General features: G+C 66.7%; 47 protein-coding genes and 6 pseudogenes (2 of these 53 only partly in view). 19 read left to right on the top strand and 34 right to left on the bottom strand.

Translation table 11 applies throughout. The features are described from left to right. A protein-coding gene (locus ACV22Z_RS04400; protein WP_448075067.1) for an SMP-30/gluconolactonase/LRE family protein crosses the window boundary here: on the top strand, nt 1-1,825 show its 3' portion. The gene continues 92 nt to the left of window position 1, outside the view; 1,825 of the gene's 1,917 nt are visible here — the last part of the coding sequence; its start codon lies off the left edge, out of view; its stop codon occupies nt 1,823-1,825. 39 nt (nt 1,826-1,864) lie between these two features. Here ACV22Z_RS04400 and ACV22Z_RS04395 read toward each other — a convergent pair whose 3' ends face one another. The 5 genes from ACV22Z_RS04395 to ACV22Z_RS04375 all read right to left on the bottom strand — a co-directional run bounded on the left by ACV22Z_RS04395 (nt 1,865) and on the right by ACV22Z_RS04375 (nt 8,099). Further along, entirely contained in the window at nt 1,865-2,851 is a 987-nt protein-coding gene (locus ACV22Z_RS04395) for a c-type cytochrome (protein WP_448075066.1), read from the bottom strand. Further along, nucleotides 2,848-3,621, bottom strand: a complete 774-nt coding sequence (locus tag ACV22Z_RS04390) for a c-type cytochrome (RefSeq protein ID WP_448075065.1) — start codon at nt 3,619-3,621, stop codon at nt 2,848-2,850. The genes ACV22Z_RS04395 and ACV22Z_RS04390 overlap by 4 nt, the downstream gene beginning before the upstream one ends. A 49-nt stretch (nt 3,622-3,670) precedes the next feature. Further along, the gene (locus tag ACV22Z_RS04385; RefSeq protein ID WP_448075064.1) at nt 3,671-4,861 is read right to left on the bottom strand and encodes a molybdate ABC transporter substrate-binding protein; all 1,191 of its coding nucleotides are present in this window, start codon (nt 4,859-4,861) and stop codon (nt 3,671-3,673) included. A gap of 8 nt (nt 4,862-4,869) precedes the next feature. Next, nucleotides 4,870-5,661: a thiosulfate dehydrogenase gene (gene tetH, locus ACV22Z_RS04380; protein WP_448075063.1), complete on the bottom strand. Its 792-nt coding sequence runs from the start codon at nt 5,659-5,661 to the stop codon at nt 4,870-4,872. A 245-nt stretch (nt 5,662-5,906) separates the two neighbouring features. Beyond that, entirely contained in the window at nt 5,907-8,099 is a 2,193-nt protein-coding gene (locus ACV22Z_RS04375) for a TonB-dependent siderophore receptor (RefSeq protein ID WP_448075062.1), read from the bottom strand. A gap of 373 nt (nt 8,100-8,472) precedes the next feature. Here ACV22Z_RS04375 and ACV22Z_RS04370 point away from each other — a divergent pair. Continuing rightward, nucleotides 8,473-8,631, top strand: a pseudogene (locus tag ACV22Z_RS04370) (hypothetical protein); the annotation flags it as partial. Nucleotides 8,632-8,754: 123 nt separating this feature from the next. Here ACV22Z_RS04370 and ACV22Z_RS04365 read toward each other — a convergent pair. Further along, nucleotides 8,755-9,501 carry a TetR/AcrR family transcriptional regulator gene (locus ACV22Z_RS04365; protein WP_448075061.1) on the bottom strand — a complete coding sequence of 249 codons (747 nt, stop codon included), beginning with the start codon at nt 9,499-9,501 and terminating at the stop codon, nt 8,755-8,757. A gap of 179 nt (nt 9,502-9,680) precedes the next feature. Between ACV22Z_RS04365 and ACV22Z_RS04360 the strand changes: the two genes are divergently transcribed. Genes ACV22Z_RS04360 through ACV22Z_RS04345 form a run of 4 tightly spaced genes read left to right on the top strand, consistent with a single transcriptional unit; the run spans nt 9,681 to nt 15,358 of the window. Further along, on the top strand, nt 9,681-10,862 hold the full coding sequence (locus tag ACV22Z_RS04360; RefSeq protein WP_448075060.1) for an isovaleryl-CoA dehydrogenase: 1,182 nt from the start codon (nt 9,681-9,683) through the stop codon (nt 10,860-10,862). A gap of 40 nt (nt 10,863-10,902) precedes the next feature. Continuing rightward, complete coding sequence (locus ACV22Z_RS04355; RefSeq protein WP_448075059.1) at nt 10,903-12,510, top strand: carboxyl transferase domain-containing protein; 1,608 nt, start codon at nt 10,903-10,905, stop codon at nt 12,508-12,510. A 15-nt stretch (nt 12,511-12,525) separates the two neighbouring features. Next, nucleotides 12,526-13,311, top strand: coding sequence for an enoyl-CoA hydratase/isomerase family protein (locus ACV22Z_RS04350; protein WP_448075058.1), 786 nt, complete (start codon nt 12,526-12,528; stop codon nt 13,309-13,311). 49 nt (nt 13,312-13,360) lie between these two features. Then, complete coding sequence (locus ACV22Z_RS04345) at nt 13,361-15,358, top strand: acetyl-CoA carboxylase biotin carboxylase subunit (RefSeq protein ID WP_448075057.1); 1,998 nt, start codon at nt 13,361-13,363, stop codon at nt 15,356-15,358. Nucleotides 15,359-15,429: 71 nt separating this feature from the next. On the opposite strand, the pseudogene ACV22Z_RS04340 reads toward ACV22Z_RS04345, so the two are convergent. The 8 genes and pseudogenes from ACV22Z_RS04340 to ACV22Z_RS04305 form a co-directional block, all read right to left on the bottom strand. After that, a pseudogene (locus ACV22Z_RS04340) lies at nt 15,430-15,570 on the bottom strand (DUF2827 family protein); the annotation flags it as partial. Nucleotides 15,571-15,763: 193 nt separating this feature from the next. Then, the gene (locus ACV22Z_RS04335; RefSeq protein WP_448075056.1) at nt 15,764-16,666 is read right to left on the bottom strand and encodes a ferritin-like domain-containing protein; all 903 of its coding nucleotides are present in this window, start codon (nt 16,664-16,666) and stop codon (nt 15,764-15,766) included. Between the two features lie 96 nt (nt 16,667-16,762). Further along, nucleotides 16,763-16,978, bottom strand: coding sequence for a transcriptional regulator (locus ACV22Z_RS04330; protein WP_448075055.1), 216 nt, complete (start codon nt 16,976-16,978; stop codon nt 16,763-16,765). Between the two features lie 204 nt (nt 16,979-17,182). Beyond that, complete coding sequence (locus ACV22Z_RS04325; RefSeq protein ID WP_448075054.1) at nt 17,183-17,833, bottom strand: NADPH-dependent FMN reductase; 651 nt, start codon at nt 17,831-17,833, stop codon at nt 17,183-17,185. Between the two features lie 316 nt (nt 17,834-18,149). Continuing rightward, nucleotides 18,150-18,278 (bottom strand): annotated as a pseudogene (locus ACV22Z_RS04320) (ISL3 family transposase); the annotation flags it as partial. 13 nt (nt 18,279-18,291) lie between these two features. Continuing rightward, entirely contained in the window at nt 18,292-19,266 is a 975-nt protein-coding gene (locus ACV22Z_RS04315; RefSeq protein ID WP_448075053.1) for an isoaspartyl peptidase/L-asparaginase family protein, read from the bottom strand. 31 nt (nt 19,267-19,297) lie between these two features. Next, nucleotides 19,298-20,857 (bottom strand): peptide MFS transporter, encoded by a 1,560-nt coding sequence (locus ACV22Z_RS04310; protein WP_448075052.1) that lies wholly within the window; start codon nt 20,855-20,857, stop codon nt 19,298-19,300. 57 nt (nt 20,858-20,914) lie between these two features. Then, on the bottom strand, nt 20,915-21,883 hold the full coding sequence (locus ACV22Z_RS04305) for a MurR/RpiR family transcriptional regulator (RefSeq protein ID WP_448075051.1): 969 nt from the start codon (nt 21,881-21,883) through the stop codon (nt 20,915-20,917). A 493-nt stretch (nt 21,884-22,376) separates the two neighbouring features. Here ACV22Z_RS04305 and ACV22Z_RS04300 point away from each other — a divergent pair. Further along, nucleotides 22,377-22,535: pseudogene (locus ACV22Z_RS04300) on the top strand (winged helix-turn-helix domain-containing protein); the annotation flags it as partial. A 128-nt stretch (nt 22,536-22,663) separates the two neighbouring features. Here the strand turns inward: ACV22Z_RS04300 and ACV22Z_RS04295 are convergent. The 3 genes from ACV22Z_RS04295 to ACV22Z_RS04285 all read right to left on the bottom strand — a co-directional run bounded on the left by ACV22Z_RS04295 (nt 22,664) and on the right by ACV22Z_RS04285 (nt 28,088). Continuing rightward, entirely contained in the window at nt 22,664-23,395 is a 732-nt protein-coding gene (locus ACV22Z_RS04295) for a lytic transglycosylase domain-containing protein (RefSeq protein ID WP_448075050.1), read from the bottom strand. Between the two features lie 329 nt (nt 23,396-23,724). Further along, complete coding sequence (locus tag ACV22Z_RS04290; RefSeq protein WP_448075049.1) at nt 23,725-25,161, bottom strand: DUF3999 domain-containing protein; 1,437 nt, start codon at nt 25,159-25,161, stop codon at nt 23,725-23,727. Next, a complete protein-coding gene (locus ACV22Z_RS04285) occupies nt 25,158-28,088 on the bottom strand; it encodes a DUF2339 domain-containing protein (RefSeq protein WP_448075048.1) in 2,931 nt (976 codons plus the stop codon). Before ACV22Z_RS04285 ends, ACV22Z_RS04290 begins: the two co-directional genes overlap by 4 nt. A 661-nt stretch (nt 28,089-28,749) precedes the next feature. Between ACV22Z_RS04285 and ACV22Z_RS04280 the strand changes: the two genes are divergently transcribed. Then, on the top strand, nt 28,750-29,526 hold the full coding sequence (locus tag ACV22Z_RS04280; protein WP_448075168.1) for a crotonase/enoyl-CoA hydratase family protein: 777 nt from the start codon (nt 28,750-28,752) through the stop codon (nt 29,524-29,526). Nucleotides 29,527-29,588: 62 nt separating this feature from the next. Here the strand turns inward: ACV22Z_RS04280 and ACV22Z_RS04275 are convergent, their stop codons facing one another. Continuing rightward, complete coding sequence (locus ACV22Z_RS04275; RefSeq protein WP_448075047.1) at nt 29,589-29,963, bottom strand: hypothetical protein; 375 nt, start codon at nt 29,961-29,963, stop codon at nt 29,589-29,591. A 406-nt stretch (nt 29,964-30,369) separates the two neighbouring features. Here ACV22Z_RS04275 and ACV22Z_RS04270 point away from each other — a divergent pair. The 4 genes and pseudogenes from ACV22Z_RS04270 to ACV22Z_RS04255 all read left to right on the top strand — a co-directional run. Next, nucleotides 30,370-31,897: pseudogene (locus ACV22Z_RS04270) on the top strand (quaternary amine ABC transporter ATP-binding protein); the annotation flags it as partial. After that, nucleotides 31,890-32,786, top strand: coding sequence for a choline ABC transporter permease subunit (choW, locus tag ACV22Z_RS04265; protein ID WP_448075046.1), 897 nt, complete (start codon nt 31,890-31,892; stop codon nt 32,784-32,786). The pseudogene ACV22Z_RS04270 and the gene choW, both read left to right, overlap by 8 nt. A 121-nt stretch (nt 32,787-32,907) precedes the next feature. Then, the gene (locus ACV22Z_RS04260) at nt 32,908-33,915 is read left to right on the top strand and encodes a GlxA family transcriptional regulator (RefSeq protein ID WP_448075045.1); all 1,008 of its coding nucleotides are present in this window, start codon (nt 32,908-32,910) and stop codon (nt 33,913-33,915) included. 105 nt (nt 33,916-34,020) lie between these two features. Then, complete coding sequence (locus ACV22Z_RS04255; RefSeq protein WP_448075044.1) at nt 34,021-34,971, top strand: choline ABC transporter substrate-binding protein; 951 nt, start codon at nt 34,021-34,023, stop codon at nt 34,969-34,971. Nucleotides 34,972-35,339: 368 nt separating this feature from the next. On the opposite strand, the gene ACV22Z_RS04250 is transcribed toward ACV22Z_RS04255, so the two are convergent. The 4 genes and pseudogenes from ACV22Z_RS04250 to ACV22Z_RS04235 all read right to left on the bottom strand — a co-directional run bounded on the left by ACV22Z_RS04250 (nt 35,340) and on the right by ACV22Z_RS04235 (nt 37,579). Then, nucleotides 35,340-36,536 (bottom strand): WD40/YVTN/BNR-like repeat-containing protein, encoded by a 1,197-nt coding sequence (locus ACV22Z_RS04250; RefSeq protein WP_448075043.1) that lies wholly within the window; start codon nt 36,534-36,536, stop codon nt 35,340-35,342. 83 nt (nt 36,537-36,619) lie between these two features. Beyond that, nucleotides 36,620-36,889: a MoaD/ThiS family protein gene (locus tag ACV22Z_RS04245; RefSeq protein WP_448075042.1), complete on the bottom strand. Its 270-nt coding sequence runs from the start codon at nt 36,887-36,889 to the stop codon at nt 36,620-36,622. 159 nt (nt 36,890-37,048) lie between these two features. Next, nucleotides 37,049-37,147: pseudogene (locus ACV22Z_RS04240) on the bottom strand (GNAT family N-acetyltransferase); the annotation flags it as partial. 33 nt (nt 37,148-37,180) lie between these two features. Continuing rightward, a complete protein-coding gene (locus ACV22Z_RS04235) occupies nt 37,181-37,579 on the bottom strand; it encodes a nuclear transport factor 2 family protein (RefSeq protein WP_448075041.1) in 399 nt (132 codons plus the stop codon). Between the two features lie 80 nt (nt 37,580-37,659). Between ACV22Z_RS04235 and ACV22Z_RS04230 the strand changes: the two genes are divergently transcribed. Next, complete coding sequence (locus tag ACV22Z_RS04230; RefSeq protein WP_448075040.1) at nt 37,660-38,604, top strand: LysR substrate-binding domain-containing protein; 945 nt, start codon at nt 37,660-37,662, stop codon at nt 38,602-38,604. 152 nt (nt 38,605-38,756) lie between these two features. On the opposite strand, the gene ACV22Z_RS04225 is transcribed toward ACV22Z_RS04230, so the two are convergent. Beyond that, nucleotides 38,757-39,446 carry an aspartyl/asparaginyl beta-hydroxylase domain-containing protein gene (locus ACV22Z_RS04225; RefSeq protein ID WP_448075039.1) on the bottom strand — a complete coding sequence of 230 codons (690 nt, stop codon included), beginning with the start codon at nt 39,444-39,446 and terminating at the stop codon, nt 38,757-38,759. A gap of 265 nt (nt 39,447-39,711) precedes the next feature. On the opposite strand from ACV22Z_RS04225, the gene ACV22Z_RS04220 reads away from it, so the two are divergent. From ACV22Z_RS04220 to ACV22Z_RS04210, 3 genes are all read left to right on the top strand, one after another. Beyond that, nucleotides 39,712-39,921, top strand: a complete 210-nt coding sequence (locus ACV22Z_RS04220) for a DUF3079 domain-containing protein (RefSeq protein WP_448075038.1) — start codon at nt 39,712-39,714, stop codon at nt 39,919-39,921. Nucleotides 39,922-40,226: 305 nt separating this feature from the next. Then, complete coding sequence (hcp, locus tag ACV22Z_RS04215) at nt 40,227-41,894, top strand: hydroxylamine reductase (RefSeq protein ID WP_448075037.1); 1,668 nt, start codon at nt 40,227-40,229, stop codon at nt 41,892-41,894. A gap of 25 nt (nt 41,895-41,919) precedes the next feature. Then, complete coding sequence (locus ACV22Z_RS04210; RefSeq protein WP_448075036.1) at nt 41,920-42,942, top strand: 2Fe-2S iron-sulfur cluster binding domain-containing protein; 1,023 nt, start codon at nt 41,920-41,922, stop codon at nt 42,940-42,942. A 223-nt stretch (nt 42,943-43,165) separates the two neighbouring features. Here the strand turns inward: ACV22Z_RS04210 and ACV22Z_RS04205 are convergent, their stop codons facing one another. Beyond that, a complete protein-coding gene (locus tag ACV22Z_RS04205; protein WP_448075035.1) occupies nt 43,166-43,600 on the bottom strand; it encodes a hypothetical protein in 435 nt (144 codons plus the stop codon). A gap of 138 nt (nt 43,601-43,738) precedes the next feature. On the opposite strand from ACV22Z_RS04205, the gene ACV22Z_RS04200 reads away from it, so the two are divergent. Beyond that, a complete protein-coding gene (locus tag ACV22Z_RS04200) occupies nt 43,739-43,816 on the top strand; it encodes a high-potential iron-sulfur protein (protein WP_448075167.1) in 78 nt (25 codons plus the stop codon). A gap of 704 nt (nt 43,817-44,520) precedes the next feature. Here the strand turns inward: ACV22Z_RS04200 and ACV22Z_RS04195 are convergent. Next, entirely contained in the window at nt 44,521-45,351 is an 831-nt protein-coding gene (locus ACV22Z_RS04195; RefSeq protein ID WP_448075034.1) for a response regulator transcription factor, read from the bottom strand. A 128-nt stretch (nt 45,352-45,479) separates the two neighbouring features. Between ACV22Z_RS04195 and ACV22Z_RS04190 the strand changes: the two genes are divergently transcribed. Beyond that, nucleotides 45,480-46,325, top strand: coding sequence for a carbon-nitrogen hydrolase family protein (locus tag ACV22Z_RS04190; RefSeq protein WP_448075033.1), 846 nt, complete (start codon nt 45,480-45,482; stop codon nt 46,323-46,325). A gap of 101 nt (nt 46,326-46,426) precedes the next feature. Continuing rightward, nucleotides 46,427-47,767 carry an APC family permease gene (locus tag ACV22Z_RS04185; protein ID WP_448075032.1) on the top strand — a complete coding sequence of 447 codons (1,341 nt, stop codon included), beginning with the start codon at nt 46,427-46,429 and terminating at the stop codon, nt 47,765-47,767. A 223-nt stretch (nt 47,768-47,990) separates the two neighbouring features. Here ACV22Z_RS04185 and denD read toward each other — a convergent pair whose 3' ends face one another. The 9 genes from denD to ACV22Z_RS04140 form a co-directional block, all read right to left on the bottom strand. Beyond that, on the bottom strand, nt 47,991-48,962 hold the full coding sequence (denD, locus tag ACV22Z_RS04180) for a D-erythronate dehydrogenase (RefSeq protein ID WP_448075031.1): 972 nt from the start codon (nt 48,960-48,962) through the stop codon (nt 47,991-47,993). Between the two features lie 28 nt (nt 48,963-48,990). Further along, nucleotides 48,991-49,767 carry a 2-oxo-tetronate isomerase gene (gene otnI / locus ACV22Z_RS04175; RefSeq protein WP_448075030.1) on the bottom strand — a complete coding sequence of 259 codons (777 nt, stop codon included), beginning with the start codon at nt 49,765-49,767 and terminating at the stop codon, nt 48,991-48,993. Nucleotides 49,768-49,882: 115 nt separating this feature from the next. After that, the gene (locus ACV22Z_RS04170) at nt 49,883-51,208 is read right to left on the bottom strand and encodes an MFS transporter (protein WP_448075029.1); all 1,326 of its coding nucleotides are present in this window, start codon (nt 51,206-51,208) and stop codon (nt 49,883-49,885) included. Nucleotides 51,209-51,308: 100 nt separating this feature from the next. Next, a complete protein-coding gene (otnC, locus tag ACV22Z_RS04165; protein WP_448075028.1) occupies nt 51,309-51,947 on the bottom strand; it encodes a 3-oxo-tetronate 4-phosphate decarboxylase in 639 nt (212 codons plus the stop codon). Further along, a complete protein-coding gene (otnK, locus tag ACV22Z_RS04160) occupies nt 51,944-53,263 on the bottom strand; it encodes a 3-oxo-tetronate kinase (protein WP_448075027.1) in 1,320 nt (439 codons plus the stop codon). Before otnK ends, otnC begins: the two co-directional genes overlap by 4 nt. Nucleotides 53,264-53,282: 19 nt before the next feature. Continuing rightward, nucleotides 53,283-54,173, bottom strand: coding sequence for an L-threonate dehydrogenase (gene ltnD, locus ACV22Z_RS04155; RefSeq protein ID WP_448075026.1), 891 nt, complete (start codon nt 54,171-54,173; stop codon nt 53,283-53,285). Between the two features lie 115 nt (nt 54,174-54,288). Then, the gene (locus ACV22Z_RS04150) at nt 54,289-54,993 is read right to left on the bottom strand and encodes a FadR/GntR family transcriptional regulator (RefSeq protein WP_448075025.1); all 705 of its coding nucleotides are present in this window, start codon (nt 54,991-54,993) and stop codon (nt 54,289-54,291) included. Between the two features lie 388 nt (nt 54,994-55,381). After that, nucleotides 55,382-56,056 (bottom strand): c-type cytochrome, encoded by a 675-nt coding sequence (locus ACV22Z_RS04145; RefSeq protein WP_448075024.1) that lies wholly within the window; start codon nt 56,054-56,056, stop codon nt 55,382-55,384. Between the two features lie 602 nt (nt 56,057-56,658). Further along, nucleotides 56,659-57,081 carry the final stretch of a TIGR03118 family protein gene (locus tag ACV22Z_RS04140; protein ID WP_448075023.1) on the bottom strand. 654 nt of this gene lie beyond the right edge of the window, so only the last 423 of its 1,077 coding nucleotides appear in the window; its start codon lies off the right edge, out of view; its stop codon occupies nt 56,659-56,661.

Genomic DNA, 57,081 nt, shown 5'->3' with positions numbered 1-57,081 from the left:
CGCGAATACGTTCGGCACGCTGGCGCAGCACGTCGGCAACGGTGCGCGGTCGATGTGGGTGGCGCCGGAGGGCGTCGTCTATACGTCGTCGCGCTGGGACGAGAACGCGGGCGGGATGGCGATGTACCAGAACGGCCAGGGCATCGGCACGATCGGCATCCACGACGAGTTCCAGGGCGGCGCAATCACCGGCAACGCGTCGTCGATCTTTGTCGCGCTCGGCTACAACCGGACGTTCGGCAGCGGCTCGGTCGGGCGCTACAACCGCTCCACGAATACCCGCGACTTGCGGATACCGGTCAGTGTATGGACAGGCGTTCAGTACGCCGACGTGATCACCGGGCTCGCGACGGCCGGCACGCTGCTCTACGTGAGCGACTTCTACGGCAACCGCGTGCGCGTGTATACGACCGGCGGCGTCTGGCAACGCGATATCGGCGTGCAGGGCCCCGGCGCGCTCGCGCTCGATGCCGCGGGCAACCTGTGGGTCGCGCGCAAGAGCGCGGGCGTGGTCGTGCAGTACAGCCCGACGGGCACGCCGATGAATACGATCCAGATGGCGTCGACGTCGCGGCCGTCCGCGCTGTATTTCGACGCGCCCGCCGGGCAGCTGCTGGTCGGCGACGAAGGGCCCGACATGAACATCAAGGTCTACAACCTGATCGGCCTGCCGCTGCAGGCCGGCACGTTCGGCGTGCAGGGCGGCTACCTCGACACGACGACGGGCATCAAGGGGCAGGTGGGCGACAAGCGCTTCACCCGCGTGGCGGGGATCGGCAAGGACGCTGCCGGCAACCTGTACGTGCTGAACAACGCGTGGGGCGGCGGCTGGGATCTCGGACGCAACGGCAGCACCGACCTTCATTCGTACAGCCCGACGGGCGCGCTGCAATGGAAGCTGCAGGCGCTGAACTTCGAGGCGATCGCCGCGCCGGATCCGGCAACCGACGGCGCGCTCTTCTTCAGCGGCAACAACGTCTATTCGGGCACCGCGGGCGGCACGTTCGTCGCGAACACGATCGACCCGTTCAGCTATCCGAAGGATCCGCGGCTCGACATGAAAGACTACCAGCGCGGCCAGCACTTCGGCCAGCTCGTGACGGTCGGCGGCAACCGGATTCTCGTCGCGTCGGGCCAGAATCCCGGCAACTTCAATTTCTATTACTTCACCGCCGCGAGCGGCTACATCGCGATTCCGGCCGGCTCGATCCCGGGCAAGCCGTTCAACACGACGCTGCAGGTCACGGCGGGCTTCGCGATCGACGGCAACGGCGACATCTGGGCTGGCCTCAACGGCGCGAACAATATTGCCCGCTACCCGATGACGGGCTTCGACGCGACCGGCAAGCCGTCATGGGGCAAGCCGACGACGACGCCGGTTCCGGCCACGGTGGCGCCGCTCACGCGCATCATCTACCAGGCGGACAGCGACACGATGATCCTCGCACAGGGCATCGCCGGAAGCTGGGACTGGACCGCGATGAACGGGCACATCGAGGTCTATCACGGCTGGAAGGCCGGCAACACGACCGCGCCGAACCCGGTGATCAACCTGACGAGCGCCAATCCGAAATCGATCGCGGCGGCCGGCCACTACCTGTTCGTCGGCTACGTGCATACCGTGCCGAACATCGACGTGTTCGATCTCAACACGGGTGTGCTCGTTACGACGCTGACCAACTCGAACACGTCGGCGATGGACGTCGGCAACGACGTCGACTCGATGTACGGCATCCGCGCGTACCTGCGCTCGACCGGCGAGTACGTGATCACGAAGGACAACTACAACGGCACCAGCATCGTCGTGTATCGCTGGCATCCGTGATCGCGCCGGCGCGGCTGACTCACTGATTCACTGCAGGCTTCACTGCGGTCCGGGCGCGCCGAGCACATGGCCGTTTACGGTCCGGCCGTACATCGAGTCGGGCGTGTCGTGGAAGCGCGCGCGCGTCGCGTCGACCGACCCCGTGAAGCGCGGGTCCTGCGGACGTTCGTGGCTGTCCATGAAGGTCGCGACGTCCCACGCCTGCTGGTCGCTCAGCGTGCCGCCGAGCCCGAGCGGCATGTTGGCCTTGATGAAGCCGGCCGCGTTCCGGATGTCGCCCATGCCCGCGCCCCAGTTGAACGAGCGCGCGCCCCACAGCGGCGGGAACGCAGTCTTGCCGCCGCTCGATTGGCCCTGTCCGTCCGCGCCGTGACACAGCGCGCAATGCTGCGCGTAGATCGCGGCGCCGCGCGCGTAGTCGGCCTTCAGCGCGGGCGGCGGCAGCTTCGGGAAGCCTTGTCCGGACAGCTTCTCGCCGATCGGCGCCCCCTTCGCGAGCCAGTACGAATACGTTTCCAGCGCAACGAGGATCGGGTCGCCGTTCGGCGGCGCCTTGCCGTTCATGCTGTATCGGAAACAGCCCTGCAGGCGTTCGGCGAACGTGTTCACGTGCCCGTTCTTGCTCCGGTACGCGGGATACAGCGGATAGGCGCCCCACATCGGGCTCGAATCCGCGCGGCGGCCGGCGTCGAGGTGGCAGCTTGCGCAGGTCAGCCGGTTGCCGACGTACTTGCCGGCGAATTCGGGCGTGTGCATGAAGATCTGCTCGCCGAGTTTCACGGTCTTGCCGAAGTCGTCGTTCGGCATCGCGGATTCGGCGGGCGGCGTGAACGGCTTCGCGGGCGTTGGCGTTAGTGTTGGCGTCGCGGAGCCCGAGCCGGAGCCGGATGCGGATGCGGATGCAGATGCAGATGCGGGTGCGGGTGCAGCCGACAACGTATCACTCGCCGCGAATCCCGGCCCGCTGGCGGCCACGCACAACAACGCAGCCAACGCGCGGCGATGCAACTGGAGTCGATCGGTCACGGTGTCCCTCCTTGCGATGCCGAAGCGGCCGGCGGCAGCGTGCCAGTGCCGGCGTCGATACGGGCGTCAGTGCGGGTGTCGATATGGGCGTCGGTGTGTGCGTCGGTGTGTGCGTAATAGGCGGCCACGGCGTCGATGTCGGGGCCGGACAGCTTGCTGGCGATCATCGGCATCAGCCCCATCGGTCCGGGCGGACGCATCCCGTGTTTCCAGCCGTTCAACTGATTCGCGAGATAGGCGGCCGGCTGGCCGGCCAGCGGCGGAAACGCGGTTCCCACGCCGATCCCGCCGGGCCCGTGGCATTGCGCGCACGCGGGCAGCCCCTGCGTCCAGCGGCCGCGCGTCGCGATCCATGCACCGGTATCCGATGGTGCGGCCAGCCCGTCGTCCCTGATTGTGATGCCGGGTGGCGCGGGCAGCGACGCGAAGTACGCGGACACGGCGTCGCGTTCGTGGGCGGACAGCAGTTTCGCGAGCGGCTGCATGACCGGATTCTGACGGCTGCCATCGGCGAACGCGGCCAGTTGCGCGGACAGATACGCGGCCGGCACGCCCGCAAGACGCGGGAAACCGGCCGCCGCGTTGCCTTCGCCGTTCGCGCCGTGGCAGCCGATGCAGGCTGCGGCGCCGGTGGTCGTGCCATTCGTTGCGATGGTCTTGCCGAGCGCCGGGTCGTCCGCGTACGCGCCGGACATGGCCGACAGCAGGCCGAACCCGGCCAGCCACGCGGCAACGCATCGGCGACGCGGCTTCACGATCGAATCGTTCACGTCTCCTCCTGTGCGGGGTCGCATTTCGTTGTTGTATGCGGAAGCACGCTCAGCTTGCATCGGCCTGGTCGCGCGGCGAGGCTTGGGTGCTCGTGCTCGTGCTCGTGCTCGTGCTCGTGTTCGTGTTCGTGTTCGTGTTCGTGTTCGTGTTCGAACCCGAACCCGAACCCGAACCCGGACGCGTGCCGGTAGCCGACACCGGCGCTGCACCCGATGCGCCGTCATAGCGTCCGAAGCCGTAGCGCTGGAAGATCCGGTAAGCATCCGGCGACCGGATGAACGCGAGCCACTGGCGGGCCGCTTCCGGATGCGGTGCGTCTTTGACGAGCGCGCCCGCGTAGATCGCGGTGGTGTTCTGGTCGGCAGGAATGTCGACGTTGCCGATCGGATGCCCGGCCTGCTCCTGGAACATTGCTTCGGACTTCCAAAGCACGCCCGCGTCGGCGCGCCCCAGCATCAGGAACAGCGCCGTCTCGCGATGATGGATGTGGGTCAGCTCGGTCGTGCCCGCCCGCACCTTGTCGTCGTAGACGGTGCGCGCGAGCGTGTCGCCGCCTGCCTTCACGAGCGACGCATTGATCTGCCGCGCGACACCCTCGAACTCGGGATTCGGCATAGCGAGCCGCAGCCCCGGCTTCGCGAGATCGGTCAGCGATGCGATGCGTTGCGGGTTGCCAGCGCGCACCATGATCGTCAGCTGGTTCGTCACGTACGGCACGGCGGGGCCCGTCAGCGTGCCGTCGGCGATCAGCGCGTTGACCTTCGCGAGCCCCGCGAAATACGCGTCAGGCTTGACTGTCCACGTCATGTTGCCGACGGTGATCGTGCCACCGGCCTTGATCTGCCTGACGAGCAGGCCCGGCGGAATCGTCTCCCAGTAGATTCGCCCGCGGTATTCGGGGTGGTCCGCTTCGAACTTCGCGACGAGCGGCGCCATCGCGAAAAAGTAGTTGCCGCCGACGAACAGCACGAGCTTCGGCGCGCTCAGGTCGCCGTGGAAATCGGCGAGCACGTCGACCTGCGGCACAGTGAATTCGAGGCCGCGGTTCGGCGCGTCGTTGTTCGCGCCGTGCTGCCATGGCGGGAAGACGTCGGTCTGCGCGGCCGCCGCCGCAGGCGTCGCGAATGCGGCGTGCGCGGCGATGCCCAGCCAGCCCGCCAGCACCGCATGCAGGATGCGGCGGGGGCGTCGCGTGCCGCGGCTGCCGTGCGGCTGCGCCGGCGCGTGGGTCAATGCCATGTCGATCCTCATTTTGCGTACGAGAAACCGGCGCGCTGCAGTTCGGGCAGCGTGCCGACCGCGCCGGGCGTGACGATCGCGCTCGGGATGATGTGGTTGGTCAGGTCGGCGGCGAGCGCATCGAGCGGCAGCTTGTCCGGGTTCGCATTCGCGCCGTCGAGCCGCTCCGCGAGTTCCCAGATCGCGTTGTGGCACGACAGGAACACGACGCCGCGCTGCAGCAGCGCGGCGATGCTGTTGTCGTGCGCGGAGAACGCGCTGTCGGCGCTTTCGTGATCCTGCAGGCCCTTCGACTGAGCGGGCTTCGCGTCGAGCAGCGTGTTGGTCGGGAATTTATCGCCGGCCAGTTTCGCGAGCGCGTATTTTTCCCACGCGGCCTGGTCGTACAGCGCGAGATGCGCGGTGCCATGCGTGGCCGACACGACCAGGAAATCGGGGTGCCGGAACGACCAGATCTGCGCGTTCAGCGCGTTGCGCATCAGGTTCAGCCACGGCCCGCCGAGCTCGGTGTTGTCCCAGACCTGCTTCGGGCCGCCGCGATAGCCGATGACTTCGGACAGTGCCGCGTGATCCCATTGGTCCGGCTGCTCGAGGATCATCGGCACCGTCTTGAAGTCGCGCCGCCTGGGCGTGGCGGCCAGCCGCCGCGTGAGATCGCCGAGGCGGGTTGCGCCGCCGGGCAGCAGCGATCCGGTGTCGGACGGCGCCGCGTGCGACCGGCTCGCGGCGCCCAGGATGGCCGTGCCGGCCGCGAGGCCGAATGTCTTCAGCGCGCTGCGGCGCGCATGGCGATCGGTCATCGCGTGTCTCCTGACGAAGTTGTTGTCTGGCAGTCGCCGCGTTGCGACGCAGCCGCCCCGACTGCTCAGTCAGTCTAGAGGGGCGCGATCGATAACGAAAGTCGCGAAATCGGATGGGAGGTATTCGAGGGGCCGATGATTGATCGGACGAGTGACGCGGCAGGCTGGCGTGGCGGAGGCCGGATGCCGCGCAGCGTCGATGCGCGGCGTGTTCGCGCCAGACTTTCGCACGCCATCCGAAGCCGTCAGAACGACACCGTCGTCGTCAGCGTGACGAGCCGCGGCTCGCCGACCGCGATGATCAGGTTGTTGTTGCTCGACGGATAGTAGGTCTTGTCGAGCAGGTTCTTCACGTTGAGCTGGATGCGCGTCGGGAACTTGCCGATCGTCGTCTCGTACGCCGCGAACGCGTCGACAGTCACGTAGCCGGGCAGCGTGAAGCTGTTCGCGGTATCGCCGGGCCTTGCGCCGACGAGCCGCGCGCCGCCGCCGAAACGCCAGCGGCCCGGCAGGTTCGCGAGCGTCGTGTCATATACCGCGAACAGGCTTCCAGTGTGGCGCGCGACGTTCATCAGCGGCGTATCGCTGTCGCGGTCGGTCGCGTTCGTGTACGCGTAGCTGCCGATCACGCTCAGGTGGCGCGTGAGCTGCCCGGCGACGTCGAGCTCGATCCCGCGCGAGCGCGCGGTGCCGATCGTCGACGTCACTTCGCCGACGGTTACCGCGACGTTGCGCTTGTCGATCTGGTACACCGCGAGCGTGCCGGTGATCGCGGGCTTCAGCGTGAACTTGACGCCGGCCTCGAGCACGCGCCCGTATTCCGGCGCGAGCGGCGCCGCGACGTTCGACGCGACGTTCGGCTTGAACGAACGGCTCACGTTCGCGTAAGCGGTCAGCGACGGCGTGATCGCGTACGCGAGCCCGAACTGCGGCAGCCACACCTGGCCGTGCGAGCGGTCGGCGAACACGAACGGCCGCCCCTTCCCCGATTCCTGCTGCCAGTCTTCCCAGCGCAGCCCGCCGACCGCGGTGAGCCGGTCGGTCAGGCTGATCGAGTCCTGCACGACCATCGAATACGCATGCACCTTCGACAGGCTGTCGCTCTGCTTCGGGTCCGGCGTGCCGCCGGGCGCGAGCAGGCCATACATGGGGTCGAACAGGTTGAAGCCCGCGATCGCCTTGCCGCGGACCGTGTCGCCGCGGAAGCTGCGCTGGCGCTCGTATTCGCCGCCGATGTAGATCGCATGCTTGATGCCCGCGAGCGTCACGTTGCCGAGCAGGCCGAGCGTCGCGATCTGGTCCGAATCGTTGCGCCCGAGGTTCGCATCCGACGAGCGCATCATCGCGCCCGTCGTGCTGTTGAACGCGGTTGCGCGCGTGATGAACTGCTCGTAGCGGTCGCGTCCCCAGCCGTAGGTCGCGCGCATCCGCCATGCGTCGGACAAGCGGTGCTCGACGCGCGCGCGGAACGTCTCCTGGATGCCGCTGCTCTGCGACCACGCTTCCTCGTAGCGGCGATAGCGCAGCGCATCGTCGAGCTGACCGTTGACGAGCACGGTGCCGCGATCGAACGGCGTCGTGTAGTCGACGTACTGGTAGCTGACGTCGATCGACGTGTCGGCGTCGTGCCACGACAGCGCGGGCGCGATCAGCGCGTCGCGCTGGCGGCCGAACGTGCGCCAGTAGCGGCTCGTGTCGTATTCGCCGGTGAGCCGGAACGCGAGCGTGCCGCCCGCGACCTGGCCCGGCTTGCCGAGCGGGCCCGTGAGGTCGAACGTCGCGCCGCTGCCGCCGTGGTTCGTGCGCGTGGCGGAGATCGAGCCGCCGAACGTGTCCCCCGGCTTGCGCGAGACGAGATTGATCACGCCGCCGGGGTCCTGCATCCCGTAGAGCAGCGACGCGGGGCCTTTCAGCACTTCGACGCGGTCGATCGTCGCGAGGTAGCTGTGCAGAACCGGCGTGCGCACGCCGTCGACGAGCACGGAGCCGTCGTTGTTCGAGCCGAAGCCGCGCTTCGTGAACGCGTCGCGCGTGCCGCCGAGCGTGTTCGTCTGCGTGACGCCGCTGATGTTGCCGAGCACGTCGTCGAGCGAGCGGGCCTGCTGGTCCTGCATCACGCTGCTGCTGACGACGGCAACGGACTGCGGGATCTTCTCGAGCGGCGCGTCCTGCGCGCCTGCGATCGACGTGGTGCGCGGCCGGTAGCCGGTCGTCGGGTCGGCGGCCGCCGACGCGCTGACGCTGATCGCCGGCAACTCGCGTTCGGCGGACGACGCGGCGCGCGCCGCAGGCGATGCCGGCAAGGCGGGTTCGGCTTCGGTTCCGTCGCCGGCGGCCGCATGCGCGCCGCTCGCGACGCAAAGGGTGATCAGGGTGTGCAGGCTTGCGCGCCACGGACGGAGCGTCCGGGCGCGGCGGGGCGTTCGGCGTGAATGCATGAATCGATGACCGATGGAGTGCTAAGGATTGCGCGGCCGGAAGCAGGGCTTCGGCGTGGCTGGAGGCGGCATGATATTGGTAATGAGAATCATTTGCAACAATGGTGGTCAGTGCGCCCATGCTGAGGTGTTGCGGGGCGTTTGCTTGCTGACGGGGCGCAGCGGGCTGCGTGGCGCGACGGACGTCGGCCACGTTCGCCGGGAGGCGATACGGTTCGCCATCGGGGTTCGGCGCGCTGACGACCGATGGCGCGCGGTTCGACACGCATTTCGAAGCGGCCGGCTAGGTGTGGCCGGCTAGGTGCGGCCGGCTAGGTGTGGCCGGCTAGGTGTGGCCGGCTAGGTGCGGCCGGCTAGGCGCGGTCGACCAGGTGTGGCAGACCAGGACGCGCTGAAGATCAAGTTCAACGGGCAACAGATCAAGCCGTTCGAGGCCGCGGAATTCTTCCGTTTCAGTTGCCTGAACGACGGCTATATCGACGCGCCAGTGCTGCCGGGTCTGAAGCTCACGCATTGCCGCGCGATCCGGTGAGATCGTGACATCGCTCGGCCGCGCGCGCCGCCGCCGACGGCGGCTGCGCCAGCCGCACCGGCCACGGCAGTCACGCGCTCGCCGCCGCTGACCGCAGCCGCGCCGTCGCACCGGCCGTGGAACTCATGCGCGTGTGCCGCCGCCCTCCAGCCGCCGCACCGCTTCCGCCACCTCGTTCCTGAACCGCACGAGCGCCGCCTGCTCCGGCGCCGGCGGCTGCACGGCCGCCCACAGCATGTCGATCAGCTGCGCGGCCGTCGTTTCGGTGTCGAGTTTCCGGCGCCCGAGAATCGCATCCCACAGCACGTGCTCGATCGGCCCGAACACCATCGAGCGCAGCAGGCTCAGCGGCAGGTCGGTCCGCACCTGTCCGGCTGCCTGCCCGCGCGCGAGCACGTCCATCAGCGGCGCCGTGTAGCGGCGCTGCAGCGCGGTCAGCTCGTCGCTCAGCGCATGCTGCTTGGCGCGCCCCTCCGACAGCACGAGCGCGCACAGCCCGGTGCCGCTCACGAGCATCAGCCGCAGGTGCGTGCTGACGACGAACGCGAACTGCTGATCGACAGGCGCGCTGAGCGGCATGCCGCTTTCGAACACCGTGATGTTTTCGTCATACCAATCGGCGATCACACGCGCGCACAGCTCGCGCTTGCCGCGGAAGTAGCTGAACACGGTCCCCTCGGATACGCCGACGCGCTGCGCGATCTCGGCGGTCGTCGCGGATTCGTAGCCTTTTTCAGCAAAGACTTCACGTCCGGCGCGCAGGATGTCCTGCACGCGCTGCTGCGATTTGCGGCCGGCGGGCGCGCGCGGCGTGTCGGCGCGGTCGGCTTTGACGGTCTCGGTCATGGTGTCGGGGGCGGCGGCTGTCATGCCGAGATCATATCCGAGTTATCTGAGTGTGACTCAAAAAACTATTGACGCAGGCCCCGGCGAAGCGCGACACTACGCAGAATTTCCGCGGTATTGGCTAACGAATCGGCGCAACAACCGGTTTTGAGCAAAACTCAGAAATCGGTGCGCGCAACGCACTTTCTGGAGACGGAGGAGACATGAGCAACCTGCCCGGCGTGCAATTCATGCTCGGTGAAGACATCGAGATGCTGCGCGACACCGTCGCGAATTTCGCGGCGAAGGAAATCGCGCCGCGTGCGGCGGAAGTCGATCGCACCGATCAGTTCCCGATGGACCTGTGGCGCAAGTTCGGCGACCTGGGCGTGCTCGGCATGACCGTCTCGGAAGAGTACGGCGGCGCGAACATGGGCTACACCGCGCACATGGTCGCGATGGAGGAGATCTCGCGCGCATCCGCGTCGATCGGCCTGTCGTACGGCGCGCACTCGAACCTGTGCGTGAACCAGATCCACCGCAACGGCACCGACGCGCAAAAGCAGAAATACCTGCCGAAGCTGGTGTCCGGCGAGCACATCGGCGCGCTCGCGATGAGCGAGCCGAACGCCGGCTCCGACGTCGTCAGCATGAAGCTGCGCGCGGACAAGCGCGGCGACCGCTACGTGCTGAACGGCACGAAGATGTGGATCACCAACGGCCCCGACTGCGACACGCTCGTCGTCTACGCGAAAACCGACATCGAAGCCGGCCCGCGCGGCATCACCGCGTTCATCGTCGAGAAGGGGATGAAGGGTTTCTCGGTCGCGCAGAAGCTCGACAAGCTCGGCATGCGCGGCTCGCACACGGGCGAGCTCGTGTTCCAGGACGTCGAAGTGCCGGAAGAGAACATCCTCGGCCAGTTGCACGGCGGCGTGAAGGTGCTGATGAGCGGCCTCGATTACGAGCGCGCGGTGCTGTCGGGCGGCCCGACGGGCATCATGGCCGCGTGTCTCGACGCGGTCGTCCCGTACATCCACGACCGCAAGCAGTTCGGCCAGGCGATCGGCGAATTCCAGCTGATCCAGGGCAAGGTCGCCGACATGTACACGACCTTCCAGGCATGCCGCGCGTACCTGTACGCGGTCGGCCGCCATCTCGACTCGGCGGGCAGCGACCACATCCGCCAGGTGCGCAAGGACTGCGCGGGCGTGATCCTCTACACGGCCGAGAAGGCGACGTGGATGGCCGGCGAGGCGATCCAGATCCTCGGCGGCAACGGCTACATCAACGAATACCCGGTCGGCCGCCTGTGGCGCGATGCGAAGCTCTACGAAATCGGCGCCGGCACGAGCGAGATCCGCCGGATGCTGATCGGCCGCGAGCTGTTCGCGGAAACGCTTTAATCCCCACGTCACGCCCACGTCACGCGAACGGAGCCTGTCGATGCCGATCATCGAATCCAAACTGAACCCGCGTTCGGAAGAATTCCGCGCGAACGCCGCCGCGCTCGAGGCGGTCGTCGCCGACCTGCGCGCGAAGATCGAACAGCTCGCGCAGGGCGGTGGCGCGGCCGCGCGCGACAAGCACCTGTCGCGCGGCAAGCTGCTGCCGCGCGATCGCATCGCGCAGCTGCTCGACCCGGGCACGCCGTTCCTCGAGCTGTCGCAGCTCGCGGCGAACGGCATGTACAACGACGATGCGCCAGGCGCGGGCATCATCACCGGCATCGGCCGCATCGCCGGCCGCGAATGCGTGATCGTCTGCAACGACGCGACGGTCAAGGGCGGCACCTACTACCCGGTCACGGTGAAGAAGCACGTGCGCGCGCAGGAGATCGCCGCGGAAAACCGGCTGCCGTGCGTGTACCTCGTCGATTCGGGCGGCGCGAACCTGCCGAACCAGGACGACGTGTTCCCCGACCGTGACCACTTCGGCCGCATCTTCTACAACCAGGCGACGCTGTCCGCCGCGGGGATCGCGCAGATCGCGGTGGTGATGGGCTCGTGCACGGCGGGCGGCGCGTACGTGCCGGCGATGAGCGACGAGTCGATCATCGTGAAGAACCAGGGCACGATTTTCCTCGGCGGGCCGCCGCTCGTGAAAGCGGCGACCGGCGAGGAAGTGAGCGCCGAGGATCTCGGCGGCGGCGACGTGCACACGCGCCTGTCCGGCGTGGCCGACCATCTCGCGCAGAACGACGCGCATGCGCTGTCGATCGCGCGCAACATCGTCGGCCATCTCGCGCCGAAGATCGCGACGCCGGTGACGCTGCACGACGCAAAGCCGCCGCGCTACGACGCGCAGAGCCTGTACGGCGTGATCCCGGCCGACACGCGCAAGCCGTTCGACGTGCGCGAGGTGATCGCGCGTATCGTCGACGATTCCGAATTCGATGAATTCAAGGCGCGCTACGGCACGACGCTCGTCACGGGTTTCGCGCACATCTGGGGCCACCCGGTCGGGATCGTCGCGAACAACGGCATCCTGTTCTCGGAATCGGCCGTGAAGGGCGCGCACTTCATCGAGCTGTGCTGCCAGCGCAAGATCCCGCTCGTGTTCCTGCAGAACATCACGGGCTTCATGGTCGGCCGCAAGTACGAGAACGAAGGCATCGCGCGGCACGGCGCGAAGATGGTGACGGCCGTGTCGAACGCGAAGGTGCCGAAGTTTACGGTGATCATCGGCGGCTCGTTCGGCGCCGGCAACTACGGGATGTGCGGCCGCGCGTTCGGGCCGCGCTTCCTGTGGATGTGGCCGAATGCGCGGATCTCGGTGATGGGCGGCGAGCAGGCCGCGTCGGTGCTCGCGACGGTGCGCCGCGACGGCATCGAAGCGAAGGGCGGCGCGTGGTCGCCTGAAGAGGAAGAAGCATTCAAGCAGCCGATCCGCGACCAGTACGAGCGCCAGGGGCATCCGTACTACGCGAGCGCGCGGCTGTGGGACGACGGCGTGATCGATCCCGCGCAGACGCGCGACGTGCTCGGCCTCGGGCTCGCCGCGTCGATGAACGCGCCGATCGACGACACGCGTTTCGGCGTGTTCCGGATGTAACGAGGAGAGCGGACGATGCGATACGAAACCATCAAGGTCAACGAAGCAAACCGCGTCGCGACCGTCACGCTCGCGCGCCCTGACGTGCGCAACGCGTTCAACGAGACGATGATCGCCGAGCTGACGACCGCGTTCGAATGGCTCGACGCGCACGAAGGCGTGCGCGCGGTGGTGCTGGCGGCCGAAGGCCCCGCGTTCTGCGCGGGCGCGGACCTGAACTGGATGAAGAAGATGGCCGGCTACTCGGATGACGAGAACCGTGCCGATGCGCGCAAGCTCGCGCGGATGCTCGAGGCGATCCACCGCTGCGGCAAGCCGGTGATCGCGCGCGTGCATGGCGACGCGTATGCGGGTGGCGTCGGCCTCGTCGCCGCCGCCGACATCGCGATCGCCGTGGACGGCGCGAAGTTCTGCCTGTCCGAAGCGCGCCTCGGGCTGATTCCGGCCACGATCGCGCCGTATGTCGTGCGCGCGATGGGCGAGCGTGCGGCGCGGCGCTACTTCACGACCGCGGAAGTGTTCGACAGCGCGCGCGCGGCGTCGCTCGGCTTCATTCACGACGCGGTGCCGGCCGACGCGCTCGGCGAGACGGTCGAGAAACTGGCCGCGACGCTCGTCGCGAACGGGCCGGACGCGGTGCGCGCGTGCAAGCGGCTCGTCGCCGACGTCGCGGGCCATCCGCTCGATGCGGCGCTGATCGACCAGACCGCCGACTGGATCGCGCGGACCCGCGCCGGCGCGGAAGCGCGCGAAGGCATCGCCGCGTTCCTGGAAAAGCGCACGCCGTCATGGCGGGCGTGACCGCCGCGCGAAGCGTGAACCCCATCCCTTACCGGACGACATCGAAGCCATGTTCGACAAGATTCTGATCGCCAACCGTGGCGAAATCGCCTGCCGGGTCGCCGCGACGTGCAAACGTCTCGGGATCGCGAGCGTCGCCGTCTATTCCGATGCGGACGCGCACGCGAAGCATGTCGCCGCGTGCGACGAGGCCGTGCATATCGGCGGGTCGGCAGTCGCCGACAGCTACCTGCGCATCGAGCGCATCATCGACGCCGCGCGCGCGACCGGCGCGCAGGCGATCCACCCCGGCTACGGGTTCCTGTCCGAGAACGAGGATTTCGCGCACGCGTGCGAGAAGGCCGGCATCGTATTCATCGGGCCGCCGGTCGACGCGATCGCGGCGATGGGCTCGAAGGCCGCCGCGAAGGCGCTGATGCACGCGGCTGCGGTGCCGCTCGTGCCCGGCTATCACGGCGACGAGCAGGACACCGCGCTGCTGCACCGCGAGGCCGACGCGATCGGCTACCCCGTGCTGCTGAAGGCGAGCGCGGGCGGCGGTGGCAAGGGGATGCGCGTCGTCGAGCGTTCCGACGATTTCCCTGCCGCGCTCGCATCGTGCCAGCGCGAAGCGGCGAGCAGCTTCGGCAACGATCGCGTGCTGATCGAGAAATACCTGACGCGTCCGCGCCACGTCGAAGTGCAGGTGTTCGGCGACACGCACGGCAATACCGTCTATCTGTTCGACCGCGATTGCTCGGTGCAGCGCCGTCACCAGAAGGTGCTCGAGGAAGCGCCGGCGCCGGGCCTGCCGGACGCAGTGCGGCAGGCGATGGGCGAAGCGGCGGTCGCGGCCGCGCGCGCGGTCGGCTATGTCGGCGCGGGCACGGTCGAATTCATCATGACCGGCGACGCGTTCTACTTCATGGAGATGAACACGCGCCTGCAGGTCGAGCACCCCGTCACCGAGATGGTCACGGGCCTCGATCTCGTCGAGTGGCAGCTGCGTGTCGCGTCGGGCGAGCCGCTGCCGTTGAAGCAGGAGCAATTGCGCGTGACCGGGCATGCGATCGAGGCACGCCTCTATGCGGAAAACCCCGCGCGCGGCTTCCTGCCGTCGACCGGCACGCTGAAGCACCTGCGCCTGCCGGAAGGCGTCGAGTTCTCGATCGGCGCGCCGGTGCGCGTCGACAGCGGCGTGCGCGAGGGCGACGCGATCACGCCGTTCTACGACCCGATGATCGCGAAGCTGATCGTGCACGGCGCGGACCGAGAGGAAGCGCTCGGCCGGATGATGCGCGCGCTGCGCGAATGCGAGGTGGTGGGTCTTCATACGAACGCCGCGTTCCTGCAGCGCATTGTCGCGTGCGAGCCGTTCGCGACAGCCGATCTCGATACGGGGCTGATCGAGCGCAACCATGACGCGCTGTTCGCGCCGCAGCAGCCGCCGCGCGCGGCGCTCGCGCTCGCCTGTGCGGCGTTGCGCGCGCGAGAGCGCGAAGCGCTCGCGGGCGAGGGTTCGCCGTGGGCCGCGCTGTCGAACTGGCGGCTGAACGCGGGCTTCCGCCGCACGGTCGAATGGCGTGCGATCGATCGCGAGTCGGATCTCACCGTGACCGTCGACGACGACGCGGCCGGCAAGCGGCTCGCGATCGGCGACGCGCCCGCGCAGCCGTTCGCGTGGGCGCGCGGCGCGACGCCGCTCGACTTCGACGTGACGCTCGACGGCGTGCGCAGCAACGGCCGCGTGTATGCGGACGGCGACACGTTCCACGTGTTCACGCAGGGCGCGTCCGAGTCGTTCGAGTGGCGCAACCTGCTCGCACATGCGGGCGACGCCGAACACGGCGGCGGGCGCCTGACCGCGCCGATGCCGGGCAAGGTGATCGCGGTGCTGGTCGAGGCCGGGCAGGCGGTCGAGCCGGGTACGCCGCTGATCGTGATGGAAGCGATGAAGATGGAGCACACGATCGGCGCACCGGCTGCCGGCGTCGTCGCCGAAGTGCTGTATGGCGTCGGCGACCAGGTGGCCGACGGCGCGCAACTGCTCGTGATGGCGGAAGCCTGATCGTCGTGTCAGGGCCCGTCGCCGGTCGGCGCGGGCCCTGACCATCCCTGACAGTCCGATGGCGGGGAGTTCGCCAGACTGGTGGCTTGCGCGCGGCCGCGCGCCTGGCAATCGAAGTCCGGATAGAAATACCCGGCCTTGCCGAGGAACGGCGAGTTGTGGATCAGCGGATAGTCACCGTACAGCAACTCGTAATACAGATAGCGGTTTGCGCAAAGTGGAGGCCGCAGACGCTGCGAAATCTCGGCACAGGCGAACGCCAGACATCCGCACGTGAAGAAATGGGGCCGGTCGTGCGCCGGGCAAGCGTAGGCACGGGGAACGGGTATGAGGAAATCCGCGCAGTGCGTGTCGCGGGCGCACGCTGCGCGGACGGTCGCCAGGCACCGCCAGCGCCGGCGGCGCTCACTTCCTGATGAACTTCAGCGCGAAGCGCGCGATGCGCGGGACGAACGTCGGACGCAGCAGCCGCTTGTCGTAGCCGGCCATGCGCCGATCGTTCTCGGCGAGGCACAGCTCGATCAACTCGCGCGGATCGAGCGCATCGCCGACGGCCGCCGTGCCGGTCCTCGCGAAATTGGCGTCGTGCGCAACGCCGTCGGCGTCGATGCCGCGCGCGATGCCGATCCGTTCCCAGATCAGGAACGCCCACACGGCGGCAACCCGCGCGAAGAACCACGGCCGGCGCCACCACGCCATATTGCGCCAGTACCACGCGAACCAGTTGACGAAGAACAGGATGTGCCGGCCTTCCTCCTGGATCACCGGCTCGAAGGTGTCGACGAGTTCGGGCGGGAAGTAGCCGGAGCGCTCCGCGGAGCGGAACAGGCCGAACGCGAAGAAGCTGTCGATGCACTCGCTGAAGCCCGTGACGACCCATGCCCATTCGGCGTCGTTCGGGGCCGGATAGGCGGGTTCCGGTGCGAGCTTGATCCCGTACGCGTCGACGAGCCTCGACAGCACGACCTTGTGGCGTGCTTCCTCGCCGCCATCCATGTCGAGCGCCTCTTTCAGCAGCGTGTCGGTCACGGTCGACGCGAACGTCGCGACGCGGATCGACGCGCGGCCTTCGGTCTGCACTGCGATATCCCAGATCGGCAGCGACGTAAGCCGCTCGAGTTCGTCGGGCTTCAGCGGCGGCCAGTCGATCACGGCCGGCTTGTAAGGGTTGTGGGTGTCGAGCAGCATGCGGCAGAACATCTGCTTGTGCGCATCGGAACCGATTTTTACCGGGCCTTGCCTCTCGAAGGTCCAGTTGCGCATTGCGTGATCTGCTGCTGCATGTGCATCCTGCAGCGTGTCAGTCATGGCTATTGTTATCGCGATTACGGAGTGAAAGATTGTCCCACGGCTCCGTGATTCGCGTATTTTCTTGCGGCCTTGCTGACACCCGCGTGACGCAGGTCAAGCGTGCGCGTCGACCCAGAGACGGCCCCAGCGCGACGCATACGCGAGCGCATGTTCCTCTTCGAAGAAGAAATCGATCGCGTCGAACGACACGGCGTGCGACGGGCCGGCGCTTGCCTTCTCGATCGTCAGGTTGGCCGCGAACAGCCCGTTCGGCAGCCGGGCAGCGGCCGGCGCGACTTCGTAGCCCTTGTAGCGGATCGTGCGATTCATGGCATGCGAGGAGAAGGATCGGGCTTTCAGCGTACGAAAACCCGCGTGCCGCGTGAACCAATCTTTCGGCCAATGCAAATCACGCGGCGGGCCGAATCGTTATCGAGTGTGAGCGCGCGGCGCGCGAATGTGCGCCGCCCGCGCGCGGCGAGCGACACCGGGCGCGGGCGGTGGAAGGCGGAACGCGGAACGCGGAACGCGACCTTAGTGGTTGGCGATCTTCAGCACCGGCGCGAGCGCGTCGACCGATGCCGCATGCGACGCCGCGCGATGCGATGCGAACGCGAGCGCGAATTCGGCGGCTTGCGCGCCGACCGTCTCGAGCTGCGCGACGACCTTCGGATCCGAGCAGCTATCCGCACTCTCGAAGCGCGTTTCGAGCGTGTTGACGGTCGCGCCGAACGGCGTCGGCCAGCCGCGCAGCGCGTGGACGATCGAGCGCAGCGACGTCAGTACGGTGCCGGCCGCCTGCCAGCCGTATGCGGTCACGATCAGGCCCACTGCGCGGCCGTCGAGATACGGGCGTTCGTCCGCGCGCAGTTCCTCGAGCGTGTCGAGCGCGTTCTTCACGAGTCCGGAGACGCCGCCGTGATAGCCGGGCGTCGCGATGATGATCGCGTCGGCCTGGCGCACCGTGTCGATCAGGTCGCGCTGCGCGTCGGTCAGCGTCTTCTGCTCGGGCGCATAGTGCGGCAGCGTGTGCAGGAACGGACCGTCGAACAGACGGGTACGGGCGCCGGCCGCCTGCGCGCCGCGCAGCGCGAACGACAGCGCGCGCTCGGTCGACGACGATTCGCGGGTGGTGCCGCCGATGCCGACGACGAACGGCCGGCGATGTTGGTCGAATGCAGTCAAGGGGTGCTCCTCGGGGATGGGGGTGCCCGGCTAAGCACAGGCTTAAAACCGCATGGTAACGACCCCGGAGCCAGTCTGAAAACGACTTTTCGTTCTATCGATATGCCGTCCGGGCGGGTGAATCGTGCGCCGGGCGACCCCAGATCGATAGCAGAAATGCTTGGTTGGGTGCGCACGGACCCGTCGATATGATGGGCTCCGTCTCCTCCATGATGTCTCTACTGACATGGGTTGGCCCCGCCGGCTGGATGCAGGCGGGGCTTTTTTTCGTTCATCGACGATTACCGGCGAACGCGGCGCGGATTTCGACGAAGCGTCATTCGTCGTCGCGGTATCCATAAGCCCGACGCTTGATGACCTCGATGATTTCGTCGATGCCCTGGATTACGCTGGTATCGAGCAGATGGTGGCAGGGGGCCGGGATTCCGTGCAGTCGCGATTGAAGTGACGCGTCGCCTCTACCGATAGATGTCGACATACCGCTTGCCGTCCGCCTGAATAACGCCGCGATACATTCCTTCGGTGTTGAACGGCATCGACACACGCCCCTCGGCATCGACGGCAATGAGTCCACCGCTGCCGCCGTGCCTCGGAATCACCTCGTTGACGACCGTGCGCGCGGCCTCGTCGACCATCGCATGACCGTACTTCATCCGTGCAGCGACGTCATGGGCCGCGACAGCGCGGATGAATGCCTCCCCCGTTCCCGTCGTGGACACGGCCACGCGCGTGTCGGCAAAGGTGCCGCATCCGATGAGCGGCGAATCGCCGATGCGTCCGTGGCGTTTGTTCGTCAAGCCGCCCGTAGAGGTCGCGGCGGCGAGATGACCGTTTGCATCGAGCGCGACGGCGCCGACCGTGCCGAACTTGTGTTCGCCGTTGATGAGCCGGCTCGTGTCGGACGGCTCCTGCTTGCGAAGCAGCGCCGTACCGTCATGATCGAGCAATGCGCGTCCCGTGTCGCGCACTGCGACCAGCTGCTGCCAGCGAAAATCGGTGTGGAAGTACTCGGGCTGCTCGAGCGCAAGACCCTCGTCGGCGGCGAATTGCTCGGCCCCCGCACCCGACAGCAGCACGTGCGTGGATCGATCCATCACGCGCAGTGCCGCTTCGACGGGATTCCTGATGCGCGACACGCCGGCCACCGCGCCTGCGCGCCCGGTATGCCCTTCCATGATCGCCGCATCCATTTCGTGGGTGCCCGCATGCGTGAACACCGAGCCGCGCCCCGCGTTGAACAGCGGGCAATTCTCCAATGAGACGACGGCGGCGGTGACGGCGTCGACGCTCGACCCGCCGGCTTTCAGAACCTGATGGCCCGCCACGAGCGCCTCTTCGAGTGCGGCGCGATGAGCCGCTTCCTGTTCCGGCGTCATGACGCCGCGCTGCAGAGTCCCGGCGCCACCGTGGACTGCGAGGATGTAATTTGCCATTTCACGTTTCCTGCGGTATTCGGTTCAATCGTCAGTGCGTGTGCGTCGCGGCCTTCGCCGACTCGTCCCCGACGAGCTTCTTCATCATCGGCATCATCATGAACAGCAGTGCAGCAACGGCGAACAGTCCTGCTGCGATGCTGCCATAGAGCACCGTCAACCGTGCCGGGTCGGGCACGTAATAGCCCGCGAAGTAACCGGCAAGCTTGTAGCCGAACGAACTGCCGAAGAACCAGAGTCCCATCATCAAACCGACGAGCTTGACGGGCGCGAGCTTCGTGACGAGGTTCAGGCCGATCGGGCTCAGGCACAGCTCGCCAAACACTTCGAACAGGAACAGGCCGGCAAGCCAGAGCGGATTGATCTTCGCGCCGACATGAAGCGACGAGCACAGAAGCGCGAACGCGGCATAGCCGACGCCGATCAGCAGCGGCGCCAGCGCGAGCTTCGCGAGGCTCGACGGTTGACGTCGACCGAGCCGCACCCAGAGCGCCGCGAACACCGGCGCGAGCAGGATCACGTACAGCGCGGTCAGCGACTGGAACCAGGCCGCGGGGACGACGAAGCTGCCGATGTTTCGCTGCACCATTTCCTTGGCGAAGAGACTCAGGCTCGAGCCTTTCTGTTCATAAGCAGACCAGAACGCAATCGTCACGACGAAGTAGATGCCCATTACCGCGAGGCGCTTCCATTCGGCGCCGGTCAATTGTTCCCGGATGCCCATCATGATGACGAGCACGAGCGCATCGAATGCGAGCAGGAACGGAAGCACGTTCTGCCAGTTGCTTCCCGCGAGCCCCGTGCCAACGACCGTGAACGCGCCGAGTGCGACGTAGACCGCCGTCTGCAGCGCGCCGCCTTGCCGTTTCTGCGTCGACGGCGCGGGCTTCGCCGCGCGCCGATCGCCGACGTGCTCGAGACGGCCGCGTTGCATCCAGAAGACGACGAGACCGAGCAGCATGCCGACGCCCGCCGCTGCAAAACCGAAGTGCCAGCTGTTGACCGGATCGATGCCGAACGAGCGGAGCACGTTCTTGAAAGGCTCGGCTTCCGCGAGAAAGCCGCAGACGAGCGGCGCGAGGAATGCGCCGATGTTGATGCCCATGTAGAAGAGCGAGAACCCGCTGTCGCGACGGACGTCGTCTTGCGAGTAGAGGCCGCCCACGAGTGCGCTCACGTTCGGCTTGAGCAGGCCCGTCCCGGATGCGACGAGCACGAGCCCCGCGAAGAACGTCGGGACCGCGGGAATGGCCATGGTGAAGTGACCGGCCGCGATGATGATGCCGCCGATCAATACCGAGCGACGCGTGCCAAGCCACTGGTCGGCAATGATGCCGCCCGGCAGCGACAGCAGGAAGGCGGCCATCGAATACGTGCCGTAGATCGCCGTCGCATGGGGCGTGTCGTAGCCCAGCCCGCCCAGACCCGGAGCGGCGACCATGTACAGCACGAGAATGGCTCTCATCCCGTAGAAGCTGAACCGCTCCCACATCTCGGTAAAGAACAGCGTGGTGAGACCGCGCGGATGCCCTGCGAGCCCCGCCGTATCCATGAGCGGCTGGACCGCGGTGCTATCGGAGGTAGTGGTCATGTTGAGTCTCCTCGACTACTCGAACTGCTGAAACGAAAGACGGCGACGCTCGCAAGATCATGTCGGGTTGCGCGTCTTGCGAGGTGCTCCGGGAGCGGCGTCGCCACGCGTGCGGCTGGCGTCCCGGGTCTTCTTGTCGCGCGTGGTGTTGGGGGCGGCCGGCGTCGACGATGGGGTGTCGAACACGAGATACGGCAGAACGGTTTGCGACAAGGCGGCCGCGACGGCTTTCGTCTGCGGGGTCGCTTTCAGCACTTCCGATGCCAGTGTTTCGATGAGCGCGACCATGGCCACCGAACTCGACGACAGCACACGATGCTCGGCGGGCGCCAGCAAGACGGCGTCGGCCGTAGCAGCGAGCGGCGCGGTGGGGTTGTCGGTCAGGGCGACGACGAAAGCGCCGCGTTCGCGAGCAAAGCGCGCAAGCTCGACCGTGTCGCGCGAATAGCGGGGCAGCGAGATCGCGACCAGCGTGTCGCCGGTGCCGATGTGCGTCATGTGCCGGGCGGCTTGCTCACTGCCGCCACCCGCAGCGGCCCATACAACCCGCCGGTGATACGGCATCAACGTGTCCGCAAGCAATCCGGTCAGATACGTGCTCAGGCCAAGCCCGAGACAATACACGGCGTTGCTCGCGACGATGCGCGTCACCACCTGCGCCAACCGCTCCCGTTGAAGCGACGAATCCATCGCAGCGAGGTTGCTTTGGTGATCCGCGAGCCAGGCGCCAATCCCCTCTTGCGCCGACGACGCGTCCAGTTTCTCCACCGGTTGCAGCGCTTGCCGCACGACCGCGGCAAGGTCCGCCTTCAGCTCAGAAAACCCGCGATATCCGGCGTGCTTCGCGAACCGGTTGACGCTGGCGACAGAGCCTCCGCACGCTTCGGCGACTTCCTCGATCGTGAGCGTTGCGGCGTCGAGAGAATGGGACGCCAGCCATCGTGCGACGGGCTTCAACGCGTCCGACGCGGTCGCGGATGCGTGGTGAATGCGCTCGATCGCGCCGGGCAGCTTGGTGTTGCTCACGGGGTGGGATGGTTGGTCTGGTAACGGTAGGGGCGAAGTATGATCCAGTGAATTTGTATTTTCAAGTTAGTGAAAACGCGAAAATAAATATTCAATTGTATGAGTAAAGCTGGCAGGGACCGGTTCGTCGCGTGGCCGGCTGGCGAACACCGGTCCGAGGGGGCGGGAATCGCGGGCGGGAATCGCAGTTGCCGGCGCGCGAATCGAGGTTGATATCGGAGACGTCGATGGCGCTGGTATCGGCCGCTGCCGAGAGCGGCCGCCATGCGCGTGCATGCGGGGCATCAGTGAGCGACCGCACGGCCGGTTTCGTGGTGCGGTCGCGACGATCAGGTATGGTCATGCCGGGATCTGGACCCTTCTTTCGTCAGGTTCCGGCAGGCGCAGCGCGCACCGAACGACACGCATGCCGCTGCGCAACGCCAGTCAGCTGCACGATCACGCCGCCGGCGGCGCCCCATACATCCTCCGAAGCGCGAGATTGGTCTGCAGCACGCACGACCGGCTGCTGCAGGAAGTGTGGGGAACCGCTCACGAAAAGGATCCGCATTACCTGCGCATCTATGTCGGGCATCTGCGCCGCAAGCTGGAACGCGATCCGCGGCGGCCCGAATACATCCTGACGGAAGCCGGCGTCGGCTATCGGCTAAGCGGCGCGGGGTTGCGCGAGTCGGGCAAACAGCGATGGTGGGCAGCCGGATGCAGCGCCGCGTTGACGGGCTGAATGATCGTGACTCGGGGTTGCCGCGCGCCGGCGTGCGCGTCGTTCCGCGTGCCCGCTTATTGCGCGCTCGCCGAGCGCTCTGCGTCGACAGTGGACACGGCCGGCCGGCGGAGCTGCGCGTCGAACTGCTGCACCCGCAGCACCACGCGCTGCGCGTAGCGTTTCGTCCCGCCGTTGTAACGGACGAGCGCGGTTTCGACATCGCCGTCCGCATCGTCGAGATAGCTGCGGAAGATCGCCGCGCCGATCCGCACGTTGGTCGCGGGATCGGACAGGTCCTTCACACGGGCGACGAGATCGCGATGCGCGGCAGGCAGGACCTGCATCAGTCCGCGTGCGCCCATGACGCTGACTGCATGGCGATCGAAGCCCGATTCGACCGCGATGATCGCGAGCAGCAGCGCCGGCGCGAGCCCGAATCGGTCCGATTCGGTCTGCACCGCGTGTGCGATGGCCCGTGCGTCCGCATACGCGACGTGAAAGCGCTTGCGCAGTGTCGCGACGATGGTGTCGAGCGCGAACGGTGCATCGGCTGGCACACCGGCTGGCGCAACGGCTGGCGCAACGGCTGGCGCAACGGCTGACGCATCGGCGGGCGCGTCAGATGACGTATCCGTTGGCGCATCGGCGACGGGAGCGGGGGACGCGACGGCAACCTGCGCACCTGCCGGAGGCGGCGCGACAGTGGCCGACAGCGCAAGGGCTGCTGCCATCAGCAGCATTTTCAGGGAGATGGCCGGGCGTTTGTGCCGGCCTTGCCGGTGCCCCGCTTCGTGGATTCCGCGCATGTCGTGGCACCTCGATTCGGATACTTTTGACTATATGCACTCCTGCATTGCAATCATCGAAATAAACGCGGACGGCGGGTAAACGTTGTGTAAATGCGGTTGTGTAAAAACGAGTGCGTAAGGGCAGTTGCTTAAGGGTGGTTGCGTAGAGGGAGGTTGCGTAGAGGGAGGTTGCGTAGGGGACGTTGCGTAAGGGTGTTTGCGTAAAGGATGGTTGCGTAGAGGCGGTTGCGTAGAGGGAGGTTGCGTAAGGGAGGTTGCATAGAGAGGTTGCGCAAGGGTCGCTGCTTAAATATTGCGTACCGGGAGCAGGTTCTGGCGTGCGCCTCTCAATGCCGCCCGCGATCCTGCGGGCCGTCGCCGCGCGCGAGGCGCCACGCGATGCTGGCGAGCGCGCCGACCGCGATCACCAGCGACGCCCACAGCACATAGCGGCGCGGCGCGTCCGAATCGGCAGCGGCGGGCGCCGATGCGGCCGGGGGCGCAACCGTTTGCGCGTCACCGACGCGCGCGGGCCGGATTTCGGTCGACGTGCCGATCAGCAGCGCATCGCGGCCGACTGCCGCCGACGCGAGCGCCGCGTTGCCGACGCCGAGCGTGAACGGCGCCGCGCCGCGCGCGACGAACGTCAGCGACGCGGGGCGCCAGCCGACGGTCGCGGTCGGCAGCCCGCCGCCCAGGCCGCCGTTGTGCATGTCCACAACGATGCGCCATAGGCGGTCCGCGTCCGCCGCGAACTCGAGCGGCGGATTGCGCTGTTCGCCGGCCTTGCCTTGCAGCCGGAACAGCATGCCGTCCGCGACGTCGCGCCACGGCGCCTGCGTGTCGGTCCTCGTCTGTATTGTTGCGTGCGCAACTGTATTGGGTTGAGGCAGGCCAAGGCGCAGCCGATCGACCGGATAGGCGCCATCCGTCTCGAACAGATACTCGCCGGGCGCGCCGCCGGGCCGCATGCGCACGCCGTCGCGCCATTGACGCGATGCGGCCGCGCCATCCGGGGCGCACCCCGACGGCACTGCCTCCGGTGCGCCCCCGACAGGGGCTTCCTTCGGGGCGCCGCACGCGCGCGTTTCGGCTTCGGCGGACGCGATGTCCGGCGCGCCGTCGAGCCAGTTCAGCCGCAGATAGCGCTGCCGTACGCCGTCGAGCGCGATGCGTTCCTGCGTCAGCGTATGGCCGTCGTAGGCGACCTTCAGCAGTTGCGTATCCGTCAGCGGCTGCCAGCGTTGAAGGTCGTCGCTGGCCTCGATGCTCACGCGTCCGTGGTAGCGGTCGTTGCGCAGGTGAACGAGCAGCGCGCCTACCTGCCCGCCCGCGTGCGACAGGTCGACGAGATCCGCGGTGCGGCGCGCGCGCGGCGGCGCAGGCACGGTCGCGCGCAGCGAGCCGTCGGCGGCGACCGATACACCGAGCGGTGCATGCGCAGCATTCATGTCGGCGTTTGCGTCGGCGGAAGGCAGCGGAAACCACGGCACCGGATGCCGTTGCGGCGGCGGCTCGGTGGCCACTGGCGCGTCGAGCGAGTACGGCACCGGCTCGCCCGCGCCGTTGAATACGCGCAGGTCGCCGAGATCGTTGCGCCGGCTTGCCGCGTAGACGGCCGGCGGCACCGTCAGCGTGTAGTACGCGGCGCTGCCGTCGAGGTCGAGCGAGAAGCGCCGCGCGATGGGGGCGTCGGCGCGCGCGGTGCCGGTCGCAGCGGCCGTTGCAGACGACGCGAACGACACCAGGGCGCTCAGTCCGAGCAAGGCAACGAGATGCTTCATTCGTTCGTTTCCGAATTGCCCACTGCCTTCGGCGGCAGCGGCGAGAAATAACCGATCAACAGCAGCAACACGCCGATGCCGATGAACGACACGATGCGTTCGACGCCCTTCACGTGCGACAGGTCGAACAGGAACAGCTTGACGACGGTGAGCGCGAGCAGCGCGGCACCGACGAACCACAGCGGCCGCAGCCGGCGGCGCGTCGCCCAGATCATCGTCGCGAGCGCGCACACCGTCCAGAACACGGAGACGGACGCCTGCACGAGCGTCGAATGCGCGATGTCGTCGAGCGTGTACGGAACGCCGGTCCAGTGGTGCAGCGTGCGCAGCAGCATCGCGTTGAACCACAGGAACACGGTTGCGACCGCCGCGTAGCCGATCGCGGGCGGGCGCCACGCGACGCCGAGCGTCGTCAGCCGCCGCAGCCACGTCGCAATCGCGACGAAGATCAGCAGCTGCGCGACGTCGAGCGGGTTCAGCAACGGCAGCCAGAAGAGCGGCGACGCGTCGCCGTCGCTCGACACGCTCGCGATGCTCCACAGCCACAGCAGCGCGGCGAGCGGCGCTGCCCCCCACAGCTGGTACGCGCGCGGGAATCGCGCGACGGGCCAGCGCAGGCGCGTACCGACGCCGGACACCAGCAGAAGCAGCAGCCCGAAGCCGTACGCCCACGCGCTCCAGCTCCACGCGCCTTCCGGCACATACGCGCGCAGGCGCCAGTAGCCTTCCAGCGAGAGCAGGCCGGACACGTTCCAGAACATCAGCGTATGCAGCGGTGCGAGCACGGACGCGTCGGAGGCGGCTGCCATCCGGGGCGCAACAGAAGAAGTGCGTTCGGGGGGAGCGTCGAAGGACGGGCCGGCGGGCGACGCATCGGTGTCGCGATGCGTGCCGACGGACGTGCCCTTGGGGGATGCACTCGCGGGCGTCCACTCGAAAGACTGCCGCCACAACAGTGCATAACAGGCTGCGACGACGACCGGCCAGACGATCGCACCGAGGCCCGACAGCGGCGCTTCGTGCGCGTCGAACGCGCGCAGCACGAACAGCGAGAGCACCGGCGCCAGCGCGTAGGCGGGCCATTCGGCGAGCGGCCACGCGAGCTTGCGTCGCGCGGCGTGTGCGAGCCCTGCGGTCGCGGCGACGAACAGCGCGAGCGTGTCCGTCGTGAAGCGGTCCGGATGCGCATCGACATGATGGCCCGCGTACACGAGGATTTCACGGGCGCCGCCGCACAGCCACCACAGCAGCCCCCAGCTCGCCGCCGCGACGCCGATCTCCGGTATCCACGCGTGCCACGCGCGCGCTTCGGCGCGTGCGTGCAGCCACCAGCCCGTGAACAGGCCGGCGAGCGCGATCAGCAGCGTCGCAAGGTATGGACTGTTGAGCACCGGCAGCACGGCGGCCGTATCGGCTTCGCCGAGCATTCCCGCGAAGAACGCGCCGGCCGCCGCGACCTGCATCAGCAGGCCGAAACCGAACGGTGCGAGGCGCCGTTCGCGCACGCCGACCCAGACGATCGCCGCGCCTTCGATCGCCCACGCGGCGCTCGTCGTCGGCCCCGAGAACGCGAGCGGCACGGCGAGCGTCGCGAAGATCACCGCCAGCGCGAGCGTTGCCTCGAACAGCAGGCGCAGACGCTCGCGGCGCCGCGCGAGCCACGCGGCCACCACGACGTAGAACGCCGACAGCGCGACGGCGCTCCACGCGAGGCCGAACGGCATGTTCTTCACGAGCGCGGCCTGCAGCGCGGTCGCGACGATCGGCGTGCCGAACACGAGCGTGCCGTCCACGTAATGCTTGAGGGCCAGCTCGCGCTGCGCCGCGTACAGCAGCGCGATGCCGACATACATCAGGAAAAACAGCAGGAGGAACGGCTCGGTGCTCGCGAAGAATTCCGGCCGGTACGCGGTCACGCCCCACGCGGAGCCGATCGAGAACGTGAACACGAAGCCGAGCAGGTTGAGCGGGCGCCACGCCTTGAACCACGCGATCGCGAAGATGCCCGCGTTCAGCAGTGCGTAGTAGCTGAACAGCGCGACGTGGCTGCCGGTGCCGGTCGTCAGCAGCACCGGCGCGAGAAAGCCGCCGGCGCTGCCCATGAACGCGAGCGGCAGCGCGTTCTGCTTCACCGCGAGGAATGCGCTCAATGCGCAGATCGCGACCATCAGCGGGAACGCCGCGCCGACGGGCAGCAGGGCGTAGAGCTTGGTCGCGGCGAATACGGTCAGGTACAGCACGCCGATACCGCCGCCCTGCAGCACGAGGCCGTACGCGGGGCGCCGCGCGGCGACGCGCCAGCCGACCGCAAGCAGCGCGGTCGCGCCGAGCGCGGTGCCTGCGAGCCGGAATTCGATCGGCAGCAGGTTGTTGTCTGCGGCGTACTTGAGCAGGAACGCGACGCCGAAGAACAGCACGATGATCCCGACGCGCACGACCGTGTTGCCGCCGAGCAGCCAGTCGCGGGCGGCGCGGAATGCGCGCTCGACGAGGTCGGGTTCGTGCTTCGCGGGCGGCGAGGCGGGCGAGCTTGCGGCGGGTGTAGTGGCCGGGGTGGCCGCTTGCGCGGCGTCCGCGACGGGCTGTAATGGGGCCTGCGATGCGGGCCGGGCCGAGGCATCCGAAGCAGGCGCCGACGCGGCGGACTTCACGCCGGCGAGCTGGCCGCGCAGCGTCGCGATCTCGCGCGTTAGCGTGTCGACCGTCGCTTCGAGGCGCGCGACCCGCTCGGCGAGCGTCACGGGCGGTGCGGGGCTGAGCGCGAGCGGGTCGGGAATCGCCGGATTCGGCTTGCGCTCCCTGAGCGCGTGGCCGACACAGAACCCGACCGTGCCACCCAGCAGCGCGCCGACGCCAGCGGAAAAATCGCCGATCAGCGCGCCGATGGCGCCTACGATGAAGCCGATCACGGCAAAGAGCCACGTCATCGCATTCACTCCCTCTCTAAGTCGCTATGTCGCGACGTATCGTTATTGTGTTGCGATCGCGAACGGTATCGGACCGCAGGCGGCCCGGACGCGTGCTGATTCAGACACGTCCGGTTCCGGAAAATGCCCGTGATCGAGCGGCTCGGCGGCGACGGGCTGGCCGGCCTGCGCGCCCGCGCGATGCGCGTCGCGCGGGAAGCGTCGACCGGTGCACGATGTTGCCGGATGCCGTACTCGTCAGCGGTCTGGCACGCTGTAGCGTGCGCTCTCGGTGGATCGGGTTGCACGGCGCGCACGGGCGGGGTGCCCCGGCGCAATGGTGGTGGCGTGGGTCGACAGCATGGCTCGGAATGGGTGTCGCAATAGCGCGATCGGGATTGTTTGCCGGGCAATTTAACACAGCCGTGCGGCACGATTTTCCCGCCTGGATATGGGCTCGCCGTCGAGCGCCCCGGTCGTGCCGGGCAGGGAACACATGGTCAGTGCAGATAGGGAGCGAGCGCGCGAATACAAAGGATCACGCGCCGCATGGCCGGGTTGACCGCACCGAACCCGATTCAAGCCAGTGTCGGGTGTCCGTGGGTTGCCGGGTTGTTCCCCGCGATCGCAGGTGGCGTATAACGAACGAGACGCGGCTAGGTGTGCTTATCAGGGGGAGACGATGGACGATGTCCTTTACGCAACGGATGGCGAGATCTGCACGATCACCGTCAATCGGCCTGACCGGTGCAACGCCGTCGACCGTCCGACCGCCTTGCTGCTGAGCGAAGCGTTCGAGCGGTTCGAGGCCGATGCCGCGCTCGCAGTCGCGATCCTGACGGGCGCCGGTGGCAATTTCTGTGCGGGTGCCGACTTGAAGGCGGCGGGCGATCCGGCATTGCGCAACAGCGTCGACGAAGCGGGGGAAGGACCGGGCCCGATGGGCCCGACTCGCATGGCGCTGTCGAAGCCGCTCATCGCGGCCGTCGCCGGTCATGCGGTGGCGGGCGGGCTGGAACTCGCGCTGCTGGCCGACATCCGCGTCGCGGAGGAGGACGCGATCTTCGGCGTGTTCTGTCGGCGTTGGGGGGTGCCGCTGATCGATGGTGGAACGGTCAGGTTGCCCCGTCTCGTCGGGATGGGGCACGCGATGGACTTGATCCTGACCGGGCGTGCTGTCGACGCCACCGAGGCGAAGGCCATGGGGCTCGTCAACTACGTGACGCCGAAGGGCGAAGCGCCGGCGTACGCGCTGCGCATCGCCCGGCAGATCGCCGGATTTCCCCGGCAATGCATGCTGGCAGACCGGCGCTCCGCATACGATCAATGGGATATGCCGCTGGCGGACGCGTTGCGGCAGGAGGGGGCAAGGGGCGCGCCGATCGTGCTCGCGGAGGGCGTGGCCGGCGCCGCGCGATTCAGTGCGGGAGAAGGGCGTCACGGAACATTTTCCGGCTGACGCATTCCGGCGCCCGTGGCCGGGGCCGGAATGCGCAGATGCGGTCCGTTCCGGAATTCCGGTTACTTGCGCATGCCGCCGCCGTGCGATCCGCTCGCGCCCGACGGCTGGAAGTCGCTGCCGAAACCGCTCGAGCCGCTTGAGCTGTTCGATCCGCGTGAGCCGCTCGATCCGCTTGAGCCGTGCCCGCCGCCGTGTCCTTCGGCGCGCGCCAGACCGTGCGGGTGGCCCGCCATCATGCCGCCGTGATGCACATGGCCGAGACGAAAATCGAAGTCGTGGTCGTGGTCGTGGTCGTGGTCGTGATCATGGTCGTGGTCACGGTCATGGTGGTGGTGGTGAAAGCGGTCGATATCGACAAAGCCGAGAAAGCCTCCTTCGTAAAGCGGATATCCATACCCGCAGTAATATTCGGCGCCCGCAGGATTGGCGATCATGTATTCGTGATCACAGGGCGACATCGATGATGTGTCGTAGGGCGCTGCGGCACATCCACCCAACAATGCGGCTGCGATTCCCGCAGTCAGTGGGGGAAAAATAGGGTGCTGCACGGTAAGACCTCGTCAGATACGGCGGAAGGATTCCGCTAAAGATTTAGACTGCGGCGGCGCATGCATGTCCGGGAAGCGGCGGAGAATTTCGTAACGGCGCGTGACAATCCGAAGTCATCGAACCTGTCGGTCCCGGCAATTTCTTGTCGAACCGCGAACCGCAACCCGCGAACCGCACACATCAGCGCATAGCGCACAGTGAATGGCCACCGCAAAATGCCCGCGCTGGCGATCGCGCCGGACGCCCGCATCCGCATCCATCAGTTTTAAGAACGGTCATGCACTTTTCTACCGCAATTCGGCAATCGCGCGTCGCATCCGTGACGCTCCGAACGGACGCGGAATTGTCGTAAAGCGACGCGCCGTCGCCGCCGCCGCATGCATTCCACCCGCTGTTTCGCCGCACGCTGCTGCGCACAAGATTCGGCCGCAGCGCTTGCCGGTGCGGGCTGCGCGCGTACTGCACCGCCGCAAACCGCATGCGGCGCCTGCGCCGCCCCGCCCCATGCGGCCGGGGGCCGTCTTTCCCCCGTGTCGTATTTGCGCAAGCGTTTGTCGTAATTCGTCGGCAGGTCGGGGTTTTTTCTGGCAACTATGTAGTCACGCCGAATGACACACGTGAGTCCCCGTTACACGAGGAGAAGGATTCGATGGATGCCCCCAAGGTCGTAGTCGAAGGTCTGTGCAAGGTATTTGGAAACAACCCGCAGCAGGCGCTCGACATGCTCGCCGCCGGTGCGACGAAGGATGACGTGCTCAAGCGCACCGGCCAGGTCGTCGGCGTGCACAACGTGTCGTTCGACGTGCAGGAAGGCGAGATTTTCGTGCTGATGGGCCTGTCCGGCTCCGGCAAATCCACGCTGATCCGCCTCGTGAACCGGCTCGTCGACCCGAGCGCGGGCAAGGTGATGATCGATGGCCTCGATGTCGCATCGGCGCGCCGTTCGGCGCTCACCGCGCTGCGCCGCAAGGACATGAGCATGGTGTTCCAGTCGTTTGCGCTGATGCCGCATCGCACCGTGGTGTCGAATGCCGCATTCGGCCTCGAGGTCGCGGGCGTCGGCAAGAAGGAGCGCGAACGGCGCGCGATGGAGGTGCTCGAGCAGGTCGGCCTCGCACCGTTTTCGCACAAGCTGCCGTCCGAGCTGTCGGGCGGCATGCAGCAACGTGTCGGTCTCGCACGCGCGCTGGCCGTGAATCCGTCGCTGATGATCATGGACGAGGCGTTCTCCGCGCTCGATCCGCTGAAGCGCAGGGAAATGCAGGATGTGTTGTTGCAGCTGCAGAAGGAGCAGCGCCGCACGATCATGTTCGTGTCGCACGATCTGGAGGAAGCGCTGCGCATCGGCAACCGCATCGCGATCATGGAAGGCGGCCGCCTCGTGCAGGTCGGCACGCCGCAGGACATCATCGCGAACCCGGCCGACGATTACGTGCGCGCGTTCTTCGACGGCATCGACACGAGCCGCTACCTGACTGCCGGCGACCTGATGCAGACGGGTGCCGTGCCGATCGTGTCGAAGTGCGATGCCGCGAACGTCGCGGCGACGCTGAACGGCAGCGCTGAATACGCGTTCGTGCTCGACGCCGAACGCAAGATCCGCGGCTTCGTCACGCGTGATGCGATCGGTCAGGCCACGCCGTCCGTGCGGCCGGTCGAGAGCATCCGGCGCGATGCGTCGCTCGAACATGTCGTCGCGCGCGTGGTTGCGAGCCCGAATGCACTGCCCGTCGTCGACGACGACGGCTGCTACTGCGGCTCGGTCGATCGTGCGCTCATCCTGAAGGCCATCACGCGTTCGCGAGGCTCCCATGTCTGAAATGATTCCGCTCGGTACCTGGGTCGACCAGTCCGTTCACTACCTGCTCGACCACGACGCGAAGACGTTCGACGCGATCGGTCAAGCGATCGAGGGGCTCGCGGCATTCGTCGAGCACAGCCTGCAGGCGATCCCGATGTGGCTGATGATGGCGATCTTCATCGGCATCGGGCTGTGGCGGGTGGGCTGGCGTTTCGCGCTGTTCACCACCGCGTCGCTGCTGCTGATCTTCGCGACGGGCTTCTGGGACCAGACAGTCATCACGCTCGGCCTCACGCTGTCGTCAACGATCATCAGCCTCGTGCTCGGCATCCCGCTCGGCATCTGGGCTGCGAAGAGCAAGTGGGTCGCCGCGACCGTGCGTCCGATCCTCGACCTGATGCAGACGATGCCCGCGTTCGTCTACCTGATTCCGGCCGCGATGCTGTTCGGTCTCGGCCGCGTGCCGGGGATCCTGTCGACGGTGATCTTCGCGATGCCGCCTGCGGTGCGCCTGACGAGCCTCGGCATCCGCCACGTGAACCGCGAGATCGTCGAGGCCGGCCAGGCGTTCGGCTGCACGCCGTGGCAGCTGCTGTACAAGGTGCAGTTCCCGAACGCGCTGCCGTCGATCATGCAGGGCGTGAACCAGACGATCATGATGGCGCTGTCGATGGTGATCATCGCGTCGATGGTCGGCGCGGGCGGCCTTGGCAACGACGTGCTCGCCAGCATCCAGCGTCTCGACATCGGCCTCGGCTTCGAGAGCGGCCTGTCGGTCGTGCTGCTCGCGATCATTCTCGACCGCATCACCGAAAGCTTCGGCCGCGCGCCAGGCACTGCGAAGGCGCCGCTGTTCTCGGGCCTCAAGCAACTGTTCCGCGTCAAGGCCGCTACCGCGCAGGCCTGACTGACCGGCGGCCGGCGCCTTGTTCTCGTCATTGCCCGGCCGCTTTCTCCGTTCCAGCTTCGGCATCCGTGGCGCAGGCCACGGGGCTGACCTCGTGCAAGCATCCAGTTAGGAGACCGATGTGACGTCCGCCGCCGCCGCTGCCGCCTTTGCGCCCGCCGCCAGCGTTTCACCGGTTTCGTCCCTCGCGCACTTCGGCTTTCTGACACTGCCGAATTTCTCGATGATCGCGTTCTCGAGCGCGGTCGAAGTCTTGCGGATGGCGAACTACGTTGCGCGCGCCGATCACTACCGCTGGTCGATCTATTCGCTCGACGGCGCGCCCGTGCATGCGAGCAACGGCATCGCCGTGCGGCCGACGCAGGCGCTCGACCACACGCAACTGCCGGACGTGATGATCGTGTGCGGCGGCATCCGCATCCGCGACGTGGTCGACGACGGCGCGCGCGACACGCTCGCCACGCTCGCCGAGCGCGGCCTGCCGCTCGGCGGCATCTGTACGGGCGCGTATGCGCTGATGTCGAGCGGGCTGCTCGACGGCTACCGCTGCACCGTGCATTGGGAAAACCTGTCGGCGCTGCATTCGGAGTTTCCGGACGTGCATTTCGCCGACGAGCTGTTCGTCGTCGACCGCGACCGCCTGACCTGCACCGGCGGCACCGCGCCGCTCGACCTGATGCTGAACCTCGTCGGCACGCGCTTCGGGCAGCAGCTCGCCGCGCAGGTGTCCGAGCAGTTCATCCTCGAGCGGATCCGCAGCGCGACCGACCCGCAGCCGATTCCGGTCGATGCGCGCGTCGGCTTCTCGCGCGCGGAGCTGATCGAGGTCGTGCGGCTGATGGAGGCGAACATCGAGGAGCCGCTGTCGCTCGAGGAGCTTGCGCGGCTCGTGCGGCTGTCGCAGCGGCATCTGCAGCGGATGTTCAAGGTCTATCTGAACGTGTCGCCGACCCACTATTACCTGACGCTGCGGCTGAAGCGCGCGCGCGACCTGCTGCGCACGACCGATGCGTCGATCGCGCGCGTGACGACGGTCTGCGGGTTTCATTCGCCGTGCCATTTCAGCAAGGCGTACCGCGCGCAGTTCGGTCATGCGCCGAGCTACGAACGCCGGCTGCCGGGACACTGAACTGCACCGATAGTTACGGGCCGTGAGCCGCCGGGATCGCGGCGCACGGCTTCCAACGACGATCCCGAATTTCTCGCGAACAACATCACTTTGAGGAGAGGAAAGATGAAGCGACTACTGATCGCAGCGGCATGTGGCGTCGGGATCGCAGCCGCGCCGGTATCGGCTGTGTATGCGGCCGATCCGCCCGTGTGCAAGAACGTGCGGTTCGCGGACGTCGGCTGGTCCGACATCGCCGCGACGACCGGTCTCGCATCGACGATGCTGCAGGGCCTCGGCTACGCGCCGACGAAGACGATCGCGTCGGTGCCGATCACGTTCGCGGGGATCAAGAGCAAGCAGATCGACGTATTCCTCGGTTACTGGTCGCCGACGATGGACCCGATCATCCAGCCGTTCACGAAGGCCGGCACGATCAAGGTGCTCGATACGCCGAACCTGACCGGTGCCAAATACACGCTGGCAGTGCCTGACTACGTGTACCAGGGCGGCCTGAAGTCGTTCGCCGATATCCAGAAGTTCGCGGACAAGCTGAATGGTAAGGTCTACGGGATCGAGCCCGGCAACGACGGTAACGCGCTGATCAAGAAGATGATCGACGGCAACCAGTTCGGCCTCGGCAAGTTCAAGCTCGTCGAGTCGAGCGAGGCCGGGATGCTGGTCGAGGTGAACCGCGCGATCCGCGACAAGCAGTGGATCGTGTTCCTCGGCTGGGAGCCGCATCCGATGAACGTGCAGATGAAGATCGACTACCTGACCGGCGGCGACGACGTGTTCGGCCCGAACTACGGCGAGGCGAAGGTGCTGACCGCGACGCCGCCCGACTACGCGCAGCGCTGCCCGAACGTCGCGAAGTTCGTGTCGAACCTGCAGTTCACGACGTCGATCGAGAACCACGTGATGGCGCCGATCATGAACAAGGAGGACCCGAACAAGGCAGCGGCCGAGTGGCTGAAGGCGAATCCGCAGGCGCTCGACAAGTGGCTCGCCGGCGTGACGACGATCGACGGCAAGCCGGGGCTGCCGGCGGTGAAGGCGTATCTCGGGGTTCATTGATGTAACGGGCGGTTCGCGCCGGCGCTGCGCGGACCAGTGATGGCGGCTTGCCTGTCTGACAGGGAGCCGCTGTCGGAAAGCGGTCTTCTCGCTTGAAGCGGGAAGACCGTTTCGTTTTGGCGCGGCGCAATGCGTGTTCGATGCATGATGGCTACGCGTGCGTTGCACGTCGCTCGTCACACCGCAACGCGTGTTCGATGCATGACGGTCACGCCTGCGTTGCACGTTGCTTGTCACACCCCGCTTTGTATCGGCTTCGCGTCGCAATGCCGGCTTCTGCCTCCGCCGCCCGATCGTGCCGCTCGCCGCCGAAGATCGGTTTCCCGAGGGGGCAGCCACCTGCTGCCCGGGGCGGCAGACGGCCTCCGTCATCCGAACCGAACGCAATAAACCGGCGGCAAATGCGCTGAAACCAACTGCCAGTTTTCCCCACCGTCGTTCGACGTCCATAACGCGCCGGTCGTCGATCCCATCGCAAGGCGTGCACCAGACTCATCGACCGCGAGCCCGTGCCGGTACACGAGGTCATACGCGGGCGGTGGCGGTAGCCCGCTCGAAAACTGCTCGAACGTACGGCCGCCGTCGCGTGTGCGCGTGACGACGAACCGGCCGCCCACCGGGATCCGGCACGCGTCTTTCACGGCGGGTACGAACCATGCGGTGTCCGGTTCGCGCGGGTGCACGGCAACCGCGAAGCCGAAGCTCGATGGCTGCGCCTCGATCCGCTGCCAGTGCGCCGCGCCGTCGGTCGAGCGGAAGATCGCGCAGTGATGCTGAGTCCACAGCACGTCCGGGTTCGCCGCACATTGCACGACGCGGTGCGGATCCTGCACGTTGGCATCGCCGCGCCGCTCCGGCGGCATGTAATCGGCCTCCATGCCGTCGGCGCTTACGCGCCAGGTCGCGCCGCCGTCGCCGGTTTGCCAGACGCCGCCGCACGATACGCCGATCGACACATGCCGGCTGTCGCGCGGATCGACCATCACGGAGTGGATGCCCGGCGCGTCGTAGCCGCCTCCGAACCATTCGCGGCGCTCCGGGCGATCCCACAGCGCGCGGTTGAGCGCCCATGTGTCGCCGCCATCGTTGGAACGGAACAACCCGCCAGGAATCGTGCCGGCCCACAACACGCCGGGTTCGTCCGGGCCGCCGGTTTCCAGCGACCAGATCTGCTGAAGCGTCCACGGGGGTGTCGGCGGAGTGGGGGCGGCGGCGTTCGCGTTGTCCGCAGTTTCAGCCCCAGCCCCAGCCCCAGCCCCAGCCTCAGCCTCAGCCCCAGCCGCGTTCGCACCGTCGCCGGTACGCGTGTCATCGGCAGGCTGCGGCGGGTAGACGGGAACCGCGCACTCTTCCCAATCGGCCATGCCCGCTCGCCGGCGATGCAGCTTCACACCGAAGTGGCCGAGATTGAGCGCGGCATACAGCGAGCCGTCGCGCGGATCGGGCAGCACCATGCTGACCGGCTCGCCGACGAAATGGGGTTCGCCGAGCGTCCAGCCGTCGTTGCCATCGGCCTGCAGAACGAACAGCCCCTTGCGGGTGGCGACAAGCAATCGATCGCTCATGTCGAGTGTCTCCAGTGGACCAGAGCCAGCACTTCAGCGCTTGCTCTGGCCCCATACAAAGCGCTCGTAACGATAGGGCCCTCTTATCCGCCCGACAGCGCCTGCACGACATAAACCCGGCTATCGTCGCCGAGCGCATCGGACAGGTGTTCCCGGTCGCGCACCCGCCGGCCGTCGACAAATACGGCGAGATGCTTTCGCAGGGCGCCCTGATCGTCAAGGATGTAGCCGCGCAGTCGCGGTTGCGCGGCGAAGACGGCGTCGAACGCTTCGCCGAGCGTGCGCGCGTCGATTTCGCGCTCGGGCGTTGCGACATGCCGCTGAATCGAAGCAGCGAAGAAGATGTGCGCCATGGCGGGTAGCCGGCGGGGTCGCCGTGCGGGGATGGCCGTGTCCGTTGGTTCTGTAGTTTAGGCGATTCAACTTGTGCTGCCGCGCACAACGGTAACAGTCGCGGTGCGTTCCGGTGCTCGACGGCGCAGCGTCAAGCCCCGGTGGCGGTCATTGAAGCCTCAGTCTCGACGATCACTTGCCAGCAGCCCGTACAGCGCGTTGTCGGAAACCCCGTCACCGACCGCCCGGCGCTCGCGCAACAACCGTTCCCGAACAAATCAATCTCCCGACTGAACCGAAGTCTTTTGGGATTACGCGTATTTGTCGCCGACCACATTCCGGATCGGATGCGTGTCGTAGACGATGATCATCCGCTCGATGAGCCCGCTGTCGTCGAATTCGAACACGTCGACGCATTCGAACTGCACGGCGGAGCCATCCTTCAGCCCCCAGTCATAGACGAAGTAACCGGTGGCCCGACGCGCGCCGGTCGTGCTCACGCAGATGTCGATCGGCGTGATCCTGCTCTGCCCCGACGCCGCATCGACCTTTTCAAAGAAAGGCCGGGGCTGCATCCAGCCGAGAAACGGCGAAAAAATCCGGGCGTCCGGCGTGAACAACGCGCAGATCGCAGCGACATCGCCGCGCTCCAGCGCTTTCAGGTAAGCCCCAACTTGCCGCGTGTATAGTGCGTCCGACGACGAGACCATCCTGATTCTCCGCTGATTGTCGATAAGCCGGTCCGCGAGAAAAACTGCGAATCCGGTGCAACCACGATAGCGATGCCCCGATGACCGAACAATCGAAAAATTCGCAACCCGGGCATGCGACGCATGCATACCCGCTGGCCGACCTGACGCGCTCCCTGCCTCCGTTGACGGCATTCCAGGCCTTTGTCGCAGCCGCCCAGCTCGGCAGCCTCAGCAAGGCCGGCGATCATCTGTGCCGAACCCAGGGCGCGGTGAGCCGTCAGGTGCAGCAACTGGAAGCGCATTACCGCTGCGCGCTGTTCGTGCGTCACGCGTCGGGACTGACGCTGACGGCGGACGGCGACGCATTGCTGGCGGTGGCCGTCAATGTCCTCACGCAACTGGCCCGCCATGCGGACGTTCATGCCGGATCCGCGTCGGTTCTCACGCTGCGGCTGCCTTCCACGTTCGCGATTCGCTGGCTGCTTCCGCGGCTCCCGGCAATCAATCAGGCACTGCCGCGAACCGAGCTGCGCATCCATACGTCGGCGGACGACAGACCGGATTTCACCGAGCCCGACGTCGATGCGATCGTCGTGCGCGGCGCCGGGAACTGGGCCGGGATGGTGTCGACGCCGTTGTTCGACGAATGCCTTGCGCCGATGTGCACAAGCGGATTGGCCGCGTCTCTGAAGTCGGTTGCCGACCTCGCGCACATGAAGCTGCTTCACCCCGGACGCGGCCACGACGAGTGGCGATGCTGGCTCGATGCTGTCGGCGCGACGCAGATCGATCCGGGTGCCGGGCTTGCATTCGATACGCTCGAACTGACGCTCACCGCCGCCGCGCAGGGGCATGGCGTGGCAATCGGCGATCCGCGGATGGCGAGGGGCCGGCTCGATGCGGGGGAACTGGCGATGCCGTTTGGTGACGTCGTGCCCAATGGGCTGGGCTACTTCCTCGTCTATCCGTCCCAGCGGGCCATGCAACCGAAGATTCGCGCGCTGGCGGACATCCTGACCCGCCTCGCGCAAGAAGACCGGTAGCGGCGAGTGTGACGACCGGCCGTGTGCGGCGCGGGCTTCGTATCCGGGCGCGCGTTGAATTCCGGCAACAGTCGGTGCCGGACCGGGGACATGCGGGCAGCCATTCGCCCGCAGCTGTCACGCAAGGGCAAATCGGCGCGCGGCCTCATGCGCTAGACCGGAATCGACCCGCCCCGAATCCGTATCCCGAGCCGCACGATCCCGATCACCGCATTCGACAGCCACGTCAGCAGGCGCGGCATCCCGCGCCTGCGGATGTCGAGCAGCAGCACGATCCGCACTTCGTCGCTGTCGTTCCACACCTCGTGCTCGAACGTGTCGTCCCACAGCAGGAAGCGGCCGTCCTCGAGCCGGTGTTCGCGCCCGTCGACCTTCAGCACGGCGGCGGGCGAGCCGTCCGCGCGCCTGGGCATCGACAGCACGAGATAGCCGCGCAGGATTCCGCGGAACGGCCCGCGATGCGGCGGGATATGCTTGCCGGGCGCGAGGAACGAGAACGACGCGGACAGCACGTCCGGCGACGCGGCGACGAGCGACGCGACGGTCGGGCAGCGCGACAGGTTCTGCGGAAACGGCTGGCCGTACGCCTGCATGATGAACATCCGCCAGTCGCGCGCATCGTTCGCGGAGATGTCGTACTGCTCGCGCATGATCTCGTGAAAGCGCGGGATGCGCGCTAGGTCGCGCGCGATGGCGAGCGCTTCCGCGCGAAGCGCCGGCCACGCGCGCACGAAGCGCTCGGCATCCGGGAACACGGCGGTGTCGAGCACCGCGCCGCCGTCGATATGGCGGTCGTAGAGCGTACGAAGCAGGCCGGCAGCGTAGTCGTAGACGGCGGACATGGTCGATCGGGCGGTAGACGGGGCACTAGACTGCGGACAGTCTGCCTGAACGCCCGGCGGGATTGGGTTACGTCAGGTTACACCCGCTGACGAAAAGGTGTCGGATTCATGTGCGCTGCGTCGGGCCGGCGGCGCAGCGCGCGGGCGGCGTGTGCGGGGGAGGAGGATCGCGTCCGCGTGGCCGACGGTGCGAAAGAATGCCGCGTCGCACGTCTTTCCCCGTGCACTAGAGTCGATGTCGTACCGTCACCGACGATATTGAATCATGGCCAAGAAATTTCCATTGCATCCCGTTCATCCGGAGCGAATCTGCTGGGGATGCGACAACTACTGCCCGACACAGTCGATGCGTTGCGGCAACGGCTCAAGCCGCACCCAGCATCCGATCGAATTGCTCGGCGACGACTGGTATCAGTTCGGCGACTGGGGCATCGAGGATTCCGACGCGCAAACGGAGTCCGGCAAGCAAGCTTAGCGATCCGGCAAGCGGCAGATGCCATTCGCGCGGACAACAACGGCGGCCGGTTTCGAGCCGAGCGTGCCGCGTGTGCGCGCGCGTTTTCGGGCTGATACCTGTCTGCCACGCACACATGCACCAAATCGACCATGAATCCGATTCCTTGATCGGCGTCAGGGTGACGGAACTGCAGGCGTTGGATCATTAAAAAGATGCATACGCAACGCATCTTGCGGTAGGCGAGACGTCGAACACGCTTGCAACGTGCATTCCGTGACCGTCCGCACTGACCCGCGACCCCACGATCGAACAAGGAGAGAACCGTGTTTTGCTACCAATGCGAACAGACCGACCGGACGGGCGCGCGGCCCGGTTGTGCGTCGGCGAAGGGTAACTGCGGCAAGGACGCGACGACGGCCGATCTGCAGGACCTGCTCGTTCACGCAGTAAAGGGCATCGCGCAGTACGCCGCGCTGGCGCGCGGCATGGGCGAGCCCGATCGCGCCGCCGACCGGTTCATCCTGTACGCGATGTTCACGACGTTGACCAACGTCAATTTTCATGCAGCGCGCTTCGTTGCGCTGCTGCGCGAGGCCGCGCAGATTCGCGACCGCGTGAAGGGCGCGTGCGAGGCGCTGGCGCGGGACAAGGGGATCGCACTGCCGACGCCGGCGGGCCCGGCGGCGTGGCAGCCGGCAGCGGATCTTGCCGGTTTGCTCGAACGGGCAGCGACAGTCGGTATCGAAGCCGGCCGCGACACCGTGGGCCCCGATATCGTCGGCCTGCGTGCACTGGTGCTCTACGGCCTGAAAGGCGTGTGCGCGTATGCGCATCATGCGCAGGTGCTCGGCTACGAGCGCGACGACGTTTATGCGGAGGTGGAGGCGGCGCTCGATTTCCTCGCACGCGAGCCGGCCGATCTCAATGCGCTGCTGATGAAGGCGCTCGACCTGGGCCGGGTGAACCTGAAGGTGATGGAGTTGCTCGACGGCGCCAATACCGGCCGCTTCGGCGCCCAGCAGCCCACTGCCGTGCGCGTGACGCCGGTGGCGGGCAAGGCGATCCTGGTGTCCGGCCACGATCTCGGCGACCTGCATGCGTTGCTCGAGCAGACGGCCGGAACGGGCATCCAGGTCTATACGCACGGCGAGATGCTGCCGGCTCACGCATACCCGATGCTCAAGTCGTTCCCGCATCTCGCCGGCAACTATGGCGGCGCGTGGCAGGACCAGCAGAGCGACTTCGCGCATTTCCCGGGGCCGATCCTGATGACGTCCAACTGCATCATCGAGCCGTTGCCGCAGTATCGGCAACGCATCTTCACGACGGGGCCGGTGGGCTGGCCGGGCGTGCGCCATCTCGAGCATCACGATTTCTCGATGCTGATCCAGGCCGCGCGCGCGTTGCCCGGTTTCCAGACGACGGCGCCGGAGGAAAGCATCACGATCGGCTTCGGCCGGCACGCGGTGTTCGGCGTCGCCGACAAGGTGATCGATGCGGTGAAGGCCGGACAGATCCGCCACTTCTTCCTGATCGGCGGCTGCGACGGCGCCGCGCCGGGCCGCAACTACTACACGGAATTCGCCGAGCAGGCGCCTGCCGATACGGTCGTGATGACGCTCGGCTGCAACAAGTACCGGTTCAACCGGCACGCATTCGGTGACATCGGCGGCATTCCGCGGCTGCTCGACGTCGGCCAATGCAACGACAGTTACTCGGCGATCCGCATCGCGACGGCGCTTGCCGATGCGTTCGGCTGCGACGTGAACGACTTGCCGCTGTCGCTGGTGATTTCGTGGTTCGAGCAGAAGGCGGCGGCGGTGCTGCTGACACTGCTCGCGCTCGGCCTGCGCAACATCCGGCTCGGGCCGACGTTGCCGGCGTTCGTCACGCCGGGCGTGCTCAACGTGCTGGTGGAGCAGTTCGGCATCCAGCCGATCGGGGAGGCCGGCGCCGATCTCGCCGCGTCGCTGTCGCGCCAGGCCGCGTGACGCGCATCGTCAAGGAATCCTTCGGATGACCTATCGGATCGAGATCACGACGCGCGACGGTCAGCCGTTCGGCTTCGCGTGCGAGGCCGGACAGGATCTGCTCACGGCGGCCGCGCAGGCGAGCATCACGCTGCCGTCGCAATGCCGGCGCGGCAGTTGCGGCGCGTGTCATGCGAACGTCGCCGACGGCGACTACGAGGTGCAGGAACACAGCCCCGATGCATTGCCGGCGGGCCAGCCGGGCGCGATCCTGCTGTGCAGGACCACGCCGCGCAGCGACATGCGCATCGTCGCGCCGTACGACCACACGAAGGTGCTGTTGCAGCCGGTGCCCGTGCGCGTCGCGCGCATCGCGGCGCTCGACGAGATCGCCGCGCACACCGTGCGCGTCGAATTGCATGTGGAGCCCGACGACGAAAACGGCTCGGCGGTGGAGTTCGAAGCCGGCCAGTTCGCGGAGCTGGAGGTGCCGGGCAGCGGTATCCGCCGGCCGTATTCGCTCGCGAATACGAGCAACTGGGAGGGCCGCCTCGAGTTCCTGATCCGGCTGCGGCCGGGCGGCTGGTTCTCGACGTATCTGCAGGAGCGCGCGCAGCTCGGCGACCCGCTGACCGTGCGTGCGCCGATGGGCGGCTTTGGCCTGTTCTCGGAAAGCCTGCGGCCGCGCTGGTTCGTCGCCGGCGGCACGGGGCTTGCGCCGATCCTGTCGATGCTGCGCCGTATGGCCGAGTATCAGGAGGGGGGCGACGCGCGGCTTTTCTTCGGGGTGAATCAGGAAAGCGAACTGTTCCTGCTCGACGAGTTGCAGCAATTGCAGGCCGACCTGCCGCAATTGCAGGTGGACCTCTGCGTATGGCAGCCGCGCGACGACTGGTCCGGCTTTCGCGGCACGCCGGTCGACGCGTTGGGCGCGGCGCTGTCGCAAGCCGGCGTGCTGCCGGATCTGTACGTCTGCGGACCGCCAGCGCTGGTGCGCGGCGCACAGGCGGCCGCCGTCGCGGCCGGCCTGCCCGACGCGCAGTTCGCCAGCGAGCGCTTTACGGCGTAAGGCGCTTGTGCGGTAACGGGCGCGTGTGCAGCGGTCGTTTCACCGTTCGTTACCGCTTCGTGGACATTGCCGTGCACGGACGCTGTCCGGTGCGGCAAGTTCGCGTGAAAAGGGCGCCTGGCAAACTTCCACGTATGGCGCTTCCCGGCCCGAGCGCCATGTCGAACAATTGCCGATGCGATGGCAAGGCTACAGACCTTCCGACACGTCGCCCGACACGCATTCAACGGCGCTCGGTAATCGGGCCCTCGGCATCCACGCGCCCGACAGCACCGACGGGGCCGCCGACGGTGATCGGGCCATGCGCCTCCAGATCGCCGTGCACGATAAGCGGACCATGCACGGTAAGCGGGCCGTGAAACGTGTTCAATCCCCTGTGCCTGCGTACGGCGGGATCGTCAGGAGGAATCCGTTCGATCCATGCCGCCGTGATCGGACCTCGGGCGTAAATGTCACCAGCGACCGTCAGCGAGCCATCGACGGTCACCGGCCCGACGACGACGAGCGCTCCGTCGATGCTGAGCGGCCCCGTGACTACGGGCTCGGCATATGCCGACGCGAAAAGGATGGAGGACGCGAGCAGAACTGTGCCTGCCACGGTGCCGCGCGCCAGCCTCGATGGCATGCTCGTTCCGCGCCTCGCGATGACGCGTTCCATGTCGCCTCCTGATCAGCGCAACTTGCGCGCCCGCCGGCCGTATGCTGATTCGCGACGGTCGACCGGCGCCCGCAAGCAGCGCCTGCTGCCCTGCTGCGATACCTCTCAGTCTAGCCCGGGAAATGACGAACACAAGAGATGGGGCCGTGCCCAACCTATGGCGGAAAGCTGGTTTATGCGAAGGGATGGTGCAACGCCTACGTAAAAAAGACCTGATGCGCGAGGCCGTGGTGCGACCCCGGCATCGTTTTATCGCGGAACCGGGCCGGTTCCGCGAATAACGCGTGTGGCATGTGCGCGTTTGACGCACCGGCGGTGCGACAGGACACCACACGTAGGCTGGCGTTTGAAGCGATAGCATTTGTACATGTTTTAGCAGGACACAGTGCTCGGCCAGATCGGTCGGTTCCGGGTAAAGCCGATTCGTGTTGACAATCATTATCAAGTTAGTGAGGAATCCAAATGCTTAACGTCACCTCCGTTTTGATCAGTCTGGCTCCGATGTGGGCAATTCTGCTTATCGCATCCTCGTCTGCTGCTTACCTGGTCTTCTGGCGCAAGGTAATCAAGTAAAGGCCGCCGGACGTGATTGCATGCCGCGGTTTCGGCACCTGTTCAGTGCCGGGTTGCGTTCCCGAAAATGCGCGCTGGGCCAAAAATTTTTGTTGAGAGTGATAAGGTCTGGGTACAGAAACACTGTCGCGGTTCGACTCATCTCGGTCGATCGTCTGCAGAAACCGAGCGGCCGGTCTTCGATTGTTTGCTGGCATACACGGCGACAAGCGTATTGAGGACAACCGGCCGCGCGCAGGCAAAGTCTCCAATGTCCTGTCAATTCGCCGGAAATGCGGTGTCGGTCATGGCAGTGTTGCATCCAGTGACGGAAGGGCACTGGCGGCTCGGCCGATCAACAAAGGGCCTCAGGACGCCCCGCCCGGATCGATCCGCCGCGGATCGTAGAACATCGCGAACAGCTCCGATTGCGAGCCGACACCCAGCTTCGAATAGATGTGTTTCTTGTGCGCGCGCACGGTCTCGAACGAGATCGCCAGCTTTTCTGCAATCGCGCGCGACGAATATCCGCTCAACGTCAGCATGGCCACCTCGATCTCACGCGCGGTGAGCGCGGCGCGTCCGCTCTTTTCCGTGAGCGTGCCGAAGCGCGCAGGAAGATCCGGTTCGCCCCCGCTCTCGATCGTCTTCGTCGCGGCGCCTCCGGTGCTGAAGTCTTCGTGCTGCAGCCTTTGCTGCATCAGCGCGAGCACCCAAGGCGAGAACAGCGTCAGCAACGCGATTTCGCGCTCGTCGAAGCGGCGCGTACTGCCGAGCGAGAAGCCCAACGTATGATCGGCGTCGATCACGACATTGAAGTGCACTTCGTCGCCGATGATGTTTTTGCGGAAGTAGCGCTGGTAGTACTCGGTCATCCGGAAATTGTCGGGCGCGACGTCGGTGAGCGTAAAGAAGCCCGATGCCCGCTGCTCGAACGCGGCGAGGTAGAACGGATCGAGCTGATAGAGCGCCGCGAGATAGTCCTGAAACATCAGGTCCACCTCGCCGTCCGGCATCGCCTGCTCCGCGCAGACGAGCGGCGGCCCTTCGCGTGAGAAGCGCAGCGCGACCCAGCTGTCGATGCCGATATGCCGCTCCAGCACGCGGGTGAGACGGGCCCAGAAGTGCGGGCTGTCGAGTGCGTCGATGGCGGAGCCAATCTCCCGGTGAAACGCGAGATCGCGCCATTCGAACTCCATTTTCGTCTCCGGTCGGGGTAACCCAGGTGGGTAATTTCAGGACAAAAATAATACGCCAATAATGCCTCCACGAAGATGCGTCGGCCCCGCGAGGGGCTGCTGAAATCAATCTGAAAGGAGGCAGGTCAATGCAGGTGGAACTCGCGCAAATTTCGCTCGTGGATGGCGACGTCGAGCACAACACGCGCAAGGTGATTGAAACGATCGGACGCGCTGACGTGGCCGGCGGCACGAAGCTGATCGTATTTCCCGAGACGACCCTGTCCGGTTTTCCGACGCGCGACACCGTTGCCGATATCGCCCAATCGCTCGACGGCCCTGCACTGACCGCCGTGCGCGGCGCCGCCCGGCGCGCAGGCGTCGCGGTGGCGGTGGGTCTCGCCGAGCGCGACGGGGCGACGTTCTACAACACGACGGTGCTCGTCGATGAATGCGGCGAGATCGCGCTGCGCTACCGCAAGACGCATCTGTGGGCATCGGATGTCGGCGTGTTCACGCCGGGCGACCGTTTCGAGACCTGCACGTGGAACGGCATGACGGTCGGCATGCTGATCTGCTACGACATCGAATTCCCCGAGACGGCGCGGGCAGTCGCGGCGCTCGACGCCGATCTGCTGATCGTCACCAACGGCAACATGGACCCGTTCGGCCCGGTGCATCGCCGTGCGATCACCGCGCGCGCGATGGAGAACCAGATGTCCGCGCTGATGGTGAACCGCTGCGGCACCGGCGACGACAACCTCACTTTTCCGGGGGAATCCGTCGTCGTCGATCCGTTCGGCGAAGTCGTTGCGTCGGCTGGCGCGGAAGAAACGCTGCAGCGCGCACGGATCGACCTGACGCGCCTCGAAGCGAGCCGTGAGCACTACCGCTATCTGCACGATGTGCGTGTGCCGCTCGGCCTCACGCCGATCGAGCGCGAGGATGGCTCGCGCGCGCTCGTGATCGACGAGCGCCGCCGCCGTACCGACTGACCCCACCGGCTGGCCCCTTTCGCAGTTTCATCGCGCACGAACGGTCACGAGCGCATGCTCGTGGCGCGTCCGTTCGCGCCTGTCGAAAATATGGAGACATCATGCAACACACATCCGTAGAAGAGCGGACTCATCTGAAGCGCACGCTCGGCCTGCCGTCGGTATTGCTGTTCGGGCTCGCCTACATGGCGCCGCTGATCGTGTACGGCACCTATGGCGTGCTGGCGAAAGCGAGCGACGACACCGCGGCGCTCGCCTACCTGATCGCGCTCGTCGCGATCGTGTTCACGGCACTGAGCTACGGCAAGCTCGCGCGCCTCTATCCGGTCGCAGGTTCGGCCTATACCTACACCCGCAAGACCTTCAACGCGCATCTCGGCTTCATGATCGGCTGGGCGACGCTGCTCGACTATTTCTTCCTGCCGATGGTCATCTGGCTGATCGGCGCGGCCTATCTGAATGCGGCGTTTCCGCATGTGCCGACATGGGTGTGGATCGTCGCGTTCATCGTGTTGACGAGCGCGCTGAACATCGTCGGCATCGAGCTTGCCGCGCGCTTCAACATCGTGCTGATGGTCGTGCAGTTCGCGATCGTCGCGTTGTTCGTCGCGCTGTGCTGGCACTATGCGGCGGCGGCGGCAGGCCCTGGCGGCATCGCGATGGCCGAGCCGTTCTTCAAGCCGCACGTGCCGTTCGCGTCGACGATGGCGGGCGCTGCGATCGCTGCGTATTCGTACCTCGGCTTCGATGCGGTATCGACGCTGACCGAAGAGACCATCGATCCGAAGAAGAACATGCCGCGCGCGATCGTCTGGATTGCGCTGATCGGCGGCGCGATCTTCGTGCTCGCAGCCTACACGATGCAGCTCGCGCATCCGGGCGTCGAGTTCAAGGACACGGATTCGGCCGCGTTCGAAGTCGCGAAGATGATCGGCGGCGACATCTTCGTCACCGTGTTCCTTGCCGGCCTGATCCTCGCGCAGTTCGCGTCCGGTATCTCTGCACAGGCGAGCGTCGGCCGTCTGCTGTACGCCATGGGCCGCGACGAGATGCTGCCGCAGCGCTTCTTCGGGTACATCCATCCCAGGTTCAAGACGCCGGTGGTCAACATCGCGATTGCGGGCATCGTCGGCCTGATCGCGCTGAAGCTCGATGTCGCGACGTCCACGTCGTTCATCAACTTCGGTGCGTTCCTCGCGTTCACTGCAGTGAACCTGTGCGTGGTGCGTCTCTATCTGACGGGCAATCACGGCGACCGGAAAATGGGCGTGATCGGCGGGTTGATCTTTCCGCTCGTCGGCGCCGTGTCGGACATCTGGCTGCTGGCTAGCCTCGAAAAGACGGCACTGGTGCTGGGCGCGATCTGGTTCGTGTTAGGCATCGCGTACCTGTGCTGGATCACGCGTCTGTTCCGTCAGGCGCCGCCGCAAGTCGAGATATAGGCGTGCATTCGCGAGGCGCGCGTTGCGCGCGCGCCCCGGTTTGCCCCGAGCAAGGAATTCGCCTTTCAGTTCGTTTGCAGCCTGGATACGGGGGATGCGTCGTACCGTAATGCCAATGTGCGGCGTCCTCCGCCATTGCCTCATCGTTTCATCGTAGCGCGGAGAGCGCCGCCGTCGGCCAACGAAAAGACGAAGCAGCTTTTCGCGCTGCGCGATCGTCGTATCAGCGCCGCTCGTCCTCGAGATACGCGCGGATCACATCGACGAACGACGTATCGCCCTTCAGCCCGAGCGCTTCCGCGCGCGACGTATCCCAGCGCCCCGGCCAGCTCCCGACGATTTTCTCGACGCGCTCGTCCGGCACATGGCGGATCCGCTTCACCGCCTCGTCGCCCGCAACCTCACGCAGCGCGGCGACCATCTCGTCGACGCTCACCGAGATCCCCGGCAGGTTGATCACGCGCTTGTTGCCGAGCTGCGCGCCGTCAAGCTCGCAACCCGCGACAAGCGCATCGATCGCGCCGCGCGGCGACAGCAGCCACAGACGCGTCGAGCCGGGCACCGGGCACACGCTTTCCTCGCCATTCAGCGGCTCGCGGATGATGCCGCTCGCGAACGACGACGCGGCCGCGTTCGGCCGGCCCGGCCGCACGCTGATCGTCGGCAGCCGCAGCACGCGGCCATCGACGAAGCCGCGCCGCGCGTAGTCGCACAGCAGCAGCTCGGCGATCGCCTTCTCCGCGCCGTACGACGATTGCGGGTTCAGCGCGGTGTCGTCCTGCACGACGTCCGGCAGCGCGCCGCCGTACACCGCGACCGAGCTCGTGAACACGACGCGCGGACGATGGCCGCGCGCACGGCACACTTCGAGCAGCGCGCGCGACGCATCGAGGTTGATCCGCATCCCGAGATCGAAATCGGCTTCGGCGTGGCCGCTGACGATCGCCGCGAGATGGAAGATCGCGCCCGTTTGCGTGTCGATCGCGCTTTCGAGCACGGCGCGGTCGGCGATGTCGCCGACGATCGACGTCACACGCGGGTCGCCGAAATCACCGCCCTTGGCGACGTCGAGCAGCACGAGTTCGGTAATGGCCTGAATCCGGCCGTCCGCGCCGGTCAGCTCGCCGCGTTCGAGCAGCTTGCGCGCGAGACGCTGGCCGAGAAACCCGGCCCCGCCGGTGATCAGTACTTTCATTTTGGTTGCCCTCGTGGGAATGCTTGAATCAAAGATACGGCTTCAGCCAGCCGAGGCCGTCTGACGTGCCGGCCTTCGGGCGGTATTCGCAGCCGATCCAGCCGTCGTAGCCGAGCGCGTCGATCAGGTCGAACAGGTACGGATAGTTGAGTTCGCCGATATTCGGCTCATGCCGCTCCGGCACGCCGGCGATCTGGATGTGGCCGATGCCCGCGAAATTGCGCTTGAGCTTCATCGCGAGATCGCCTTCGACGATCTGGCAGTGGTAGCAGTCGAACTGCACCTTCAGGTTCGGTGCGCCGACTTCCGCGCAGATCTCGTGCGCGTCGTCCTGCCGGCTGATGAAATAGCCGGGCATGTCGCGCTGGTTGATCGGCTCGACGAGAACCGTGATGCCGTGCGCGAAGGCCGCCTGCGCGGCGTGCGCGAGGTTCGCGACATAGGTCGCGCGATGGCGCGCGCGGTCCTGGCCCGGTGCGAGCAGGCCGGCCATCACGTGCAGTTTCTTGTTGCCGATTACGCGCGCATAGTCGAGCGCGGTGTCGATCCCGCGCTTGAACTCGTCCTCGCGGCCCGGCAGCGACGCGATTCCGCGCTCGCCCGCGGCCCAGTCGCCGGGCGGCGCGTTGAACAGCGCCTGCGTGAGGCCGTGCTGGTCGAGGCGTTCGCGGATGTCCTGTGCGGCGAAGTCGTACGGGAACAGGTACTCGACGGCCTTGAAGCCGTCGTACGCGGCGGCGGCGAAGCGCTCGAGAAAAGCGTACTCGTTGTACATCATCGAAAGGTTGGCGGCAAAGCGTGGCATGGCTGCAGATCCTGTCAGTGAAAGAGTGGAGGCCTGCACACAGCATAGGCCGTGCGCGGCGCCCCGGCATCGCTTGGTGGGTCGATCAAGGCGCCCTTATTAGCGGGAACAGGCCTTAACGGTTGACCAGCCTGCCCGGCGTGAGCCAGACGGCGATCGCGCCGATCACGAGCATCGCGGACAGCACGTACATGCCGGCCGACGTGCTGTGCGTGAGGTCCTTCAGGTAGCCGATCACGTACGGGCTCGCGAAGCCGGCGAGGTTGCCGACCGAGTTGATGATCGCGATCCCGGCCGCGGCCGCGCTACCCGCGAGGAACGCGGTCGGCAGCGACCAGAAGAGGGGCGCGCAGGTCAGCACGCCGCCCGCGGCGATCGACAGGAACAGGATCGACACGACCGTGCTGTGCGAGTACATCGCGGCGACCGCGAAGCCGACCGAGCCCATCAGCGCCGGCACGATCAGGTGCCAGCGGCGTTCGCGGCGCTTGTCCGCGCTGTGGCCGAACAGGTTCATCACGACTATCGCGACGAGAAACGGGATCGCGGACAGCAGGCCGATCTGGAACGTGTCGGTAATGCCGGTCGATTTGACGAGCGTCGGCATCCAGAACGTCAGCCCGTACTGGCCGGTCACGAACGCGAAGTAGATCAGCGACATCCACCACATGCGCGGGTCCGCGAACACGGCCTTCAGCGAGTGGCCGTGCTTTTGCTGCTCCTGCGGCTGCGCGGCGATCTCGTCCGCGAGCAACTGCTTCTCGCGCTCGTTCAGCCACTTCGCGCTGCGGATGTTGTTGTCGAGATAGAGGATCGTCGCGATGCCGATCAGCAGCGCGGGCACGGCCTCGATCATGAACATCCATTGCCAGCCGTGGAAGCCCGAGCCGCCGTGGAAGCGCGCCATGATCCAGCCCGACAGCGGGTTGCCGAAGATCCCCGACACCGGAATTGCCGACATGAACACCGCGATGATCTTCGCGCGGCGGTGCGACGGGAACCAGTACGTCAGATACAGGATCACGCCCGGGTAGAAGCCTGCCTCCGCGAGACCGAGCAGGAAGCGCAGCACATAGAACTGCATGGGCGTCTGCACGAACGCGAACAGGCCCGACAGCAGGCCCCACGTGATCATGATCCGCGCGATCCAGATGCGCGCGCCGATGCGGTGCATCAGCAGGTTGCTCGGCAGTTCGAACAGGAAGTAGCCGAGGAAGAAGATGCCCGCGCCGAGCCCAAATACGGTTTCGCTGAACGCGAGATCCTGCGACATCTGCAGCTTCGCGAAGCCGACGTTCACGCGGTCGAGATATGCAACCACATAGCACAGCATCAGGAACGGTACGATGCGCCAGAACACCTTCTTGTACGTGAGGTCCAGCTCGGCCGAACCGGCGGCAGAGGCGGACGAACGGCCTGCGGCCGCGTCGAGAGCAGTCATCGTTGTCTCCAATCCAGTGATGGTGGGTGCCGGCGGCGCGTACGACGCCGGTCGTAGGTGTGTGCTGACGGAACGGCCCGCGCACACGGCGGGCAGGGGATTACCAGCGCGCGCCGAACGTGCTGCGCAATTCGTCGAGCGCTGTGTCGGACAGCGGCTCGGGCTTCGGATCGGTCATCAGCCACAGCCGCGCCGTTTCCTCGAGTTCCTCGAGCGCGTACGACGCCTGCGACACCGACGCGCCCCACATCACCGGGCCGAGGCGGTCGAGCAGCACGCCGCGCACGCGGCCGGCGAGCGCCGCGACTTCGGCCGCGACGTCCGGATCGCCGGGGCGGCGGTAGCGGATCAGCGGAATGTGGCCGACCTTCATCACGTAGTACGGCGTGATCGGCGGCAGCACATCCGAGTCGCGCCACACGCCCGCGAGCGTCAGCGCGACGAGATGCGTCGAATGCGTGTGGACGACGCCGTTCGCTTCGGCGTTGTGCGCATAGATGCCGCGATGCAGCGTCAGCGTCTTCGACGGCCTGCCGCCCGACACGGCCTGACCGTCCAGGCCGACCTTTGCGATGTCGTTCGGATCGAGCCGGCCGAGGCACGCATCGGTCGGCGTGATCAGCCAGCCGTCGTCGAGACGCGCACTGATGTTGCCCGCGCTGCCGACCGCATGGCCACGCGCATACAGGCTCGCGCCGACGACGCAGATTTCCTCGCGCAATTTCGCTTCGACGCTCATCGGCTCGCTCCGTCCAGTGCGCGCAGCGCCTTGTCGAAGAAATCGACCGCGCCGAAGTTGCCCGACTTCAGCGCGAGGCCGAGCGGCTCGGCGCCGATGGTCCCACGGGGACGCTCTCCGGTCGTCGCGGTCGCGGGCACGCCCGGGTCGATCTGTGCGCCGATCTGCAGCAGCGTCACGTCGAGCGCCTGCACGACCGCGCCGGATGTCTCGCCGCCCGCGACGACGAACTTGCGTACGCCGAGCGCGCGCAGCCCCTTCGCGATCGCGGCGAGCGTGCTTTCGACGAGATGGCCGGCCGCTTCGACGCCGAGCGTCTGCTGCACCGCCTTCACTTCGTCGGGCGTCGCCGTTGCGTAGATCAGCACCGGCTCCGGCAGATGCGAACGCGCGAACGCGAGCGCCTGCTCGACGACCGGCTCACCGCGCGACGCCGCGTGCGGATCGATGCGGAACGCCGGGCGATTCGCGCGCCACGCGGCGACCTGCGCGTTGGTGGCCTTCGACGCGCTGCCGGCGAGCACCGTCGAGAAGCCGCCGATGCGCGGCAGCGACGCCGCGTTGTCGCGCTCGGGCAGCAGGCCCGCGCGGCGGAAGTTCGCGGGCAGGCCGAGCGCGATGCCCGAGCCGCCGGTGACGAGCGGCAGGTCCGCGCACGCTTCGCCGAGCACGTAGAGATCGCGGTCGGACAGCGCATCGGCGATCGCGAAGCGTGCGCCTTCCGCGCGCAGCTGCGCGATCGTCGCGTGCACCGCGGCAGCGCCGAGGGCGATCGCGTCGTAGCGGATCAGGCCGACCGACGAGTGCGTCTGGCGCTGCAGCACACGCACGAGGTTCGCGTCCTTCATCGGCGTGAGCGGGTGGTTTTCCATCCCCGACTCGTTGAGCAGCACGTCGCCGACGAACAGGTGGCCGCGGCAGATCGTGCGGCCGTTCTCCGGGAACGCCGGGCACGCGATCGTGAAGCCGCCGCCCGCCGCGTCGAGCAGCGCGTCGGCGACGGGGCCGATGTTGCCCGCGTCGGTCGAGTCGAACGTCGAGCAGTACTTGAAGAAGAACTGGCGGCAGCCCTGCGCGCGCAGCCATTCGTATGCGGCGAGCGATTGCGCGACGGCGTCGGCGGCGGGAATCGTGCGCGACTTCAGCGCGACGACGATCGCGTCGGCGTCGAGCGCCGCTTCGCGCGTTGCATCGCCGGCGGGCACGCCGATCGTCTGCACGGTGCGCATGCCGCTCTTGACGAGCATGTTCGCGAGATCGGTCGCACCGGTGAAATCGTCGGCAATGCAGCCGAGCAGGGGACGGGAGGCGGTCATGTCGAGGGTCTCGCTCGAATCAACGGGACGGCGGCAGCGTGATGCCGGGGAAAGTCTTGATCACGGCGGAATCGTCCTCGCCGCCGTGGCCGGCGCTCGACGCGCTCATGAACATCTGGTGCGCGGTGGCCGACAGCGGCAGCGGGAATTTGCTGCGGCGCGCGGTGTCGAGCACGAGGCCGAGATCCTTCACGAAGATGTCGACGGCCGACAGCGGCGTGTAGTCGCCGTTCAGGATATGCGGCACGCGGTTCTCGAACATCCACGAGTTGCCGGCGCTGTGCGTGATCACGTCGTACAGCGCATCGGGATCGACGCCTTCGCGCAAGCCCAGCGCCATCGCCTCGACCGCTGCCGCGATGTGCACGCCGGCCAGAAGCTGGTTGATGATCTTCACTTTCGAGCCGACGCCGTGCGCGTCGCCAAGGCGGTACACCTTGCCGGCGATCGCGGCGAGCACGTCCTCGCACGCTTCATAGGCGGCGGCCGGGCCGGACGTCATCATCGTCATTTCGCCGGACGCCGCGCGCGCGGCGCCGCCGGACACCGGCGCGTCGAGCATCTGCAGGCCGGCCGCTTCGATCCGCCGGCCGAGTTCGACCGCGAACTCGGGCGCGACGGTCGCGCTCGCGATCACGACGCCGCCCGGCTTCATCCGCGCGAGCGCGCCGTGCTCGCCGAACAGCACTGCTTCGGTCTGCTCAGCGTTGACGACGAGCGTGACGACGACGTCGCACTGCGCGCCGAGTTCGGCGGGCGTCGCGCATGCGACGCCGCCTTCGGCCGCGAACGCGTTCAGCACCTGCTCACGCACGTCGCATGCGTGCACGCGAAACCCCGCGCGCAGCAGCGAGCGGGCGACGCCGAGGCCCATCGCGCCGAGGCCGATGACTCCAACATTTCGTGACATGGTCAACCTTGATCGAATCGGGACAGAGGCGGCGCCGCTTTGTCTGCGGATCAGCCGCCGGGTTCAGCACAGGGGTTCGGCCGCCGGGTTCAGCCGTCGGGTTCAGCCGCCGGGTTCAGCAGATGCCGGCTTGCGCGAGCCGGCGGGCTGCGTTGTACATGTGCGTGCGGGCGGCGTTGCGCGCGGCCATCGGGTCGCGCGCGCGGATCGCGTCGGCGATTGCCGCGTGCTCTTCGCGAACCTGCCGCGAGAAGTCCTCGCGCGTCGCCTCGTTGCCGCGCGTGACCTTCACGCCCGCTTCGAGGTACTGGTTCAGGAACTGCAGCGTCTTCAGGAAATACGGATTGCCGGTGACGGCCGCGATCGTGCGGTGGAACGCGACGTCTTCCGCGACGCCGTCGCGGCCTTCGGCCACCGCTTCATCGATCTTGCGCAGCGCGTCGTCGATGTCGGCCATGTCTTCGTCGGTGTGATGCAGCGCGGCAACGGCCGCGACTTCGGCCTCGATCGCGCGGCGCACCGCGAGCAGGTGCGGCAGCGAGGTCGCCTCGACGGCTTCCGCGTAATCGATGCGCAGCGGGCGGATCGCGCCGTGCTGGTTCACGTACACGCCGCTGCCCTGGCGCGGCTCGACGACGCCTTCGTTCTTCAGGCGCGAAATCGCCTCGCGGATCACGGTGCGGCTCACGCCGAATTCCTGCGCGAGCACGGCCTCGGTCGGCAGCTTGCCGGAGGCCGCGAAACTGCCGACTTCGATCTGCTTGAGCAACTGCTGCGCGACGTGATCGCTCATCGCGCGGGCGGGAATTTTCTCGAACATGTCGGTCAATTTTGTAGGGTGATGTGGTCATCATACAAATGTGAGCGAGTAGCAGCATCAGTGATAACCCTCGATCAACGGTGTGCAACGTCGGTCAAGTTACGTGGAGCCGGTTCCTGCCTGCGGTAACTTCAGGTTGTCGCGCGACTGGGGGCGGGCAGGACTGGGGGCGGGCAGGAACGGGTCCGGTGAATGCATCCATGCGCATCCTGCGCTTGCCCAGGTTCATCATCACCTGCGCGGCCCCGTCTCTCTTGCGCAACTCAGCACAAGCGTGTCACCGGGCGCCGCGCAGGCACTGAGGGCGGCAACGTGGACGCAAGGCATGGCGACGGTCGCACGATGCCCTCCCGAATATTCGGTGAAAGGCGCGTGTTGCCTATCGGCGCTAGTCGTGAGGTGCAATGCGATCGCTCGTGACAGGAGCGTTTGCCGGAAGTGCTTCCAGGTATGCTGCTACCGCGCGCATCTCGTCTTCCGACAGGTTGTCGGATACCGCCTTCATCGGTTCGCCACGCGGCCTTTCCCCGCTGCGTCGAAACACCCGGAGCTGTTTGGTGATGTAGTCCGCGTGTTGTCCCGCCAATCGAGGGATTTCGCCGACGCCCTCGCCATGCGCGCCATGGCAGGTGCTGCATGCAGCCACCCCCTTGTCCGGCAGGCCGAATGAAAAAATCGTTCGGCCAGTGTCGACGGGTGGCGGATCGTCGGGTTTGCCCTGCGGAGGCGGCCGGCTGGAGAAGTAAGTGGCAATCTGCTCGATTTGCGCGTCGCTCAGATGCGTGAAGCCCCACATGAATTTTTGGGCATTCGGGTCGGCGCGGCGATGCGTCCTGAAATCCGTCAACTGAGCGATCAGGTACGCTCGCGGCTGGCCGGCCAGCTTCGGAAACATCGGCGACACCGACATGCCGTTCGCGCCGTGGCAGTTCGAGCACACCTGCAACGCAATCGTTTTTCCGGCAACAGCCGGATCGTCGATCGATCGTGACCGTTCGAGGTCGTGGCAACCGGCCCCTGCCAGCAGCGTCGCAAGAAAGACAGGGTGCAACATCGATTTCATCTGAAGCGCCTCCGGGTGGCCCGCGCAGACCTCGATCGGCAGAAGACGAATAACGCCTCCTGACGGTCTCTGCATGGCGATTTACATTCGAAAAGAACTCCTAAGCATGTGATGCGGATCGAAGAGGCGAGCGATCACCAATATGCTGCTCAGACACGCAGAAGGATCGTGTTGTTATCGCTTGTGTGACGCCCGTGGCCGTCGCAATTGGACCGGGTGCCAAGTTGTTGGGTGAAATGCGTGTACGGGAAACCGGGCCGTGGGTGTGCCGCATTCATCCCGATGCAATCGGCGAGACAAACGAGGCAACGCTTGCGTCGAATGGCACGCGATGCCGTGGCTTCGCATCATGGGAATACTGGCGCGAACTTGCGCCGCGTCAGGTTGATGCCCAACTGCACACGAACATAAAACGAATGCGCATGGCGCATTATTCCGGGGGACACGCTCGACGTGCGAAATCGTCAGTCGGCGGTTTCCGAGATGACGCAGCCGTGACAGTGATGGCTGCGGCATGGCAACGGTGTGCCTGCCCCGGCGAGGAGACGCCTGGGCAGGTCGATCATGTGAACCGCGCGTAATTCCGTTGCACTCGATGGTGGCTACGGCGCAACGTCGATACGGCCATAGAGTCCGTCGGCTTCGTTGTTCGGACCCGCGGCAAAGAACAACGTATTGGCAGGCTGATTGTTCAAGCCGTTGCCGAATGCGATTCCCCATAACCCTGGCTCGACGATTGCCGAGCCGTCGGCTTGCTGCAGGGTTCCGATCAATATGCCGGTAGTCGGGTCGAACACATGGATCATGCCGTCGCCGAAGTTGCCCACGAGAAGCGCATTGCCGAACGGGCCAAAATTCGCGGGTGAGAGTGCAATGCCCCATGGTGCATTCAGGGATCCGCCGGTAGCGAGGCGCTGCATGAACTGGCCCGACGGGCTGAATACATCGATCATGCCCAGACCCGCGCCAGGCACGTCGTCATGCGCTGCCGCGTCCTGTTTCGCGTAGGTGACGAACAGTTTCGA

The sequence above is a fragment of the Burkholderia sp. PU8-34 genome (assembly GCF_053427725.1).
The sequence above is the reverse complement of the archived record's forward strand: the minus strand, read 5'-3'. Positions and strand labels throughout refer to the sequence as shown.

Excerpts from the sequence above, each read along its gene's own strand:
- ACV22Z_RS04385 (WP_448075064.1), bottom strand. The coding sequence starts at position 4,861 with ATGGCATTGACCCACGCGCCGGCGCAGCCGCACGGCAGCCGCGGCACG.
- tetH (WP_448075063.1), bottom strand. The coding sequence starts at position 5,661 with ATGACCGATCGCCATGCGCGCCGCAGCGCGCTGAAGACATTCGGCCTC.
- ACV22Z_RS04375 (WP_448075062.1), bottom strand. The coding sequence starts at position 8,099 with ATGCATTCACGCCGAACGCCCCGCCGCGCCCGGACGCTCCGTCCGTGG.
- ACV22Z_RS04365 (WP_448075061.1), bottom strand. The coding sequence starts at position 9,501 with ATGACAGCCGCCGCCCCCGACACCATGACCGAGACCGTCAAAGCCGAC.
- ACV22Z_RS04360 (WP_448075060.1), top strand. The coding sequence starts at position 9,681 with ATGAGCAACCTGCCCGGCGTGCAATTCATGCTCGGTGAAGACATCGAG.
- ACV22Z_RS04355 (WP_448075059.1), top strand. The coding sequence starts at position 10,903 with ATGCCGATCATCGAATCCAAACTGAACCCGCGTTCGGAAGAATTCCGC.
- ACV22Z_RS04350 (WP_448075058.1), top strand. The coding sequence starts at position 12,526 with ATGCGATACGAAACCATCAAGGTCAACGAAGCAAACCGCGTCGCGACC.
- ACV22Z_RS04345 (WP_448075057.1), top strand. The coding sequence starts at position 13,361 with ATGTTCGACAAGATTCTGATCGCCAACCGTGGCGAAATCGCCTGCCGG.
- ACV22Z_RS04335 (WP_448075056.1), bottom strand. The coding sequence starts at position 16,666 with ATGACTGACACGCTGCAGGATGCACATGCAGCAGCAGATCACGCAATG.
- ACV22Z_RS04330 (WP_448075055.1), bottom strand. The coding sequence starts at position 16,978 with ATGAATCGCACGATCCGCTACAAGGGCTACGAAGTCGCGCCGGCCGCT.
- ACV22Z_RS04315 (WP_448075053.1), bottom strand. The coding sequence starts at position 19,266 with ATGGCAAATTACATCCTCGCAGTCCACGGTGGCGCCGGGACTCTGCAG.
- ACV22Z_RS04310 (WP_448075052.1), bottom strand. The coding sequence starts at position 20,857 with ATGACCACTACCTCCGATAGCACCGCGGTCCAGCCGCTCATGGATACG.
- ACV22Z_RS04295 (WP_448075050.1), bottom strand. The coding sequence starts at position 23,395 with ATGCGCGGAATCCACGAAGCGGGGCACCGGCAAGGCCGGCACAAACGC.
- ACV22Z_RS04290 (WP_448075049.1), bottom strand. The coding sequence starts at position 25,161 with ATGAAGCATCTCGTTGCCTTGCTCGGACTGAGCGCCCTGGTGTCGTTC.
- ACV22Z_RS04285 (WP_448075048.1), bottom strand. The coding sequence starts at position 28,088 with ATGACGTGGCTCTTTGCCGTGATCGGCTTCATCGTAGGCGCCATCGGC.
- ACV22Z_RS04280 (WP_448075168.1), top strand. The coding sequence starts at position 28,750 with ATGGACGATGTCCTTTACGCAACGGATGGCGAGATCTGCACGATCACC.
- ACV22Z_RS04275 (WP_448075047.1), bottom strand. The coding sequence starts at position 29,963 with ATGATCGCCAATCCTGCGGGCGCCGAATATTACTGCGGGTATGGATAT.
- choW (WP_448075046.1), top strand. The coding sequence starts at position 31,890 with ATGTCTGAAATGATTCCGCTCGGTACCTGGGTCGACCAGTCCGTTCAC.
- ACV22Z_RS04255 (WP_448075044.1), top strand. The coding sequence starts at position 34,021 with ATGAAGCGACTACTGATCGCAGCGGCATGTGGCGTCGGGATCGCAGCC.
- ACV22Z_RS04250 (WP_448075043.1), bottom strand. The coding sequence starts at position 36,536 with ATGAGCGATCGATTGCTTGTCGCCACCCGCAAGGGGCTGTTCGTTCTG.
- ACV22Z_RS04245 (WP_448075042.1), bottom strand. The coding sequence starts at position 36,889 with ATGGCGCACATCTTCTTCGCTGCTTCGATTCAGCGGCATGTCGCAACG.
- ACV22Z_RS04235 (WP_448075041.1), bottom strand. The coding sequence starts at position 37,579 with ATGGTCTCGTCGTCGGACGCACTATACACGCGGCAAGTTGGGGCTTAC.
- ACV22Z_RS04230 (WP_448075040.1), top strand. The coding sequence starts at position 37,660 with ATGACCGAACAATCGAAAAATTCGCAACCCGGGCATGCGACGCATGCA.
- ACV22Z_RS04225 (WP_448075039.1), bottom strand. The coding sequence starts at position 39,446 with ATGTCCGCCGTCTACGACTACGCTGCCGGCCTGCTTCGTACGCTCTAC.
- ACV22Z_RS04220 (WP_448075038.1), top strand. The coding sequence starts at position 39,712 with ATGGCCAAGAAATTTCCATTGCATCCCGTTCATCCGGAGCGAATCTGC.
- ACV22Z_RS04210 (WP_448075036.1), top strand. The coding sequence starts at position 41,920 with ATGACCTATCGGATCGAGATCACGACGCGCGACGGTCAGCCGTTCGGC.
- ACV22Z_RS04205 (WP_448075035.1), bottom strand. The coding sequence starts at position 43,600 with ATGGAACGCGTCATCGCGAGGCGCGGAACGAGCATGCCATCGAGGCTG.
- ACV22Z_RS04200 (WP_448075167.1), top strand. The coding sequence starts at position 43,739 with ATGGGGCCGTGCCCAACCTATGGCGGAAAGCTGGTTTATGCGAAGGGA.
- ACV22Z_RS04195 (WP_448075034.1), bottom strand. The coding sequence starts at position 45,351 with ATGGAGTTCGAATGGCGCGATCTCGCGTTTCACCGGGAGATTGGCTCC.
- ACV22Z_RS04190 (WP_448075033.1), top strand. The coding sequence starts at position 45,480 with ATGCAGGTGGAACTCGCGCAAATTTCGCTCGTGGATGGCGACGTCGAG.
- ACV22Z_RS04185 (WP_448075032.1), top strand. The coding sequence starts at position 46,427 with ATGCAACACACATCCGTAGAAGAGCGGACTCATCTGAAGCGCACGCTC.
- denD (WP_448075031.1), bottom strand. The coding sequence starts at position 48,962 with ATGAAAGTACTGATCACCGGCGGGGCCGGGTTTCTCGGCCAGCGTCTC.
- otnI (WP_448075030.1), bottom strand. The coding sequence starts at position 49,767 with ATGCCACGCTTTGCCGCCAACCTTTCGATGATGTACAACGAGTACGCT.
- ACV22Z_RS04170 (WP_448075029.1), bottom strand. The coding sequence starts at position 51,208 with ATGACTGCTCTCGACGCGGCCGCAGGCCGTTCGTCCGCCTCTGCCGCC.
- otnC (WP_448075028.1), bottom strand. The coding sequence starts at position 51,947 with ATGAGCGTCGAAGCGAAATTGCGCGAGGAAATCTGCGTCGTCGGCGCG.
- otnK (WP_448075027.1), bottom strand. The coding sequence starts at position 53,263 with ATGACCGCCTCCCGTCCCCTGCTCGGCTGCATTGCCGACGATTTCACC.
- ltnD (WP_448075026.1), bottom strand. The coding sequence starts at position 54,173 with ATGTCACGAAATGTTGGAGTCATCGGCCTCGGCGCGATGGGCCTCGGC.
- ACV22Z_RS04150 (WP_448075025.1), bottom strand. The coding sequence starts at position 54,993 with ATGTTCGAGAAAATTCCCGCCCGCGCGATGAGCGATCACGTCGCGCAG.
- ACV22Z_RS04145 (WP_448075024.1), bottom strand. The coding sequence starts at position 56,056 with ATGAAATCGATGTTGCACCCTGTCTTTCTTGCGACGCTGCTGGCAGGG.